The 56085-nt window shown below is 70.4% G+C and carries 54 protein-coding genes (1 of these 54 only partly in view); 36 read left to right on the forward strand and 18 right to left on the reverse strand.

All coding sequences use genetic code 11. The features are described 5' to 3' along the window. Nucleotides 1–242 precede the first annotated feature (242 nt). Nucleotides 243–911 carry a GTP pyrophosphokinase gene (locus ACWIDW_RS13395; RefSeq protein ID WP_454125818.1) on the forward strand — a complete coding sequence of 223 codons (669 nt, stop codon included), beginning with the start codon at nt 243–245 and terminating at the stop codon, nt 909–911. Between the two features lie 31 nt (nt 912–942). Here the strand turns inward: ACWIDW_RS13395 and ACWIDW_RS13400 are convergent, their stop codons facing one another. After that, nucleotides 943–2175 (reverse strand): amidohydrolase, encoded by a 1233-nt coding sequence (locus ACWIDW_RS13400; RefSeq protein ID WP_454125819.1) that lies wholly within the window; start codon nt 2173–2175, stop codon nt 943–945. Nucleotides 2176–2467: 292 nt separating this feature from the next. Between ACWIDW_RS13400 and ACWIDW_RS13405 the strand changes: the two genes are divergently transcribed. After that, entirely contained in the window at nt 2468–2671 is a 204-nt protein-coding gene (locus ACWIDW_RS13405; RefSeq protein ID WP_454125820.1) for a cold-shock protein, read from the forward strand. A gap of 67 nt (nt 2672–2738) precedes the next feature. Here ACWIDW_RS13405 and nhaA read toward each other — a convergent pair whose 3' ends face one another. Together nhaA and ACWIDW_RS13415 are read right to left on the reverse strand one after the other, a co-directional pair. Further along, nucleotides 2739–4016 carry a Na+/H+ antiporter NhaA gene (gene nhaA / locus ACWIDW_RS13410; protein ID WP_454125821.1) on the reverse strand — a complete coding sequence of 426 codons (1278 nt, stop codon included), beginning with the start codon at nt 4014–4016 and terminating at the stop codon, nt 2739–2741. 133 nt (nt 4017–4149) lie between these two features. Beyond that, nucleotides 4150–5610, reverse strand: coding sequence for an alanine/glycine:cation symporter family protein (locus tag ACWIDW_RS13415; RefSeq protein ID WP_454125822.1), 1461 nt, complete (start codon nt 5608–5610; stop codon nt 4150–4152). An 83-nt stretch (nt 5611–5693) separates the two neighbouring features. On the opposite strand from ACWIDW_RS13415, the gene ACWIDW_RS13420 reads away from it, so the two are divergent. After that, nucleotides 5694–6893 carry an MFS transporter gene (locus ACWIDW_RS13420; RefSeq protein ID WP_454125823.1) on the forward strand — a complete coding sequence of 400 codons (1200 nt, stop codon included), beginning with the start codon at nt 5694–5696 and terminating at the stop codon, nt 6891–6893. A 57-nt stretch (nt 6894–6950) separates the two neighbouring features. On the opposite strand, the gene ACWIDW_RS13425 is transcribed toward ACWIDW_RS13420, so the two are convergent. The 3 genes from ACWIDW_RS13425 to ACWIDW_RS13435 all read right to left on the reverse strand — a co-directional run bounded on the left by ACWIDW_RS13425 (nt 6951) and on the right by ACWIDW_RS13435 (nt 10729). After that, complete coding sequence (locus ACWIDW_RS13425; protein WP_454125824.1) at nt 6951–7961, reverse strand: LacI family DNA-binding transcriptional regulator; 1011 nt, start codon at nt 7959–7961, stop codon at nt 6951–6953. A gap of 111 nt (nt 7962–8072) precedes the next feature. Beyond that, nucleotides 8073–9746: a glycoside hydrolase family 13 protein gene (locus ACWIDW_RS13430; RefSeq protein ID WP_454125825.1), complete on the reverse strand. Its 1674-nt coding sequence runs from the start codon at nt 9744–9746 to the stop codon at nt 8073–8075. A 47-nt stretch (nt 9747–9793) separates the two neighbouring features. Beyond that, on the reverse strand, nt 9794–10729 hold the full coding sequence (locus tag ACWIDW_RS13435) for a 2-hydroxyacid dehydrogenase (RefSeq protein ID WP_454125826.1): 936 nt from the start codon (nt 10727–10729) through the stop codon (nt 9794–9796). A 147-nt stretch (nt 10730–10876) separates the two neighbouring features. Between ACWIDW_RS13435 and ACWIDW_RS13440 the strand changes: the two genes are divergently transcribed. From ACWIDW_RS13440 to ACWIDW_RS13470, 7 genes are all read left to right on the forward strand, one after another. Continuing rightward, nucleotides 10877–12190: an ABC transporter substrate-binding protein gene (locus ACWIDW_RS13440; protein ID WP_454125827.1), complete on the forward strand. Its 1314-nt coding sequence runs from the start codon at nt 10877–10879 to the stop codon at nt 12188–12190. Between the two features lie 2 nt (nt 12191–12192). Beyond that, nucleotides 12193–13155, forward strand: a complete 963-nt coding sequence (locus ACWIDW_RS13445; RefSeq protein ID WP_454125828.1) for a carbohydrate ABC transporter permease — start codon at nt 12193–12195, stop codon at nt 13153–13155. Then, nucleotides 13152–14093 carry a carbohydrate ABC transporter permease gene (locus tag ACWIDW_RS13450; RefSeq protein ID WP_454125829.1) on the forward strand — a complete coding sequence of 314 codons (942 nt, stop codon included), beginning with the start codon at nt 13152–13154 and terminating at the stop codon, nt 14091–14093. The genes ACWIDW_RS13445 and ACWIDW_RS13450 overlap by 4 nt, the downstream gene beginning before the upstream one ends. Beyond that, nucleotides 14093–15865 (forward strand): amylo-alpha-1,6-glucosidase, encoded by a 1773-nt coding sequence (locus ACWIDW_RS13455; protein ID WP_454125830.1) that lies wholly within the window; start codon nt 14093–14095, stop codon nt 15863–15865. Before ACWIDW_RS13450 ends, ACWIDW_RS13455 begins: the two co-directional genes overlap by 1 nt. 87 nt (nt 15866–15952) lie before the next feature. Then, nucleotides 15953–17266 carry an ABC transporter substrate-binding protein gene (locus ACWIDW_RS13460; protein WP_454125831.1) on the forward strand — a complete coding sequence of 438 codons (1314 nt, stop codon included), beginning with the start codon at nt 15953–15955 and terminating at the stop codon, nt 17264–17266. Then, nucleotides 17266–18207: a carbohydrate ABC transporter permease gene (locus tag ACWIDW_RS13465; protein ID WP_454125832.1), complete on the forward strand. Its 942-nt coding sequence runs from the start codon at nt 17266–17268 to the stop codon at nt 18205–18207. Before ACWIDW_RS13460 ends, ACWIDW_RS13465 begins: the two co-directional genes overlap by 1 nt. Then, nucleotides 18204–19097, forward strand: a complete 894-nt coding sequence (locus ACWIDW_RS13470) for a carbohydrate ABC transporter permease (RefSeq protein WP_454125833.1) — start codon at nt 18204–18206, stop codon at nt 19095–19097. The genes ACWIDW_RS13465 and ACWIDW_RS13470 overlap by 4 nt, the downstream gene beginning before the upstream one ends. Before the next feature lie 25 nt (nt 19098–19122). On the opposite strand, the gene ACWIDW_RS13475 is transcribed toward ACWIDW_RS13470, so the two are convergent. Further along, nucleotides 19123–19779, reverse strand: a complete 657-nt coding sequence (locus ACWIDW_RS13475) for a GntR family transcriptional regulator (protein ID WP_454125834.1) — start codon at nt 19777–19779, stop codon at nt 19123–19125. A 117-nt stretch (nt 19780–19896) separates the two neighbouring features. Between ACWIDW_RS13475 and ACWIDW_RS13480 the strand changes: the two genes are divergently transcribed. The 11 genes from ACWIDW_RS13480 to ACWIDW_RS13530 all read left to right on the forward strand — a co-directional run bounded on the left by ACWIDW_RS13480 (nt 19897) and on the right by ACWIDW_RS13530 (nt 32733). Next, nucleotides 19897–21984, forward strand: coding sequence for a beta-galactosidase (locus tag ACWIDW_RS13480; protein WP_454125835.1), 2088 nt, complete (start codon nt 19897–19899; stop codon nt 21982–21984). Beyond that, entirely contained in the window at nt 21981–23360 is a 1380-nt protein-coding gene (gene gcvPA / locus ACWIDW_RS13485; RefSeq protein WP_454125836.1) for an aminomethyl-transferring glycine dehydrogenase subunit GcvPA, read from the forward strand. The genes ACWIDW_RS13480 and gcvPA overlap by 4 nt, the downstream gene beginning before the upstream one ends. Next, complete coding sequence (gene gcvPB, locus ACWIDW_RS13490) at nt 23357–24958, forward strand: aminomethyl-transferring glycine dehydrogenase subunit GcvPB (RefSeq protein WP_454125837.1); 1602 nt, start codon at nt 23357–23359, stop codon at nt 24956–24958. Before gcvPA ends, gcvPB begins: the two co-directional genes overlap by 4 nt. 4 nt (nt 24959–24962) lie before the next feature. After that, a complete protein-coding gene (locus ACWIDW_RS13495) occupies nt 24963–26363 on the forward strand; it encodes an ATP-NAD kinase family protein (protein ID WP_454125838.1) in 1401 nt (466 codons plus the stop codon). A gap of 43 nt (nt 26364–26406) precedes the next feature. Then, entirely contained in the window at nt 26407–27165 is a 759-nt protein-coding gene (locus ACWIDW_RS13500; RefSeq protein ID WP_454125839.1) for an SDR family NAD(P)-dependent oxidoreductase, read from the forward strand. 120 nt (nt 27166–27285) lie between these two features. Continuing rightward, the gene (locus tag ACWIDW_RS13505) at nt 27286–28317 is read left to right on the forward strand and encodes an iron-siderophore ABC transporter substrate-binding protein (protein WP_454125840.1); all 1032 of its coding nucleotides are present in this window, start codon (nt 27286–27288) and stop codon (nt 28315–28317) included. A 27-nt stretch (nt 28318–28344) separates the two neighbouring features. Further along, a complete protein-coding gene (locus tag ACWIDW_RS13510; RefSeq protein ID WP_454125841.1) occupies nt 28345–29388 on the forward strand; it encodes a FecCD family ABC transporter permease in 1044 nt (347 codons plus the stop codon). A 47-nt stretch (nt 29389–29435) separates the two neighbouring features. Next, nucleotides 29436–30506, forward strand: coding sequence for a FecCD family ABC transporter permease (locus tag ACWIDW_RS13515; RefSeq protein ID WP_454125891.1), 1071 nt, complete (start codon nt 29436–29438; stop codon nt 30504–30506). Then, nucleotides 30503–31303 carry an ABC transporter ATP-binding protein gene (locus ACWIDW_RS13520; protein ID WP_454125842.1) on the forward strand — a complete coding sequence of 267 codons (801 nt, stop codon included), beginning with the start codon at nt 30503–30505 and terminating at the stop codon, nt 31301–31303. Before ACWIDW_RS13515 ends, ACWIDW_RS13520 begins: the two co-directional genes overlap by 4 nt. After that, nucleotides 31293–32240 (forward strand): siderophore-interacting protein, encoded by a 948-nt coding sequence (locus ACWIDW_RS13525; RefSeq protein ID WP_454125843.1) that lies wholly within the window; start codon nt 31293–31295, stop codon nt 32238–32240. Before ACWIDW_RS13520 ends, ACWIDW_RS13525 begins: the two co-directional genes overlap by 11 nt. A gap of 61 nt (nt 32241–32301) precedes the next feature. Then, on the forward strand, nt 32302–32733 hold the full coding sequence (locus ACWIDW_RS13530; protein ID WP_454125844.1) for a DUF1761 domain-containing protein: 432 nt from the start codon (nt 32302–32304) through the stop codon (nt 32731–32733). Nucleotides 32734–32759: 26 nt separating this feature from the next. Here the strand turns inward: ACWIDW_RS13530 and purQ are convergent, their stop codons facing one another. Continuing rightward, complete coding sequence (purQ, locus tag ACWIDW_RS13535; protein ID WP_454125845.1) at nt 32760–33467, reverse strand: phosphoribosylformylglycinamidine synthase subunit PurQ; 708 nt, start codon at nt 33465–33467, stop codon at nt 32760–32762. Then, nucleotides 33464–33712, reverse strand: coding sequence for a phosphoribosylformylglycinamidine synthase subunit PurS (purS, locus tag ACWIDW_RS13540; RefSeq protein ID WP_337333104.1), 249 nt, complete (start codon nt 33710–33712; stop codon nt 33464–33466). Before purS ends, purQ begins: the two co-directional genes overlap by 4 nt. A 140-nt stretch (nt 33713–33852) precedes the next feature. Here purS and ACWIDW_RS13545 point away from each other — a divergent pair, with 140 nt between their 5' ends. Next, entirely contained in the window at nt 33853–34329 is a 477-nt protein-coding gene (locus tag ACWIDW_RS13545; protein ID WP_454125846.1) for a transporter substrate-binding domain-containing protein, read from the forward strand. Continuing rightward, nucleotides 34326–35321: a cation diffusion facilitator family transporter gene (locus ACWIDW_RS13550; RefSeq protein ID WP_454125847.1), complete on the forward strand. Its 996-nt coding sequence runs from the start codon at nt 34326–34328 to the stop codon at nt 35319–35321. Before ACWIDW_RS13545 ends, ACWIDW_RS13550 begins: the two co-directional genes overlap by 4 nt. A 51-nt stretch (nt 35322–35372) precedes the next feature. Here ACWIDW_RS13550 and ACWIDW_RS13555 read toward each other — a convergent pair whose 3' ends face one another. After that, the gene (locus tag ACWIDW_RS13555) at nt 35373–35891 is read right to left on the reverse strand and encodes an adenine phosphoribosyltransferase (protein WP_454125848.1); all 519 of its coding nucleotides are present in this window, start codon (nt 35889–35891) and stop codon (nt 35373–35375) included. A 75-nt stretch (nt 35892–35966) separates the two neighbouring features. On the opposite strand from ACWIDW_RS13555, the gene ACWIDW_RS13560 reads away from it, so the two are divergent. The 4 genes from ACWIDW_RS13560 to ACWIDW_RS13575 all read left to right on the forward strand — a co-directional run bounded on the left by ACWIDW_RS13560 (nt 35967) and on the right by ACWIDW_RS13575 (nt 40963). Continuing rightward, nucleotides 35967–37385, forward strand: coding sequence for a GH1 family beta-glucosidase (locus ACWIDW_RS13560; protein WP_454125849.1), 1419 nt, complete (start codon nt 35967–35969; stop codon nt 37383–37385). A gap of 39 nt (nt 37386–37424) precedes the next feature. Further along, complete coding sequence (locus ACWIDW_RS13565) at nt 37425–38423, forward strand: LacI family DNA-binding transcriptional regulator (protein WP_454125850.1); 999 nt, start codon at nt 37425–37427, stop codon at nt 38421–38423. A gap of 164 nt (nt 38424–38587) precedes the next feature. Beyond that, nucleotides 38588–39352 carry a LamB/YcsF family protein gene (locus ACWIDW_RS13570; RefSeq protein WP_454125851.1) on the forward strand — a complete coding sequence of 255 codons (765 nt, stop codon included), beginning with the start codon at nt 38588–38590 and terminating at the stop codon, nt 39350–39352. Between the two features lie 12 nt (nt 39353–39364). Next, nucleotides 39365–40963 carry a 5-oxoprolinase subunit B/C family protein gene (locus ACWIDW_RS13575; RefSeq protein ID WP_454125852.1) on the forward strand — a complete coding sequence of 533 codons (1599 nt, stop codon included), beginning with the start codon at nt 39365–39367 and terminating at the stop codon, nt 40961–40963. Between the two features lie 67 nt (nt 40964–41030). Here the strand turns inward: ACWIDW_RS13575 and ACWIDW_RS13580 are convergent, their stop codons facing one another. The 3 genes from ACWIDW_RS13580 to ACWIDW_RS13590 form a co-directional block, all read right to left on the reverse strand. Further along, entirely contained in the window at nt 41031–41507 is a 477-nt protein-coding gene (locus ACWIDW_RS13580) for a CinA family protein (protein ID WP_454125853.1), read from the reverse strand. A 244-nt stretch (nt 41508–41751) separates the two neighbouring features. Then, nucleotides 41752–43080: a uracil-xanthine permease family protein gene (locus ACWIDW_RS13585; protein WP_454125854.1), complete on the reverse strand. Its 1329-nt coding sequence runs from the start codon at nt 43078–43080 to the stop codon at nt 41752–41754. Nucleotides 43081–43249: 169 nt separating this feature from the next. After that, nucleotides 43250–44113, reverse strand: a complete 864-nt coding sequence (locus ACWIDW_RS13590) for a phosphoribosylaminoimidazolesuccinocarboxamide synthase (RefSeq protein ID WP_454125855.1) — start codon at nt 44111–44113, stop codon at nt 43250–43252. A 137-nt stretch (nt 44114–44250) separates the two neighbouring features. On the opposite strand from ACWIDW_RS13590, the gene ACWIDW_RS13595 reads away from it, so the two are divergent. Further along, nucleotides 44251–45666, forward strand: coding sequence for a DHA2 family efflux MFS transporter permease subunit (locus ACWIDW_RS13595; RefSeq protein ID WP_454125892.1), 1416 nt, complete (start codon nt 44251–44253; stop codon nt 45664–45666). 33 nt (nt 45667–45699) lie between these two features. Here ACWIDW_RS13595 and ACWIDW_RS13600 read toward each other — a convergent pair whose 3' ends face one another. Next, nucleotides 45700–46185 carry a hypothetical protein gene (locus ACWIDW_RS13600; protein WP_454125856.1) on the reverse strand — a complete coding sequence of 162 codons (486 nt, stop codon included), beginning with the start codon at nt 46183–46185 and terminating at the stop codon, nt 45700–45702. Nucleotides 46186–46294: 109 nt separating this feature from the next. Here ACWIDW_RS13600 and ACWIDW_RS13605 point away from each other — a divergent pair, with 109 nt between their 5' ends. Genes ACWIDW_RS13605 through ACWIDW_RS13620 form a run of 4 tightly spaced genes read left to right on the forward strand, consistent with a single transcriptional unit; the run spans nt 46295 to nt 49353 of the window. Further along, entirely contained in the window at nt 46295–46489 is a 195-nt protein-coding gene (locus ACWIDW_RS13605; protein ID WP_271638758.1) for a helix-turn-helix transcriptional regulator, read from the forward strand. Then, nucleotides 46476–46910 carry a hypothetical protein gene (locus tag ACWIDW_RS13610; RefSeq protein WP_454125857.1) on the forward strand — a complete coding sequence of 145 codons (435 nt, stop codon included), beginning with the start codon at nt 46476–46478 and terminating at the stop codon, nt 46908–46910. Before ACWIDW_RS13605 ends, ACWIDW_RS13610 begins: the two co-directional genes overlap by 14 nt. A gap of 37 nt (nt 46911–46947) precedes the next feature. After that, nucleotides 46948–47478 (forward strand): GNAT family N-acetyltransferase, encoded by a 531-nt coding sequence (locus ACWIDW_RS13615; protein WP_454125858.1) that lies wholly within the window; start codon nt 46948–46950, stop codon nt 47476–47478. Nucleotides 47479–47514: 36 nt separating this feature from the next. Continuing rightward, nucleotides 47515–49353 carry a heavy metal translocating P-type ATPase gene (locus tag ACWIDW_RS13620; protein ID WP_454125859.1) on the forward strand — a complete coding sequence of 613 codons (1839 nt, stop codon included), beginning with the start codon at nt 47515–47517 and terminating at the stop codon, nt 49351–49353. Nucleotides 49354–49476: 123 nt separating this feature from the next. Here ACWIDW_RS13620 and purD read toward each other — a convergent pair whose 3' ends face one another. Together purD and ACWIDW_RS13630 are read right to left on the reverse strand one after the other, a co-directional pair. Then, a complete protein-coding gene (purD, locus tag ACWIDW_RS13625; RefSeq protein ID WP_454125860.1) occupies nt 49477–50754 on the reverse strand; it encodes a phosphoribosylamine--glycine ligase in 1278 nt (425 codons plus the stop codon). 66 nt (nt 50755–50820) lie between these two features. Beyond that, nucleotides 50821–51501: an NUDIX hydrolase gene (locus ACWIDW_RS13630; protein WP_454125861.1), complete on the reverse strand. Its 681-nt coding sequence runs from the start codon at nt 51499–51501 to the stop codon at nt 50821–50823. 38 nt (nt 51502–51539) lie between these two features. Here ACWIDW_RS13630 and ACWIDW_RS13635 point away from each other — a divergent pair, with 38 nt between their 5' ends. Then, nucleotides 51540–51896 (forward strand): sterol carrier family protein, encoded by a 357-nt coding sequence (locus ACWIDW_RS13635; protein WP_454125862.1) that lies wholly within the window; start codon nt 51540–51542, stop codon nt 51894–51896. A gap of 51 nt (nt 51897–51947) precedes the next feature. Continuing rightward, the gene (locus ACWIDW_RS13640; RefSeq protein ID WP_454125863.1) at nt 51948–52271 is read left to right on the forward strand and encodes a potassium transporter Trk; all 324 of its coding nucleotides are present in this window, start codon (nt 51948–51950) and stop codon (nt 52269–52271) included. Here ACWIDW_RS13640 and ACWIDW_RS13645 read toward each other — a convergent pair. Both ACWIDW_RS13645 and ACWIDW_RS13650 read right to left on the reverse strand, forming a co-directional pair. Then, complete coding sequence (locus tag ACWIDW_RS13645) at nt 52268–52867, reverse strand: zinc-binding alcohol dehydrogenase (protein WP_454125864.1); 600 nt, start codon at nt 52865–52867, stop codon at nt 52268–52270. The genes ACWIDW_RS13640 and ACWIDW_RS13645 overlap by 4 nt on opposite strands. Nucleotides 52868–52987: 120 nt before the next feature. Then, nucleotides 52988–53293, reverse strand: a complete 306-nt coding sequence (locus ACWIDW_RS13650; RefSeq protein WP_454125865.1) for a hypothetical protein — start codon at nt 53291–53293, stop codon at nt 52988–52990. A gap of 232 nt (nt 53294–53525) precedes the next feature. Here ACWIDW_RS13650 and purM point away from each other — a divergent pair, with 232 nt between their 5' ends. Beyond that, nucleotides 53526–54656 (forward strand): phosphoribosylformylglycinamidine cyclo-ligase, encoded by a 1131-nt coding sequence (gene purM / locus ACWIDW_RS13655; protein ID WP_454125866.1) that lies wholly within the window; start codon nt 53526–53528, stop codon nt 54654–54656. Between the two features lie 5 nt (nt 54657–54661). Continuing rightward, nucleotides 54662–56085: the 5' portion of an amidophosphoribosyltransferase gene (gene purF, locus ACWIDW_RS13660; RefSeq protein WP_454125867.1), read on the forward strand. The gene runs 91 nt beyond the window's last position; the window shows 1424 of its 1515 coding nt (coding positions 1–1424); its start codon is at nt 54662–54664; its stop codon lies beyond the right edge, outside the window.

Genomic DNA, 56085 nt, shown 5'->3' on the forward strand with positions numbered 1-56085 from the left:
CGCCGTGGCCAGCAACGCGGCGCCCCCCCACCCCTCTTTGCGCCGCACCCAGGCAACCCGGTCCGACATCTGGAGTGTCGGCCCCCGATTCGTCACGCCCGCGGACCCGCCGGAGCGTGCTGCAGCTGGCGACGATGACCGGGTCGGTCGAGAGCGGTTACACGGCCGTGCTGTCGATCGCGGTGTGAGATGCGGTGGTCGTGCCCAGCCGATTCCGAACGCACCGGCGTAACGTCGAGCGCATGACCATTCTCCCGATCGACGACGCCGCGATCGCGGAGGCGAAGCAGCTGCGCGATGCGTTCCAGCGCTTCCTGCGGGAGTACGAGTTCGGGATGCGCGAGGTCGAGACGAAGATCTCGATCCTCCGCGACGAGTTCACGCACATGCACGCCTACAACCCGATCGAGCACGTCAAGAGTCGCGTGAAGACGCCCGACAGCATCGTCGAGAAGGTCGCCCGCAAGGGCATCGAGGCGGACTTCGACGTGATCCGTCGCGAGATCACCGACATCGCCGGGGTGCGCGTCACCTGCAGCTTCGTCAGCGACGTGTACCGGCTGTTCGATCTGCTCACCCAGCAGGATGACGTGACGGTGCGCACGGTCAAGGACTACATCGCCGAGCCCAAGCCCAACGGCTACCGCAGCCTGCATGCGATCGTCGAGGTGCCCGTGTTCCTCTCCACCGGGCCGGTGGCGATCCCCGTCGAAGTGCAGTTCCGCACCATCGCGATGGACTTTTGGGCCAGCCTCGAGCACAAGATCCACTACAAGTTCGCAGGGAGAGTGCCCGCGCACCTCGTGCAGAGCCTCACCGACGCGGCCGAGGCGGCCGGCGAGCTCGATGTGCGCATGGAGCGCCTGCACCGCGAGGCCCACGAGAGCAATCAGCGCGTCATCGAGGCATGACGGCTTCAGGCGACGGCTTCGGGCGCCGGCGTCAGCCGAGGAACGCCCGGGCGGCCGTGGCCATCGCGGTGACGCCGACCTCGATCGTGGGGTGGATCACCGGGGCGTAGAACGGCGAATGATTGGTCGGGATGTCCTTGTCGACCGTGCCGGCCGCCACGGCATCCGCGTACACCGTCGGGTCGACGCCGCCCCAGAACCAGAACACGAGGGGCACGCCCGCGTCGCGGGCGAACCACGACACGTCCTCGCTGCCGGTGAACAGTCCGGGGTCGACCACGGACTGCTCGCCGAAGACGCCTCGGAAGGCCGAGACGACCCGCTCGGTGGCATCCGCGTCGTTGATCGTGGCGGGAAGCCGGTGCAGCGTCGAGATCTCGGGCTCGCGCTCGGCGCCGGATGCCGTGGCCTCGGCGCGGATGACGCGCTCGACCCTCTCGAGCACCTTCTCGCGCAGGTTCTCGTCGGGGTAGCGCAGGCTGAGCTGCAGCGTGGCATCGGCCGGGATGATGTTGTTCTTGGTGCCCGCGTGGATCGCGCCGACCGTCACGACGGCGAGCTCGCGCGGGTCGACCTCGCGTGACACGACGGTCTGCAGTCGCATGATCGTCGCGGCGGCCATGACGATCGGGTCGATCGTCGAGTGCGGGCGCGATCCGTGTCCGCCGCGGCCGTGCAGCACCACCTGGATGCCGTCGGATGCCGACATCTGCGGCCCCGGTCGCACACCGATCGTGCCGGCGGGCAGGGGAGTGACGTGCTGACCGAGCACCACGTCGGGGCGCGGGAAGCGGTCGAGCGCCCCGTCGTCGAGAATCGCGCGGGCTCCGGCGCCGTACTCCTCGGCGGGCTGGATCACCACGACGACCGTCCCGCTCCACTGGTCGCGCTCGGCGACCAGCCGCTCGACGGCGCCGATCATAGCGGTCACGTGCATGTCGTGACCGCACGCGTGCATCACCCCGACGGTGTTGCCGTCGGGGTCGACGCCGGTCGCGGTCGATGCGTACGCGAGCCCGGTCTCCTCGACGACGGGCAGCGCGTCCATGTCGGCACGCAGCCACACCACGGGTCCGGCCTGCTCTGAGCTCGTCGACGGGTTGGCCAGCACGCCCACCACACCGGTGATGCCGACGCCCTCGGTCACCTCGAGCCCGAGCTCGCGCAGGTGAGCGGCGGCGATGCCGGCGGTGCGCGTCTCCTGGAACGACAGCTCGGGATGCCGGTGCAGATCGATGTAGAGTGCCTCGAGGTCGACGGTCATGCGTTGAGCCTAGCCCCGGGGCATCCGCTGGCCGGGGCCGCTGTCGGCGGCAGCATGATACGGTTCTCATGTCCCTCCGCCGGAGGCTTCACTCCCAACAGCTGCACGGATCCCGTTGCAGCCATCACCCCGATCCCGACCCGCGTGTGAGTGCCGCGGATCCGGATCACCCGATCCCGTCGAGTCATGCGCCCCGCGCCGCTCGGTCGGCATCGCCATATCGTGCACGCCGGACAGTTCAGCGTGGCATCCCGGTCGCATCAGCGATCAGAACAACAGAAAGCAGAAGCACATGGCCACTGGCACTGTGAAATGGTTCAACTCCGAGAAGGGCTTCGGCTTCATCGCTCCCGATGACGGCTCCGACGACCTGTTCGCGCACTTCTCGGCCATCGAGGGCTCCGGCTACAAGGAGCTCACCGAGAACCAGAAGGTGGAGTTCGAGCCCGAGCGCGGCCCCAAGGGCATGCAGGCGGCGAAGATCCGCCCGCTCTGATCCGAGCATCTAGAGAACCGGCCGGTACCCGTATGGGTGCCGGCCGGTTTTTCGTCCGGTCGCGCCGTCAGACGGTCTGCTGCTTCCGGTAGCGGCGGTTGCGCGCGCCCAGCAGAGCGGATGCCAGCAGCGCGGCGCCGACCGAAGCGGTGAGGATCGCGACCTTCGCCTGATCGTGGTGCGGGTCTGCGACGTCGAAGCTCAGCTCGGCGACGAGAAGCGAGACCGTGAAGCCGATGCCGGCGAGCAATCCCACGCCGATGATGTCGATCCACCGCAGCGACGGATCGAGGTCGATCCGTCGCACACGGGTGATCGCCCACGTGGCCAGGGCGATGCCGATCGGCTTGCCCGCGATCAGGCCGAGCATGATGCCCAGCACCACCGGGTCGGCGAGCGCTGCGATCCAGCCCTCAGCGCCGCCGATGGCCACCCCGGCCGAGAAGAACGCGAACACGGGCACGGCGAAACCGCTGGAGAGCGGACGGAACCGATGCTCGAAGACCTCCGCGAGCCCGGGCCCGGTCTCCTCGTCGTGGGCGGCTCTGCGGTGCAGCACGGGCACGGTGAAGCCCAGCAGCACTCCCGCGATCGTCGCGTGGATGCCCGAGGCGTGCACGAGCGCCCACGCGGCGAAGCCGATGGGCAGCAGGATGAGCCATGCCGCCGACGGCCGCAGGTCGAAGAACTGCCGGTACCGCTGCGCGATCACGCCGTACGCGGCGATCACGACCACCGCCGCAAGCAGCGGCACGATCTCGATGGTGTCGGTGTAGAAGATCGCGATGATCGCGATCGCGACGAGGTCGTCGACCACGGCGAGGGTCAGCAGGAAGATGCGCAGCGCGCTGGGCAGGTTCGAGCCGATGATGGCCAGCACCGCGACGGCGAACGCGATGTCGGTGGCGGTGGGGATCGCCCATCCGCTCGCCGCGCCCGGTGCGCCGCTCGTGACCGCGACGTAGACGAGGGCCGGCACCACCACGCCGCCGAGGGCCGCCACGACCGGGACGATCGCCGTGCTGAACCGCCGCAGATCCCCGGCGACGAACTCGCGCTTGAGCTCGAGGCCCACCAGGAAGAAGAAGACCGCCAGCAGGCCGTCGGCCGCCCACTGCCCGAGCGTGAGATCGAGGTGCCACGGCTCGTAGCCGACCTTCAGGTCGCGCAGGGCGAAGTAGCCGTCGGCCCACGGCGAGTTCGCCCACAGCAGCGCGATGGCGGCCGCGGCGACGAGCAGCACACCACCGGTCGTCTCGGCGCGGAGGATCTCGCCGATGCGTCGGGACTCGGCGCGGGACGAGGTCGGGAACAGCGGGCGGAGGGGGGAGGAGGAGCGCACCATGCGGGCCTTCCGGGTCGACGGACGATGACGTCGACCAGGCTTCCCGACACTCCTCCTCCAGTTTATCGGCGCGTGCCGGCCGAACCAGGGTGCCGCCTGAGCGCCGCCGCGCTCAGCGCCGGCTGCTGGTGGCTCAGCGCCTGCTGCCGGCGACCGGGATCGGCCCGGTGACGCTCAGCTCGTCCTCCCAGCACTGGATGCCCGTCACCTCGGGCATCCGCTCCCGGGTGAAGACCGGATCGAGTCCCGCCCGGCGCTGGTCGAGGTAGTCGCGCAGCAGTTTGAACGCGACGCCCGAGAGCAGCGCGATGGCGACGAGGTTCACGATCGCCATGATCCCCATGATGCTGTCGGCGGTGTTCCAGATGAGGTCCGCCGAGGCGATCGAGCCGAGGAACACGACGAGCACGACCAGGGCGCGATAGCCCTGCAGCACGCCGCGGTGGGCGCGGATGAACTCGATGTTCGACTCGCCGTAGTAGTAGTTGCCGAGGATCGAGCTGAACGCCAGCAGGAAGATGATCACGCTCAGCACGATGTTCGACCACGAGCCCAGCGAGCTGACCAGCGCGTTCTGGGTGAGCACGATGCCCTGCTCGGCGTTCGACAGGTCGGGTGTCGCGACGAGCACGATGAACGCCGTGATCGAGCACACCAGGAACGTGTCGAAGTACACGCCGAGGGTCTGCACGAGGCCCTGCTTGACCGGGTGGGTGACGGCGGCGGTCGCGCCGGCGTTCGGGGCAGAGCCCAGGCCCGCCTCGTTCGAGAACATGCCGCGCTTCGCGCCGATCATGATGATTGTGCCGAGTGCGCCTCCGGCGACCTCCTGCGTGCCCCACGCCTGCGTGTAGATCGAGGCGAACACCTCGGGCAGCCGCTCGATGTGGATCCCGACGATCACCAGTCCCAGCAGCAGGTACACCAGGGCCATCAGCGGCACGACGGCCGACGACACCGTCGCGATGCGGCGGACTCCGCCGAAGATGACCAGCGCGGTGAGTGTCGCGAGCACCGCGCCGACCACCCACGGGATCCACGCGACCTCGCCGCCGAAGCTGCCCGACACGGTGGCGCTGATCGTGTTGGCCTGCAGCGAGTTGAACGAGAACGGGAAGCACAGGATGAGGATGACGGCGAAGACGATGCCCATCCAGCGGGCCTTCAGTCCGTGCTGCATGTAGTACGCGGGTCCCCCGCGGAAGCCGTCCTTGTCGCGCACCTTGAACGTCTGACCCAGCGTCGACTCGACGAAGCTCGAGGCGCCGCCGATGAACGCCATCGTCCACATCCAGAACACCGCGCCGGGGCCGCCGATGGCGATCGCGGTGCCGACGCCGGCGATGTTGCCCACCCCGACCCGGGACGCCGCCGAGATGGTGAAGGCCTGGAACGCCGACACCGACTGCGGCCTGCCGTCGGCGTCCGTCGGGGTGCGGTTGGTGAGGGTGCGGAACATCTCGGGGATGAGCCGGAACTGCACGACGCCCGAGCGGAACGAGAAGTAGAGGCCGAGCACCAGCAGGATGGGCAGCACCGCCCAGGTCCAGAGCTTGTCGCCGAAGAAGAGCACGAAGTCGTTGAGGGCGTCCATCCGACCAGTATTCAGGGGCGAGACCGAGGGGGACGACAGCGCCGGGCGGAATCGGGCATACCGGATTCTGCTTGGATGTGTTTGTGAAGACGACTGACGAAAACCGTCGCGCCGGGGTCGGCGCCCTGCTGTGGCTGGCGCTGGCGACCTTCTCGATGGGGATCGACGGGTACGTGCTCGCCGGCCTGCTGCCGCAGATCCAGAACGACCTCGACATCTCGAAGGCCGCGGCCGGGCAGCTCGTCGCGGTATTCGCCCTCACCGCGGCCGTCGCGGGGCCGATCCTGTCGTCGGTCACCGGCCGCTGGGAGCGCAAGCTCGTCATCTCGCTCTCGCTGGGCGTGTTCGTGGTCGGAAACCTCATGATCGCGGTGTCGACGAGCTACGCGATGGCGATGGCGGGGCGCGTGGTCTCGGCCGTCGGCGGCGCGCTGCTCAGTGCCGTCGTCAGCGCTTACGTGGTCGCGGCGTCGCCGCCCGAGCGCCGCGGCCGAGCCCTGGCATTCGTGCTCGGCGGGTTCCTCACCGCGACGGCGCTCGGTGTTCCGGTCGGTCTCGTGATCGGGCAGGACGACTGGCGGATGCCGCTGTTCCTCGTCTCCGCCGTGGGCGCGATCGCGCTGATCGGCATCCTCGTCAACGTGCCCCGGCTTCACCTGCCGGCGCTCACCCTGCGTCAGACGCTCAGCCCGCTGGCGCGACCGGCCGTGATCGGGGCCGTCCTCGTCGCGACCGGCATCATGTGCGCGAGCTACCTCTGCTTCACCTACGCGGCGTACATCTTCGAGCCGCGAGTCGGCGAGGGCGGACCGATCATCGCGGCGATGTTCGGGTACGGCATGGTCAGCCTCGGCGGCAACATCCTGTCCGGTCGTGTCACCGACCGGGTGGGGCCGACGCGGGTGATCGGGCTGATCATCGGCATCCTCATCGCGGTGGCGCTGCTCGGCGCCGTGGGCCTGCTGCTGCCCGGCGTCGCCGGCGCGGTGGCGGCCTTCGCCTGGTTCTTCGGATGCGCGTTCTTCAACGGCGGCTCGGGTGTGGCGCTGCAGTCGCGCCTCGGCGACATCGCCCCCGAGTCGATGTCGCTCGTGCTCGCGCTGAACGGCAGCGGCATGCAGCTCGGATCCGCGCTCGGCGGCATGCTGGGCGGGCTGCTGCTGGCATCCGGAGTCGCGCCCGACGGACTGCTGCCCGCCTCGGCCGTCGTGCTCGCGGTGACGATGGGGCTGCACCTGCTCGTCTCGCGCGCCACGCCGCGGGTTCTCGTTCCCGCCGCCTGATCGCGGGCACGCACGTCTCGGCGGGATGCGGGGTGCCGGATGCGGGATGCCGGATGCCTACCGGCGCGGCGGCGCGGTCGTGCTGCGCACGATGAGCTCGTACGGCAGGTCGGCGACGGCCGCGGCATCCGGAGCGCCTTCGAGCTGCGCGAGGATCGCCGCAGCCGCTCGCTCGCCCTGCCCGAGCGGGAACTGGTCGACGGTGGTGAGCTCGAAGAACTCCCCGAGCTCGTACCCGTCGATGCCGACGATCGAGAGCTCGTCGGGCACGCGGATGCCGAGGTCGCGCGCGGCCAGCAGCGCGCCGATGGCCATCTCGTCGGAGGCGGCGAAGATCGCCGTCGGTCGCGGCGCGGAGCCGCCGAGCAGCCGCGTCGCGGCGCGGTACCCGCCGTCGACGGTGAAGTCGGCCGGCTCGAGACGCGCCGCGTCGGGTTCCAGGCCCGCGGCGGCCAGCGCCTGCTCGAAGCCGAGGCGCCGACGTGACGGCACGCGGAAGTCGGCCTCGAACTCGGGCGCCGCGCCTATGTGCGCGATGTCGCGGTGCCCGAGCGCGATGAGGTGCTCGGTGGCCAGCCGCGCGACGGCGGTGTCGTCGAACGTCAGGGTGGCAAGCTGCGGGTTCGGACCGCCGACGCCGATCACCGGCAGACCGAGATCGAGCAGCCGGGCGGTCTCGTCGGCGTCGAGCTCGATGGCGACCGCGATCACGGCATCCACCCGCTGTCGGCGCAGGAACGTCGAGAACACCTGACGGCGCACCTCGACGTCGGCGGTGATGTTGTACAGCGTGACGTCGTAGCCCGCCCGCATCAGGGTGCTGGTGACGCCCGACAGCACGGCCCCGAAGAACCAGCGGTCGAGGAACGGCACGATCACGCCGACGTTGCGGGTGCGCCCGGATGCCAGGCTCGACGCACGCGACGACACGACGTAGCCGAGCGAGTCCGCCGCCTGGCGCACGCGCTCGCGCGCGCCGTCCGACACGTGCCCGCGCCCGCTGAGCGCCCGCGACACGGTCGCGGTGGACACCCCCGCGAGCCGGGCGACCTCGTCGATGCTCACCACGACGTCACCCCTGCTCTCGTCCGACCGCGAGACTTGCCTTCGGACACGAGACAGTGCTCCGGATGTCCCGTCTCATGCTGCAAGGCTAGTCTCGCGTTCCGGGGAGCGCGCTCAAGCGCGTGTGAACCAGGCCGCCGTGTCCGGGGGCAGGGCGGTGCCGGCGAACGGCTCGCTCTGCACGACGAAGGTCACGTCGTCGCCGAGCTCGATCGGGGTGTCGCCGAGGTTCGCGACCACGTGCAGCTCGCCGCGGTGGAAGGCGACCGCCGAGTCGGCCACGTCGTCCCAGACCAGCGACCCGCTGCCCAGGGCCCGTGCGGCGCGCTCGCTGAGCAGCTGCTTGTACAGGTTCAGCGTCGAGCCGGGATCGCCCTCCTCCACGTCGCGAGCGAAGTCCGCCCACTCCGCCGGCTGCGGCAGCCACGAGGCGTCGGTGTCGTTGAACCCGAACGCGGGACCCTCGGCCGTCCACGGCAGCGGCACACGGCAGCCGTCACGGCCGTAGCGCTCGCCGTTCGTGCGGAACCAGGTCGGATCCTGACGGAACTCGTCGGGGATCTCCATCGCCTCCGGAAGGCCCAGCTCCTCGCCCTGGTAGACGTACGCCGAACCGGGCAGCGCGAGCATGAGCGTGCTCGCCGCGCGTCCGCGGGAGAGACCGATCACCGGGTCGGGCTTGCCCTCGGATTTTGGCCCGATGCCGTCGCCCTGCGGGCTGTCGACGGTCAGCGCGAGGCGCGAGGCGTGCCGGATCACGTCGTGGTTCGAGAGCACCCAGGTGCTCGGGGCGCCGACATTGCCGAACTCCTCGAGGGATTCGCGGATGACGAGGCGCAGCTCCTGGGCATCCCACGGCGTCATCAGGTAGGGGAAGTTGAAGGTCTGGTGCATCTCGTCGGGGCGCACCCAGAGCGCGGTCTTCTTCAGTGTCGGCAGCCACGCCTCGCCGCACAGGGCGCGGTCGCCGTCGTACTCGGCGAGCACCTTGTTCCAGTCGCGGTAGATGTCGTGCACTTCGTCCTGCCCCCAGTACGGCACGTTCTCCTCGCCGCCGCCCATCGAGTCGGCGTCGGCGACGGGGGCGTAGTCGGGCAGCCCCGCTTCCTTCATCATCCCGTGCGCCACGTCGACGCGGAATCCGTCGACTCCGCGGTCGAGCCAGAAGCGCAGGATGCTGCGGAACTCCTCACGCACCTCTTCGTTGGTCCAGTCGAAGTCCGGCTGCGATGCGTCGAAGATGTGCAGGTACCACTGCCCGGGCGAGCCGTCCGCCTCGACCACGCGCTGCCACATGCCGCCGCCGAACACGCTCTCCCAGTTGTTCGGGGGCAGCTCGCCGTTCTCGCCGCGGCCGTCGCGGAAGACGTAGCGGGCACGCTCGGGGCTGCCGGGGGCCGCCTTCAGCGCCTCCTGGAACCAGACGTGCTGGTCGGAGGAGTGGTTGGGCACGAGATCGACGATCACCCGGATGCCGCGGGCGTGCGCCTCGTTCAGCATCACGTCGAAATCGTCGAGCGTGCCGAACAGCGGGTCGACGTCGCGGTAGTCGGCGACGTCGTAACCGGCGTCCTTCTGCGGGCTGGTCATGAACGGGCTCAGCCAGATGGCGTCGATGCCCAGGCTCTTCAGGTCGTCGAGCCGGCTGGTGACGCCGGGCAGGTCGCCGATGCCGTCGCCGGACGCGTCCGCGAACGAGCGGGGGTAGATCTGGTAGATGACGGCGGTGCGCCACCATTCCGAACCGGGGGCCGCCATCTGCTCACGCTGCTGTTCACGCTGTGCCATGAGATCAGGCTACTGCAAGCGCTTACATCGCGTTCTCGGCCGTGTGTTCAGGATGCCGGGATGACGACGTTCAGCGGCGGCTCGCCGGCCAGCATCCGGTCGATCTGGCGCCGGAGCAGCCGCGCCATCCGTGGGTTCATCGCCGTCGACGCACCCCCGGCATGCGGGGTGATGAGCAGATTCGGGGCACTCCAGAGCGGATGCCCGGCGGGCAGCGGCTCCTCTTCGAAGACGTCGGATGCGGCGCGGATCGCGCCGGCGTTCAGCGCGTCGACCAGGGCGCCGGAGTCGATGAGGGACCCGCGGCCGACGTTCACCAGCAGGGCGCCCTCCGCCATGCGCGCGATGCGCTCGCGGTCGAACAGATGGTGCGTGGAGTCGCTCGCCGGCAGGCTCAGCACCACGATCTCGGTGTCAGGCAGCAGCGCGTCGAGCTCGTCCATGCCGTGCACGGTGATCTCGCCGACACCCTCGACGTGCTCGGTGCGCGCGGTGCGCGCCACGGCCGTCAGCTCGACCTCGAACGGGGCGAGACGCCGGGCGATCGCCGTGCCGACGCCGCCGTATCCGACCAGCAGCACGCGCCGGTCGGCGAGACTCTCTGCGAACACCGGCGCCCACTCGCCGCGCTCCTGTGCCCGCACGAAGCGCGGCAGCTGCCGCTGCGCGGCGATGATCATGCCCACCGCGAGTTCGGCGGTCGATGCCTCGTGCACGCTCGCGGCGTTGGCGAACCGGATGCCCGACGGCAACGCCTCGGCGACGCCGTCGTAGCCGATCGACTGGCCCTGTACCAGTCCCACCTCGAGCCCGTCCAGCGCCGCGAGCACGCGGTCGCCGGCCATATACGGCGGCACGACGATGTCGATCCGCTCAGCCGGAGCGGGGGAGCGCAGATCCCAGATGCGCAGCTCGACCCCGTCGGGCAGGGCGCCGAGGTTCTCGGCCAGGCGGTCGGTGGGCACGGTGACGAGAAGGCTCACGCGTCGACCTTAGCCGGGTGATCCGGTCCGGGCGCGGTATCGGAATGGTCACGGAGCATTGACAGGCGTGTGTTCTGTATACAGAATACTAGAGATTGACTCTCCTGCCGGTGTACCGGCTCTTCCAATGATGAAAGAGGTGGCGGCATGTCCCGCTCCAAGTACCGGAAGCTTCTCGCCGGCATCGCCGTCGGCGCACTCACCATGGGCCTCGCCGCCTGCAGCGGCGGCGGCGGTCGCGGCGGCGGCGTGGACGCTGACGGCAACGCGACCGTCATCTGGTCGACCTGGGGTACGGCCGACGAGCTGACCCGCTTCGAGGAGTTCAACAAGGACTTCATGAAGCGTCACCCCGACATCAAGGTCAAGCTGCAGCCCGTGGCCGCCTACGGGGACTACCACTCGAAGCTGCTCGCGCAACTGACCAGCAACACCGCTCCCGACGTGTTCTACGTCGGTGACGACATGATCGGGCAGTTCGTCGACTCCGGCCGTCTGATGCCGCTCAAAGATCTGATGGACTCGAAGGACAGCAAGACCAAGCACGACGACTTCTTCCCCGGCCTGTTCGGCGCGGCCGAGAAGGACGACGAGGTGTTCGCGGCCCCGAACGACTCGAACCCCGACGTGCTCTGGTACGACAAGGAGGCGCTGAAGGCCGCCGGCGTCACCGAGGACCCGGCCACGCTCGCCGAGAACGGGCAGTGGACGACCGAGAAGTACCTCGAGATGAACGCCAAGCTGCACGACGCGAAGCTGACCGGCTCGATGTTCTGGAACTACTGGGCGACCCACTGGAGCTGGCTGTCGTCGCAGGGCATCGACGCGCCGTACGACGACAGCGGCGCCTTCGTGGCGAACAAGGACGCCGACACGGTCGCGGCGATGCAGCAGCTCGGCGATCTGTTCCAGGACGGCACCTTCGTCGTCGCCGACACCCTGCCCGACGGCGCGGGCGCCGACAGCGTCTTCGTCACTCACAAGGCGGGCTTCTTCGTGCAGGGCCGCTACACCATCGGCACCCTCACGTCGGCCGGCGTGCAGGACTCGTACGACATCGTGCGCTGGCCCACCCCCGACGGCGAGCCCGCTCCCACCGGCGTCGCCGCCTCATACCTCGCCATCAACGGCAAGACCAAGGTGAAGGATGCGGCGTTCACCTTCTGGACCGAGTTCCTCAGCGCGGAGGGGCAGGTCTTCCGCCTGAAGGGCGGCGGCAACGCCGTGCCGTCGATCAAGGGCGCCGACGAGGTCGTGCTCGAAGACGGCTACCCCGCTCACGCCCAGACCTTCCTCGACATGCGCGACGTCGGCTTCGAGGACTACGCCGCCGAGGCGCGCGTCCCCGGCCTGCCCGTCGCCATCAGCGAGGAGTTCCAGAAGCTCTACGAGGGCAAGACCGACGCTCAGCAGAGCCTCGACACCGTCGCGAAGCTCGTCAAGGAACGGTCGAAGAAGTAGTCATGGCTCAGCTCACCGAGGCCGGACGGATGCCGCAGGTCACCCCTGCGGCATCCGCCCAGCCGCCACGCAGAGAGGCGGCGTGGCGCCGCCGCGACCGACTCTGGGGCTACGTGTTCGTCGGCCCGCAGCTGATCGGCATGGGCCTGTTCGTCGTCCTGCCGTTCGCGGCGAGCCTCGTGCTCGCGTTCGCGGACTGGGACGGCCTCGGTGAGCTGACCTGGGTCGGCGTCGACAACTTCGTCGACCAGCTGCAGGATCCGCTGCTGGGACGCTCGATCCTGAACACCCTGCTCATCGCGATCGTCACCGTGCCGATCGGCCTGGGGCTCGCGGTGATCGTCGCCGTCGCGCTGGAGCGACTGAAGACGCGCGCCCTCTACCTCGTGCTCTTCTTCTCGCCCGTGGTCACCGCCACCGTCGCGATCGCCATGATCTGGCAGCAGATGTTCCGCGTCGACGGTGTGCTCTCGACGACCATCGCGACGGTGTTCGGCGTCGACCCGCCGAACTGGCTGCAGGATCCGCGCCTCGCCTTGCTGGCCGTGTGCATCGTGACCATCTGGTCGTCGCTCGGCCTGAACGTCGTGATCTTCCTCGCCGGGCTGCAGAACATCTCGCCCTCGGTCATCGAGGCCGCCCGCATCGACGGCGCCGGAGCCGTGCGGCTGCTGCTCAGCATCCGCCTGCCGCTGCTCTCGCCGATCGTCTTCTTCTCGTCGGTGATCGCCTTCATCTCGTCGCTGCAGACGTTCGACATCGTCTATGTGCTCGTCTCGGGCGGCGGACCCGACAACGCGACCAGGACGATCGTCTACCACATCTACGATCTCGGCTTCGGCCGGTTCGAGTTCGGCCCGTCGAGCGCGGCGAGCATCATCCTGCTCGTGCTCACCCTGGTCATCACCGCGATCCAGTTCGGCGCCCAGAAGAAGTTCGTGCACTACGAGGACGATCCGGAATGAGCGGCACCATGACACCTCCGCTGACCGAGGGCCGCCAGGGCCCGGCCACCGACTCGACGGTCGCGATCGTCGCGCCCGGCACGAGACGCCGCAGACCCGGCGGTGCGGTGAGCCGCCGAACCGGCCCGGTGCTGCTGCACGTCGTGCTGATCATCGCCGGCATCTCGATGGTCTTCCCGTTCATCTGGATGCTGCTGACCTCGCTGAAGACGCTGCCGCAGCTTCTGCAGAACCCGCTCGAATTCCTTCCCAACCCCTGGACGGTCGACAACTACAGCGAGGCGTGGAACGCGGTCCCCTTCGGCCAGGCGTACCTGAACAGCCTCTACATCACCGTGCTCGTCGTCGCCGGCACGCTGGTCACCGCCTCGATGGCCGGCTATGCGTTCGCGCGGATCCGGTTCAGGGGCAGCAAGGTGCTGTTCATCGTGTTCCTCGCGACGCAGATGATCCCCGCGCAGGTGACGCTGATCCCCTTCTACCTGCTCATGTCGAACCTCGGCTGGGTCGACTCGCACCTCGCGCTGACCGTGCCGGGCATGATCGCCAACCCGTTCGCGGTGTTCCTCATGCGGCAGTTCGTGCTCTCGCTGCCGAAGGAGCTCGAGGAGGCGGCGCTGGTCGACGGTGCAGGCCGGCTGCGCACGTTCTTCAGCATCGTGCTGCCCAACCTGCGGCCCGGTCTCGCTGCGCTCGCGATCATCACCGCACTCGGCGTGTGGAACGCGTTCCTGTTCCCCCTCGTGCTGCTGAACTCGCCCGACCTGTTCACCGTGCCGCTGCTGCTCGCCTCGTTCCAGGGCCAGCACGGATCGGTCAACTACGGCCTCGTGATGGCCGCCTCGGCGATCGCCACCGTCCCCATGCTGATCGTCTTCGTGATCGGGCAGCGCAAGATCCTCAACAGCATGGCCGCGTCGGGTCTGGGAGGGCGATGATGACGGATGCCGTGGCGGCCGACGCCGCCGCGCTGTCGGCCCTCGCCGGGCAGCACCTCGACCTCGTCACCGCGCCGTTCACCCTGCCGCGCTCGCGTCTGCTGGTGTTCCGCACCGACGACGGCGAGGGGGTACGGGTGCACACCTCCGAGTACGAGAAGCGGCTGAGCGAATGCCGCGTGCTGGATGCCGTGCGGGTGACGGATGCCGAGGGCCGGATGCTTCCCGTCTCGGGCGTGCAGCCGCACCGTATCGCGTTCGGCGGCGCCTCGGCACTCGAGCCGCGCGCCGAGGTAGGCGAACGCGCCGAGGTAGGACAACGAGGCGCAGACGATCCTGCTTCCGATGAATCTCCTACCTCCGTGCAGGCGTCTCGTGCCGAGGCGACGCTCACCTTCGACGGGCCGGGCGCGCTCAGCATCGCGGGCGGCGACGGAACCCGGGTGACGCTGGTGCATCCCGACGGTCACGAGGAACAGCACGCGCTCTCGGCCACCGGCATCCGGATCCGTGTCGCTGCCGACCGCACGATCGCCGTCGAACCCGGCGACCACGCCGGCGCGCTCGCCGGGTGCGAGCGGCAGTGGCTCGACTGGTTCGCGAGATGTCCGCGGGTGCGCGATGACCTGCAGCCGATGACCGCGTTCTGCTGGTGGGTGCTCGGCGCGAACATCGTCGAGCTGCCCGCGCTCGGCGATGCGCGCGCGGTGGTGCCGTCGAAGATCGGCTACGTCGGCCTGTGGCAGTGGGACGCGTACTTCATCGCCGTCGGCCTGCGCCACGGCGACCCCGAGCTCGCCCGCGAGCAGCTCGACATCGCCTTCCGGTTCGCGGGCGACGACGGCCAGCTGCCCGATGTCGTGCACGAGCAGGGCATCCTCGCCAGCAGCGACGACCTGCCCGAGAGCGACCGCGCGACCCTGCGCCGGGCAGGTTCGCAGATCGCCGACCCGTCGAAGCCGGTGCCGCTGACCAAGCCGCCGCTGGCGGCCTGGGCGCTGCGCAAGGTGCTCGAGGCGGAGGACGCCCCCGACTGGGCGCGCGTGCAACTCGACCGGGTGATCCGGTCGCAGGACTGGTGGTTCGCCTCGTCCGACCTCGACGGCGACGGGATGCCCGAGTACGGGCACCCGTACTCGTCGGGCCTCGACGACAGTCCGATCTTCGACGGTCCGATCCCCACCGCGGCGCCGGACCTCGGCACCTATCTGGTCTGCCAGGACCGCGAGATCGCCGATCTGCTCGGCCGGTACGTGCCGGATGCCCCGATTGACCGGTTCGTCGCGCGTGCCGAGCGCACACAGGTGCTGCTCGAGGCGATGTGGGATGCCGGGGCCGGACGCTTCCTCGCGCGCGGCGCGGGGGAGGACATCTGCTCCGACACCGTCGTCGGCCTGATGCCGCTGCGCACGGGCACGCTGCCGGAGGGCATCCGCGCCGCCCTGTGCGCCGCGATCGACGACCCCGCCCGCTACGCGCTCGAATGGGGACTGCCGACCGTGTCCGCCTCCGACCCCGACTTCTCGGCCGAGCGCATGTGGCGCGGCCCGGTCTGGATCAACACCAGCGCGCTCGTCGCCGAGGGCCTGGAGGCGTCGGGATGCCCCGAGCGGGCGCGCGAGCTGCGCGAGCAGACCGTGCGGCTCGTGGTACACGGCGGCGGTCCGCACGAGTACTACAACCCGCGCACCGGGCTGAAGGCGCAGACCGCGACGACGGCCTTCGGCTGGTCGGCGGCGCTGTTCATCGATCTCGCCGTCTCTCTCAGCTGAGACGCGATCGGTCGCGGATGCCATGGCACCGCCCTGCGCACCCGTGTACTGTATTCAATATTTAGTAGACGTGACAAGGAGGTCATGATGAAGCGACGCGTGATGCTGGCGGCCGCACTCACCGCCACGGCGGTCACCCTGACGGGATGCGCATTCGGAGGCGGAGCCCCGGCATCCGACGGCGCCGATCTGAAGAAGGACGCCGCGGCGTCGGGGAAGATCACCATCTGGTCGTGGGATGTCGCCGCGACCGCCCTCGAGCGCCTCGGCGCCGAGTACGAGAAGAAGCACGACGGCGTGACGATCGATGTCGTCGACATCGGCTACGACAACGCCTACGACAAGATCTCGGTCGGCCTGCAGGCCGGCACGGGTCTGCCCGACATGATCACCCTCGAGACCGACCGCAACCAGAGCTACCTGAGCCAGTTCCCGCAGGGGTTCACCGACCTCAGTCCGGTGCTCGGTGACGCGAAGGACGACTTCGACCCGTTCAAGTGGGACACCGGAACCGACGCCGACGGCAAGCTGCGCATGGCGCCGTGGGACTCCGGCACGGTCGGCCTGTTCTACCGCACCGACTACTTCGACGCGGCCGGGATCGACCCGGCATCCATCGTCACGTGGGACGACATGGTGACGGCGGGCGAGACGATCAAGGCCAAGACCGGCAAGACGCTGCTCACCGCCGACCTGTCGGACGGCGGCCCGTTCTTCATGCTGCTGCAGCAACAGGGACAGGGGCTCTTCGACGAGAACGGCGACATCACGGTGAACACCCCCGAGGCCGTGCAGACGCTCACCCTGCTGCAGAGCATGCAGCAGAAGGGACTGATCAAGAACGCCAAGGGCTGGGACGCCAGCGTCACCAGCGCGAAGGACGGCGACTCCGCCGTCACCCCCGAGGCGGTCTGGTGGATCGGCACGCTCGAGGGCGAGGCGCCCGAGCTCTCGGGCACGTACGGCGTGCGCGATCTTCCCGTCTTCGAGAAGGGAGGCGCGGCGACGTCGAACAACGGCGGGTCCGGGCTCGCGATCCCCACCCAGGCGAAGAACCCGCAGCTGGCCGCCGACTTCATGGAGTTCGTGCTCGCCGACGCCGACAACCAGGCGAGCATGATGCAGCAGGAGGGCCTGTTCCCGTCGTACCTGCCGGCGCTGGAATCCGACTACTTCCAGCAGCCCAGCGAGTACTTCGGCGGCGAGAAGGTCTTCCAGATCTTCGCCGAGCTGACCACGCAGATCCCCTCGATCACCTTCACCTCCGATCAGTCGGTGGCGACCGACGCCGTCTCGAACGCGGTGGCGGCAGCGGTGCTCAACGGCGAGGACCCCAAGAAGGTGCTCGACGACGCCGCGGCGCAGATCGCCAACTCGACAGGCCGGAAGATCGCGGACTGATGTCCGTCACCAGTCCCACCCGGGGTGTCGCCACGCGGCGCACCCCGGGGGATGCCGGGGCTCCGGCATCCGCGCGCCGCCTGGGCGCGCGCATGCAGCGCCCCGGGCTGTGGTTCGCGCTGCCCGCCGCCGCGCTGCTGCTCATCTTCTTCGCCTATCCGCTGGCGGTGTCGCTGCTGCAGAGCCTGTTCCGCACCGAGGGCGGCGTCTCGACCTTCGTCGGGATCGACCAGTACACCCGGATGCTGCGCGACCCGCTGATCGCGAAGAGCCTCGGCAACGCGCTGCTGATCCTCATCGTGCAGGTGCCGCTCATGATCGCCCTCGCGGTCGGCCTGGCCTACCTGCTCAACCAGTCGTGGCTGCGCTTCCGCTCGGGCTTCCGGCTGATCACGTTCCTGCCCGCGATCACCACCCTCGTCGCCTACTCGGTGGTGTTCCGGGTGATCATGACGACCGACGGCGGACTGCTCAACCAGGCGCTGGGGCTGGTCGGGGTGGCGCCGATCGATTGGCTGAACAACGAGTTCTGGGCTCGCGTCGCGCTGATCGCGTCGATCACCTGGCGCTGGACCGGCTACAACATGGTGATCATCCTCGCCGGGCTCCAGGCGATCCCGCCCGAGCTGTACGAGGCGGCGCGCATCGACGGCGCCGGCCGCTGGCAGACCTTCTGGCACGTGGTCGTGCCCCAGTTGCGCCCGGTGCTGATCTTCACCAGCGTGACCTCGACGATCGGGGCGCTGCAGCTGTTCGACGAGAACTTCATCCTCACCGGCGGCGGACCCAACAACGCCACACTCACGCCGGTGCTCTACCTGTACAAGATCGGCTTCCAGCAGTTCGACTTCGGCTATGCCAGCGCGATCGCCTGGATGCTCGTCGTGCTCACCGCGATCATCGCGATCGCGCAGTTCCGCATCATGAGGGAGAAGCCGTGACCACTCAGCTGATCACGACCGGCAGGGCCCGGCGCACGGGCATCCCGGAACGCCGCGGGGAGCCCCTTGCGCGCAGAGTGGTGCTGCGCGCGCCCGTCTACGCGCTGCTGGTCGGCGCCGGCATCCTGGCGCTGGTGCCTTTCCTGTGGATGGTCATCGCCTCGACGCACCGCACGTCGGACCTGTTCGTCACCCCGCTGCCGCTGCTGCCCGGCGGGGAGTTCTGGCAGAACCTGGGCCGGCTGCAGGAGAGCATCGGTTTCGGTCAGGTGATGCTGAACAGCGTGCTCGTCGCCGTGATCTACACGGCGTTCAGCGTGGTCGTCAGCGTGATGTGCGGCTACGGGCTCGCCACGTACCGGTTCCGCGGTCGCGGCGTGCTGCTGGGCGCCATCCTCGTGACGATGATGATCCCGATGCAGGTGCTGCTCGTGCCCCTGTTCCAGATGATGGCGAGCCTAGGCTGGATCGACAGCTACCAGGCGCTGATCGTACCGTTCCTGGCCAACGCATTCGGCATCTTCCTCATGCGTCAGGGGTTCCTCGACTTCCCGACCACGCTCATCGAGGCGGCGCGGATCGACGGGGCATCCGAGCTGCGCACGTTCTACCGGATCGTGCTCCCGGTGGCCAGGCCGCAGATCGCGGCGCTGATCATCTACACGTTCATCAGCCAGTGGAACTCGTTCATCTGGCCGCTGCTCATGCTCAACACCGAGGACAAGTACACGATCCCGGTGGCGCTGAACACCATGATCGGGCTCAGCCGGGTCGATTACTCGGGGCTCATGCTCGGCTCGCTGCTGGCGACGCTGCCGTTGTTCATCCTGTTCCTGGTGTTCCAGAAGCAATTCGTGGCCGGATTGCTCGGTGGTGCGGTCAAAGGGTGACCGCCCGCACCGCCCCCGCGACGGCTCAGGCGGTGAAGTAGGCGCTCGAGGCGTTGTCGAGGATGCGGCGCATGCCGTGCATCCAGTTGATCTTCAGCGCCTCGACGGCTGCCGGCACGTCGCCCGCGGCCAGGGCGCGAGCGATGGCCGCGTGCTCCGCGGCGACGCGCTCGACCTTGACGTCCTCGCCCACGAGCAGCGACTCGTACCGGTGGAAGGATCCGCGCACGCTCTCGATCACGTCGAGCAGCCGCTTGTTCGGGCACACCGACAGCATGACCCCGTGCCATTCGTCGTCGCGGCTGATCACGAGCCGGTGCTCGACGAGCTCCTCGCGGAACGCATCGGCCAGCTCGACCAGGCGCGCGCCCACCACCTTCAGCTCGTCGACGGGGCTCAGCTCGAGAGCGAGGCTCTCGAGCGCCGCCATGACGGGGGCGAGATCCTCGAACTCGCCCGCGCTGAGGGGCACGAAGCGGAACCCCTTGCCGTTCTCGCTGGTGATCTGGCCTTCGGACTCGAGGGCGATCAGCGCTTCGCGAAGGGGCGTCCGGCTCACGCCGAGCTCGGCGGCGAGCTGCACCTCGTTGATGCTCTCCCCCGGCTTCGCCAGCCCGGTGCGCATGCGCTCGAGCAGTTCGCCGCGCACCTGCGAGCGGAGGTTCGTTCGTTCGATCGCCATGTGGTTGCCTCCCGAGCGCCAGCCTAGGGCTTGACCGGTTTCTCGATCCGCCTTAGTGTGTTGTATACAGAATACATTGAACAATGTACGGCGTCCACCACTCAGTGAGGAGTTCTCGTGACCGAGCACCGCGACGATGAGCGCATCCGGGAGGTCCGGATCGACGCCCTCGCCTACGGCGGCGACTACAACCCCGACCAGTGGTCGGAGCAGACGTGGCACGAGGACATCCGTCTCATGAAAGAGGCCGGCGTCACGATGGTGAGCCTGCCGATCTTCAGCTGGCCGCAGCTCGAACCCGAGCCCGGCGTGTACGACTGGGGCTGGCTCGACCGCATCCTCGACCTGCTGCACGAGGCCGGCATCCGCATCGATCTCGCGACCGCGACCGCCACGCCGCCCTCCTGGCTGCTGCGCGCACACCCCGAGATGGGCCCGTCGGACTCGGAGGGCCACCGGCTCGAGTTCGGCTCCCGCCAGACGTACTGCCCCTCGTCGCCGATCTGGCGCGAGAACGTCGCACGCATGGTCCGCGCGATGGCCGAGCGCTACGGCGAGCATCCGGGGCTGGCGATGTGGCACATCTCGAACGAGTACGGCGACCACGTCTCGCGGTGCTGGTGTCCCGAATCGGCGCGGCACTTCCGCCGCTGGCTGCAGAACCGCTACGGCGACCTCGACGGCCTCAACGAGGCGTGGGGCGTGAACGTGTGGGGCCAGCGCTACACGTCGTGGGATCACGTCGAGACCCCGAGGAAGGCGCCCGGCCCGATCAACCCCACCCAGCTGCTCGACTTCGAGCGGTTCTCGTCGGATGCCATGCTCGAGCTCTTCCAGATCGAGATCGACGCACTGCGCGAGGTGACGCCCGACATCGCCGTGACCACGAACTTCATGAGCATGTTCCGCGACCTCGACTACTGGGACTTCGCGGCCGTCGAGGACATCGTCACCGATGACGCTTATCCCGAGCCCGCCGATCCGACCTCGCACGTGGGCGCCGCGCTGAACTACGGCCTGATGCGCTCGCTCAAGGGCGGCCGCCCGTGGCTGCTGCTCGAGTCGTCGGCCAGCGCCACCAGCTGGCGCGACATCAATGTGCCGAAGGCGCCGGGCAAGATCCGCGTGGAGAGTCTGCAGGCCGTCGCGCACGGATCCGACGCGGTCATGTTCTTCCAGTGGCGCCAGGCCAAGTACGGCCAGGAGAAGTTCCACTCGTCGATGCTCGGCCACCGCGGCGAGAAGTCGCGCAGCTACCAGGAGACGAAGGCGCTCGGTCTGGAGCTGAAGAAGCTCGAGCCGGTGCGCGGCACTCGCGTGCGTTCCCGGGTGGCCCTGGTCGTCGACTGGGACTCGTGGTGGGGTTCCAGCGCCGTCGAGTCGCTGCCGTCGCAGCGTCTGCAGTGGGCGCAGCAGGCCCGCGCCTGGCATCGCGCGCTGCACACGCTCGGCCACCCGGTCGACACCGTGCGCGCCACGGGCCCGTTCGACAAGTACGACGTGGTCGTCGTGCCCAACCTGTACATCGCCGAGCAGCCGCAGGCCGACGCCCTGCGGGCCTTCGTCGACGGCGGCGGACACCTGATCGTCGGGCCGTTCTCGGGCGTCGTCGACAGCACCGAGAAGGTGCACGACGGCGGTGCGCCCGGACCGCTGCGCGACCTGCTCGGCGTCGAGGTCGACGAGCAGTGGCCGATCGCCGACGGACTCGTCGAGCACATCGCGTACGGCGACAGCACGATCGACGTACCCGGCTGGGCGGAGTGGATAGAGGCGGATGCCGATGTCGAGGTCCGCGGTCGCTACGCGTCGGGCGCGCTCGACGGTCTGCCCGCGGTCACCCGGCGCGCCCGCGGCGCCGGCTCGGCGGCGTACGTGAGCGCCATGCTCACCCCCGACGGCTCGCTCACCGTGTTCGGCGACCTGCTCCGCGCGGCGGGCCTCCCGGTGCGCGAGCACGTCGACGTGAACGCCGAGGCCGTCACCCGCGCCGACGACGACACCGACTACACGTTCCTGCTCAACCACGGCACCGAGCCCGTGACGTTCCGGGTGCCGGCATCCGGAGTCGACCTGCTCACCGGAGCCGACGTCGCCGACGCGATCGAGCTCGCCGGCTACGGCGTCGCGGTCGTCGCCGCTCCCCGGGCGGCCGGGATCCCGTTCATCACACTGACCACATCCACTGCGAAGGAGCAGGCATGACGCATCCGTTCGTGCATCCGTACATTCCCAACACCGCGCCGGAGACGCGTGCGGCGATGCTCTCCGCCGTCGGCGCGGGATCGGTCGACGAGTTCTACGCCGACGTTCCGGAGTCGCTGCGCCTGGGTCGCCCGCTCGACCTCCCGGCGCCGTTCGTCGCCGAGCAGGATCTCGCCCGCCACGTGCGCGGCCTGCTCTCGAAGAACCGCTCGACGCAGGAGCGCCTCAGCTTCCTCGGCGCGGGCACCTACAACCACTACGTGCCGGCCGTCGTCGACGAGGTCATCCACCGCAGCGAGTTCCTCACCGCCTACGCCGGCGAGCCGTACGAGGACCACGGGCGGTTCCAGGCGCTGTTCCAGTACCAGTCACTGATGGCCGAGCTGCTCGAGATGGACGTCGTGAACGTGCCGACCTACGACGGCTACCAGGCCGCCGCCACCGGACTCGCCATGTCGGGCCGCATCACCGGGCGATCCCGCGTGCTCGTCGTCAGCGACGTGCTGCCCGCCAAGCTGGCGAAGGTGGCCGACTTCGTGCGGGCGCACCTCACCCTCGAGCACGTCGCCACCGTGAACGGCACAGCCGATGTCGCGGCCGTCACGGCAGCCCTGGGCGACGACGTCGCCGCGGTGTGGGTCGAGACGCCGAGCGCGACGGGAGCCGTCGAGGCGGCCCTGCAGCGGATCGCCGACGCCGCGCACGAGGCCGGTGCCGTGCTCGTGGTCGGCACCGACCCGATCGGCTACGGCGTTCTCACCCCGCCCGCGCTGCACGGCGCCGACATCGTCACCGGAGACATCCAGTCGCTCGGCCTGCACCAGTGGTTCGGCGGCGCTCACGGTGGGTTCATCGCCGTGCACGACGACACGCGCTTCGTCATGGAGATGCCCTCGCGGCTGTTCGGCCTCGAATCCACCGACGTGCCCGGCGAGTACGGCTTCGGCGACGTCGCCTACGACCGCACCTCCTTCGCGCACCGCGAAGAGGGCAAGGAATGGGTGGGCACGGCCGCCGCCCTGTGGGGCATCGCCGCGGGCGTGTACCTCGCGCTGATGGGACCCGAGGGCATGGCCGAGCTCGGCGAGACGCTGCTCGCCCGCACCCGTTATGCGCAGCACGCGCTCGCCGCCATCGACGGCGTGACGCTCGACGACGACGCGGTGCACCTGCGCGAGTTCACCGTGACGCTGCCTGTTCCGGCATCCGACGTCGTCACCGCGCTAAGGCGGAAGGGCATCGAGCCCGGCGTCGTGGTGGGCGAGCACCGCCTGCTCGTGTGCGTCACCGAGATGACCACGCAGTCCGACATCGACACCCTCGCCGCGGCGCTCGCCGCGGTCACCGCACCCGCTCTCGCAGAGGAGACGAAGTGACCCTCCCCGTCGCACCCAAGCCCGCCCTGCGCCGCTTCCAGCAGGCGCGCTGGGACGAGCCGATCATCTTCGAGCTGTCCACCCCCGGTGAGCGCGGCGTGCTCGTCTCGCAGGTCGAGCCCGGCATCCGCGAGGCCGTCGGCGACGTCGTCGCCGCGCTGCCCGAGTCGCTGCGCCGCCCGTCGAAGGCGAAGCTGCCCGAGATGGGGCAGATGCGCGTGCTCAAGCACTACCTGCGCCTGTCGCAGGAGAACCTCGGCGCCGACTTCAACGTCGACATCGGCCAGGGCACCTGCACCATGAAGTACGCGCCCAAGATCAACGATCAGCTGGCCGCATCCCCGCAGATCACCGCCATGCATCCGCACCAGGACCCCGCTGACGCGCAGGGCGTGCTCGAGATCCTGTGGCGGCTCGAGCGGATGCTCGCCGAGATCTCGGGCATGGACGAGGTCTCGCTGCACACGCAGGGGGGCTCTGCCGCGATCTGGTCGAACATCGCCATGATCCGCGCCTACCACGAGGCGAACGGCGAGGGCGAGCAGCGGCGCGAGGTGATCACGACCATCTTCAGCCACCCGTCGAACGCCGCAGCCGCCAAGGCCGCCGGCTACGAGGTCATCACGGTGTACCCCGACGCCGACGGCTACCCGTCGCTGGAGGCACTGAAGGCGGCGCTCTCGCCCCGCACGGCCGCGATCATGGTCACCAATCCCGAGGACACCGGCATCTACAACCCGGCGATCAGGGAGTGGGTCGACGCCGCGCACGCCGTCGGAGCCCTCGCCTCGTACGATCAGGCCAACGCGAACGGCATCCTCGGCATCACCCGTGCCCGCGACGCGGGCTTCGACGTGTGCCACTTCAATCTGCACAAGACGTTCGGCACCCCGCACGGCTGCGGCGGCCCCGGCGCGGGGGCCAACGCGGTGAGCGCCGCGCTCGCTCCGTTCCTTCCCGGACCGCGCGTCGTGCGTCAGGACGACGGCACCTTCGCCGTCGCCGAGGCTGCGCGGCAGTCGATCGGCGCGGTCGGCCCGTTCTTCGGCGTCATCCCCGCGCTGGTGAAGGCATACGCGTGGATCATGGCGCTCGGCGCCGAAGGGCTGCTGGCCGCCGCCGAGACCGCGGTGCTGAACAACAACTACCTGATGGCCAAGGTGCTGGCGATCCCGGGCGCCTCAGCACCATACGCGACCGGCCGGCGCCGGATCGAGCAGGTGCGCTACTCGTGGGAGCAGCTGCACCAGGAGACCGGCATCTCGTCGGAGGAGATCGGCATCCGGATGTCGGACTTCGGCATGCACTACTGGACGAGCCACCACCCGTACGTCGTGCCGCAGCCGTTCACCCTCGAGCCGACCGAGTCGTACTCGATGGCCGAGCTCGACGAGTACGTCGCCGCGCTGGCCGAGGTGGCGCGCGAGGCGCGCGAGACCCCGGAGGTGGTGCGCACCGCCCCGCACAACCAGACCGTGCACCACACGCACCACGACTCGCTCGACGATCCCGAGCGCTGGGCGGTCACGTGGCGGGCGTACGAGCGCAAGTACCCGATGACCGAGTCTGGGCGCCGCTTCGCCGCAGCCCGAGCCTGATCCCGTGATCGGACTGGTCGTCAACCCTGTCGCCGGAGTCGGCGGGCCTGCGGGTCTCGCCGGCTCCGACGGCGCGGAGGTGCAGCGCCTCGCGATCGCGCGCGGCGGGCACTCGCGTGCACAGGAGAGGGCGACCATGGCGCTGCGGGTGGTCGCCGCCCGGCATCCGGCCCTCGTCATCGCCACCGCGGCCGGTGCGATGGGAGCGGACGCTGTGCGCGCCGCCGGGCTCGTTCCCTGGGTCGTGCACGAGCCGGGCCCCGCTGCGGAGTCACCGAGCGCAGGAGAATCCGCGATCGCAGGAGCATCGGCCGCGGATCGTCCTGTGCCGGCGAGTTCTCCTGTGCTCGTGCGGTCCACGACCACGGCATCCGACACCTCCGCGGCCGTCGCGGCGCTCGCCGCTGCGGGCGCGACGTTGATCCTCGTCGCCGGAGGCGACGGCACCCTGCGCGATGCGGCCGCTGGGCTCGCCGAGCCGCGCGAGGCCGGCGCCTGCGCCTGCGCCGCCGCCGACGTAGGAGAACACGCGAGAGCAGGAGGATCTCCCGCGGATTCTCCTGCCTCGGCGGGTTCTCCTACCTCCGGACGGGCGGATGCCGGACGGGCGGCCTCCGTACGGGCGGATGCCGGGTGCCGGGATGCCGGATGCCGGGATGCCGAGCCGCCGGCCGTGCTGGGCATCCCGTCGGGCGTGAAGATGTACTCCCCGGTGTTCGCGGTCAGCCCGCGCGCGGCCGGCGCCATCGCGGCCGACTGGGCCGACGCCGTGCTGCCCACCGCCGAGCGCGAGGTGCTCGACGTCGATGAGGCCGCGATGCGCCGCGCCCGCGTCGAGCCGCAGCTGTTCGGAATGCTCCGGGTGCCGTTCCGCGTGGGGCGCACGCAGGCGCGCAAGGCCGCGACACCGGCATCCGAAGCCGCCGCCGTCGCGGCCGCCGCACGTGGCGCGGTCGCGCGGATGCGGCCGGGCGTGCGCTATCTGCTCGGCCCGGGCGGCACCACCGCCGAGATCGCCCGCCAGCTCGGCATCGAGAAGTCGCCGCTCGGCGTCGACGTGATCCTCGACGGCCGACGGCTGCTGTCGGCCGCGAGCGAGGCGCAGCTGCTCGACGAGATCTCCCGAGGCCCCGCGCAGGCCGTCGTCACCGTGATCGGCGGCCAGGGCTTTCTGCTCGGCCGCGGCAACCAGCAGCTCTCGGCCGCGGTGATCAGCGCGCTCGGCGACGACCCGCTCATGGTGGTCGCCCCCGAGCAGAAGCTCATCGACCTGCATGGCCGTGCGCTCATCGTCGAGACCGGCGAACCCGTCGTCGACGAGCGGCTGTCCGGCCACATCCGCATCATCACGGGCGCCGCCACGACCAGCCTGTACGCCGTCGCCGCCCCCGACCTCGTCCCCTGAACCGGCCCACCCGAAACGACCACTCAACACAGTAAGGAACCTCATGCGTCTCGAGAACAAGAAGGCCATCGTCACCGGCGGCGCCGGCGGCATCGGCCGTGCCACCTCGCTCGCCTTCGCCGCCGAGGGCGCCGCGGTCGCCGTCGTCGACCTGAACGCCGACGCAGCCGAGGCGGTGGCCGAGGAGATCCGCGCCGCCGGCGGAACCGCCGTCGCGATCGCGGCTGACGTCTCGAGCGAAGACGACATCATCCGCGTCGTGGAGACGGCGAACGAGTCGCTCGGCGGCATCGACGTCGTGTTCAACAACGCCGGCATCATCCGCCGCACCACCGCCGTCGAGACCACTGTCGAGGAGTGGGACCGCGTGTTCGGCGTGAACGTGCGCGCCATCTTCCTGATGTGCAAGCACGTCGTGCCGATCATGAAGGCGAACGGCGGCGGTTCGATCGTCAACACCGGCTCGGGTTGGGGGCTCAAGGGCGGCGGTCGGGCGATCTCGTACTGCGCGTCGAAGGGCGCCGTGGTGAACATGACTCGCGCGCTGGCCATCGATCACGGACCCGACGGCATCCGGGTCAACTCGGTCAACCCGGGGGACGTCGACACCGGGATGCTGCGCGACGAGGCCCGTCAGCTGGGACAGGACCAGGCCGGATTCCTGGCCGAGGCGGCCGAGCGTCCGCTGAACCGGATGGGGCAGCCGAGCGAGATCGCGGCGGCAGTGGTGTGGCTCGCCAGCGACGACTCGTCGTACGTCACCGGATCGGCGCTCGTCGTCGACGGCGGCGGCATCGCGTGACCTGCTGACCACGCCCGAGCGACTCCTTGGTTGGTAAGGCTTACCTAACCCGTGTTACGTTAGGTGAGCCTTGCCGAACCCGGCGCGATCCGCGCCGCGACCGAATCCGAAGGAATCGCTGTGCGCACTCCCCGCCTCCTCGCCCTCGCTGCCGCCGCATCCCTCGCCGTCGGCCTCGCCGGCTGCGCCTCCGCAGCCGATGACAGCCCCGGCGACTCGACCGCCGGCAGGGCCGGATCCTCGGGCGGGGCGTTCCCCGTCACCATCGAGCACGCTTACGGCGAGACCGTGATCGACGCCGAGCCCGAGCGGGTCGCGACTGTCGCGTGGGCGAACCACGAGGTGCCCCTCGCGCTGGGCATCGTCCCGGTCGGCATGAGCAAGGCCACCTGGGGAGGCGACGACGGCGACGGCATCCTGCCCTGGGTCGAGCAGAAGCTCGACGAGCTCGGCGGCGAGACCCCCGTGCTGTTCGACGAGACCGACGGCATCGACTACGAAGCCGTCGCCGACACCGCCCCCGATGTGATCCTCGCCGCGTACTCCGGACTCACGCAGGAGGAGTACGACACCCTGTCGAAGATCGCTCCCGTCGTCGCCTACCCCGACGTCGCATGGGGCACCTCGGTCGAGGACATGATCGAGATGAACGCCGCCGCGCTCGGACTCGAGAAGCAGGGCGAGGCCCTCGCCGAGCAGCTCGACACCGACGCAGAGGCGGCGCTCGCGCAGCATCCGGCTCTGAAGGATGCGAAGGTGCTGTTCGGCTACTTCGACATGAGCGACCTGTCGAAGATCGGTTACTACACCGCCGCCGACACCCGCCCCGGCTATCTGCACGAGCTCGGCCTGCCGCTGCCGAAGATCGTCGAGGACAGCGCCGACAGCGACCAGTTCTACCTCGAGGTGTCCGCCGAGGAGGCGCAGAGGTTCGACGACGTCGATCTGTTCGTCACCTACGGAGACGATTCCACCGTGGCGACCCTGCAGGCCGACCCGCTGCTGTCGAAGATCCCCGCGATCGCCGAGGGCCGCATCGCGATCCTGCCCGACGCGACGCCGATCGCGGCATCGGCCAACCCGTCGCCGCTGTCGATCCCGTGGGGCCTGGGCGACTACTTCGACATCCTCGCCGCACCGCTGGCCCGATAAGACCCGCGCATCCGGAGACTCCCGCTCGTGACCTCCACCGCCGCATCCGCCCCGGCTGTCGCGCATCCGCGCCGGCCGGCGCCGGCGCGCACCTCGTGGCTGATGGCGGGTGCCGCGGCGCTGGTCGTGCTCAGCATCCTGTCGATCTCGTTCGGGGTGCGCACGGTGACGATCGACGACGTGCTGGCCGCGCTGTCGGGGCATAACGACACGATCGAGCAGGCGGCGATCATCAAGCGGATGCCGCGCACGGCGCTGGCCCTGCTCGTCGGTGCGGCGCTCGCCATGGCGGGAGCGGCCATGCAGGCCGTCACCCGCAACCCGATCGCAGAACCCGGCATCCTCGGCGTCTCCAACGGCGCCTCGCTGGCCGTGGTCATCGGCATCGCCTCGTTCGGGCTGAGCGACCCGTTCGGGCAGATGGCCTTCGCGATCTCGGGTGCCGCGGTGGCGGCGGTCTTCGTCTACGCGGTCGGCTCCCTCGGCCGCGGCGGTGCCACTCCGCTCAAGCTCGCACTCGCGGGTGCGGCGACCTCGGCCGCCTTCGCCTCGCTGATCAGCGCGATCATGCTGCCGCGCGTCGACCTGCTGCAGAGCTTCCAGTCGTGGCAGGTGGGCGGCGTCGGCGGTGCGGAATGGTCGCGCATCGCGGTCACCGCGCCGGTGCTCGCGCTCGGCGCCCTCATCTGCCTGCTGTCCGCCAGGGGGATGAACTCCCTCGCGCTCGGCGACGACATGGCCAGAGGGCTGGGCGAGAACGTCGCCCGCACCCGCATGCTCGCAGCTCTCGGCGCCGTGATCCTCGCCGGCGCCGCCACCGCGATCGCCGGCCCGATCGGCTTCGTCGGGCTGGTCGCGCCGCACGTGTGCCGGATGATGATCGGCACCGATCATCGGTGGCTGCTGCCGTTCTCGGCGATGGTCGGCGCGGTGCTGCTGACGGCGAGCGACATCGTCGGCCGGGTGATCGCCCCGTCGGGCCAGGAGATCCAGGTCGGCATCATCACGGCGATCATCGGGGCGCCCTTCTTCATCTGGATCGTGCGCCGGCAGAAGGTGCGTGAGCTGTGAGCACGCGCGAGCGCACCGCAGGCGCACATGCCCCGGCGAAGATCCGCATCCCGACCGGGCACACGCTCGAGCAGCCGACCGACACCGGCGCGCAGCGCGTCGCCGGCATCATCGCCGGCCGCCGCGCCCGCCGCCGCCGCCACGCAGCCGCCACGATCACGCTCGCTGCGCTGGTGTTCCTGCTCTTCGCCGTCGCGCTCATGGTCGGCGACCGGTTCTACAGTCTCGAGCAGATCGTGCGGGTCGTGCTGGGCGAGACGGTGCCCGGAGCCTCGTTCACCGTGGGCGAGCTGCGCCTGCCGCGGGCCGTGCTGGCGGTGCTCACCGGTCTCGGCTTCGGGATGGCCGGCGTGACGTTCCAGACCCTGCTGCGCAACCCGCTCGCCTCGCCCGACATCATCGGCATCTCGCACGGCGCCGGTGCTGCGGCGGTGGTCGGCATCCTCGTGCTCTCGCTCGACGGGCCCGCAGTGTCGCTGCTCGCACTCGGCGGCGCGATCGCCACGGCCGCACTGATCTACGCCCTCTCGATCCGGGGCGGCTTCGCCGGCACCCGGCTGATCCTCATCGGCATCGGGGTCGCGGCGATGCTCCAGAGCGTGACCTCGTACCTGCTCTCGCGGGCGGCGAGCTGGGACATCCAGGCCGCGATGCAGTGGCTCAGCGGCAGCCTCAACAACGCCTCGTGGGAGCGCGTGCTGCCGATGGCCGTCGCCGCGGCGGTGGTGATGCCGCTCATGCTGTCGCAGGGGCGCTCGCTCGGTGCGATGCAGCTTGGCGACGACTCCGCCGCCGGCCTCGGGGTGCGGGTGAACGCGACGCGCATGCTGTTCATCCTCGGGGCGGTCGCTCTGCTCGCCTTCGCCACGGCCGCCGCCGGCCCCATCGCCTTCGTGGCGTTCATGGCCGGGCCCATCGCCGCGCGCATCACCGGTCCCGGAGCGAACCTGCTGCTGCCCAGCGCGCTCGTCGGCGCGGCACTCGTGCTCGGCAGCGACCTGCTCGCCCAGTTCGCCCTCGGCGCGCGCTATCCGGTCGGGGTCGTGACCGGCGTGCTCGGCGCCCCCTTCCTGATCCACCTGCTCATCCGCACCAACCGCTCGGGAGGCTCCCTGTGACCGCGGCGCACACTCTCGCGGCCGAATCCGTCACGCTCGCGTACGGCGATCGCACGGTGATCGAGGGGCTCGATCTGTCGATCGCGCCCGGCCGGATCACTTCGATCGTCGGGGCGAACGGATGCGGCAAATCCACGCTGCTTCGTGCACTGGCGCGCCTGCTCACCCCGGCTGAGGGCCGGATCGTGCTCGACGGCGCCTCGGTGCACGCTCGCCCGTCGAAAGAGGTCGCGCGCGTTCTCGGGCTGCTGCCGCAGTCGCCCGTCGCACCCGAGGGGATCGCGGTCGCCGATCTCGTGGGCCGGGGGCGGCACCCGCATCAGCGGATGCTCGCGCGCTGGAGCGCCCAGGACTACGCGGTCGTCGCCGATGCTCTCGACGCGACCGGCATCAGCGATCTCGCCGATCGCAGCGTGGACGAGCTGTCGGGCGGTCAGCGCCAGCGGGTGTGGATCGCGATGGCGCTCGCGCAGCAGACCGACATCCTGCTGCTCGACGAGCCGACCACGTTCCTCGACGTCGCCCACCAGGTCGAGGTGCTCGATCTGCTCACCGACCTCAGCGTCTCACGCGGCACCACCATCGTGATGGTGCTGCACGACCTCAACCTCGCCGCCCGGTACAGCGACGAGCTGGTCGCCATGAAGGACGGCCGGGTGCACGCGGTCGGGGCGCCGGGTGAGATCCTCACCACCGAGCTCGTTCACGAGGTCTTCGGCCTCGCCAATCAGATCACCGTCGACCCCGTCTCGGGCAAGCCGATGGTCACCCCCATCGGGAGGCATCATGTCCACTGACACCAAGACCCGGCCCAGCTACCTGCTGGCGCTCGCCGAGGTGCGCGCGGTCGAGCGGGTCTCGCCGAATTTCGTGCGGATCACGTTCGGCGGCGACGAGCTCGACGAGCTCGGCACCCCCGGCGACACGTTCGACTCGCGCATCAAGATGATCTTCCCGCCCCGACCGGATGCCGTGCCGCCGATCGACCGGGACGGCGACGACTGGTGGGGATCGTACCTCGCCGTTCCCGAGCACGAGCGCGGCGCGATGCGCACCTACTCGGTGCGCGAGCTGACGGTGACCGATGCGGGCACCGAGATCGTCGTCGACTTCGTGCTGCACCTGCGACCGGGCCTCACGGGCCCTGCCTCCCGGTGGGCTGCAGGAGCACGGGTGGGGCAGCCGATGTTCATCGTCGGCCCGCGCCGCGGGGTGACTGCTCGTGAGCACGGCGGCGCGGAGTTCGCGCCCGGCGAAGCGCGCTCGGTGCTGCTCGCCGGTGACGAGACGGCGGCACCGGCGATCGCCCGCATCCTCGAAGACGCCCCGCGCGACCTGCGGGGCACCGCGTTCATCGAGGTGCCCGAGCCGGCCGACGTGCTCGAGATCGCAGCACCCGCGGGCGTGGAGATCACCTGGCTGCCGCGCGGCGACGGCGACGCGCACGGGGCGTCGCTCATCCCGGCGGTGCTCAGCCATCTCGGCGACGCGCACACGCACGTCGACGTGCACGATGTCGAGACCGAGGAGCTGCTCTGGGAGACCCCGGTGCACTCCAACCTGGGCGAGCGGATCGCCGCGGCGCACGCCCCCGCCGACCGGTACTTCTGGATCGCCGGCGAGAGCGGCGTGGTGACGACCCTGCGCCGTCACCTGGTCAAAGACCTCGGCGTCGACCGTGCGCAGGTGGCGTTCATGGGGTACTGGCGCCGCGGCGTCGCCATGCGCGGCTGAACGCTCGTGGCCGACGCGACACCCGGGAGTAGTCTGAGCGCATCCGATGAAGGAGGGCGTCATGACGGTTCCCGAGATCAACTACTGGGCGGTGCTGGTCGCGACGGCGTCGAGCATGGTCGTCGGAGCGGTCTGGTACGCGAGGGGCGTGATGGGCGAACGCTGGGCGCGGCTCGCGGGCGTCGACCTCGAGCATCCCTCCCGCGGGCCGCTGTGGCCGCTGGTCACGACCGTGCTGGTCAGCTTCGTGACCGCCTGGGTGCTCGCGGGAGCCGCGACGATCGCCTGGCACTTCTACGGCGGCTCGTACCTGTGGGCATCCGTGGTCACGTCGGTGACGCTGTGGGCGGGCTTCACCGCCGCCCGCTTCATCACGCATGACGCGTTCGAGGGCCGCTCGACACGGCTCACGACCCTCAACATCGGGCACGAGCTGCTGACGGTGCTCGTGATGGCGCTGATCGTCGGCGTCTGGCCGCCCGCCGGACTCTGAGCCGGTCGCGTCGGGCGGGGCGGATGCTACGCCGCGACGCGCGCGACGGCCGCGATGGCGCTCTCGAAGAAGCCGAGCCCGTCGACGCCCGAGCGCATCGCGGCGCGGGTGTCGGGACCGAAGCCCGCCTCGGTGGCGTGCTCGGGGTGCGGCATGAGGCCGACCACGTTGCCGCGCTCGTTCGTGATCCCGGCGATGTCGCGCAGCGACCCGTTCGGGTTGATCCCGGCGTAGCGGAAGGCGACGAGGCCCTCGCCCTCGAGACGGTCGAGGGTGTCGTCGGCGGCGATGTAGCCGCCCTCGCCGTTCTTGAGCGGGATGACGATCTCCTGACCCTTCGCGAACGTGTTCGTCCAGGCGGTGTCGTTGTTCTCCACCGTCAGGCGCTGGTCGCGGCGCACGAAGTGCTGGTGGTCGTTGCGGATGAGTCCGCCGGGCAGCAGGTGCGCCTCGACGAGCATCTGGAAGCCGTTGCAGATGCCGAGGATCGGCATCCCGTTCGCGGCCGCGTCCTTGACCTCGGCCATGATCGGCGACAGGGCCGCGATCGCCCCCGAGCGCAGGTAGTCGCCGTAGCTGAATCCGCCGGGCAGCACCAGCGCGTCGACGCCCTCGAGGTCGTGCGAGCCGTGCCACAGGGCGACGGGCTCGGCACCGGCGATGCGCACCGCGCGCTGCGCGTCGCGGTCGTCGAGCGAGCCGGGGAAGGTGATGACGCCGATCCGCACGCTCACGGCGCGACCTCGACTCCCACGACATCCTCGATGACGGAGTTCGACAGCACGTCCTCGGCGAGGCGCCTGGCCTCGGCCAGCACCTCGTCGGTGACCTCGCCGTCGACGGTGAGCTCGAAGCGCTTCCCGATGCGGACCTGGCTGAAGCTCTCGACACCCAGGCGGGCGAAGGCGCCGGAGACGGCCTTCCCCTGCGGGTCGAGCAGTTCGGCCTTGGGCATGACGTCGACGACGATGGTGGGCATACCTGCGATTCTAGGCGATCCGGATGACCCCACCGCTCGCGCGTCGAGGCGCCGGTGCGCTTCACGGAGCGCTCGTGCGGCCCGTGTCAAGGGCTCGACCGAGGGTGGCCTCACCCCGGCCTCCTCGCTAGTGTCGCGACATGAGACGTCGACGCATGGCGGGCGCAGGAGCCCTGGCGGTGGTTCTCGCGCTGACCGGCTGCGGTGTGCGCATTCCCGCCGATCCGCACGGCAGTCTCGAGCGGATCGAGGGAGGCACTCTGCGCGCCGGCGCGACCGAGCAGCCACCGTGGGTCGAGGTGCACGATTCGGCGGAGCCGAGCGGCACTGAGCCGGAGCTCGTGCAGCAGTTCGCCGAGCAGCTGGACGCCCGGGTCGAGTGGACCACCGGCAGCGAAGCCGACCTGCTCACGGCGCTCGAGCGCGGCGAGCTCGACCTGGTCGTCGGCGGGTTCCTCGACGACACACCGTGGACCGATCGCGGCGCGGTGACGCGACCGTACACCGAACGCAGCACGAAGCAGGGGCCGCAGAAGCACGTGATGATCGTGCGAATGGGAGAGAACGCCCTGCTCACCGAGCTCGAGATCTTCCTGCACGAGGAGGCCGGATCATGACGACCCGGTTCGGCCGCGCCGAGCTTCCGCCGCGGCAGGAGAACGCACTGCGCAAGGCGATCCGCTTCGAGTGGTACACCCTCGTCTTCCTGGCCGTGGCCATCACGATGGTCTACCTCGTGATGGGCAGCTCCCAGGCGATGAAAGCCGCCTGGATCGAGGACCTGCTCTCGCTCGCCCCGCCGATCGCCTTCCTCGTCGCCGTGCGCATCGTCAACCGGCCGCCCAGCGGTCGCTACCCGTACGGCTATCACCGGTCGGTCGGGGTGGCGCACCTCGTGGCGGCTGTGGCGCTGATGGCGATGGGCGCGTTCCTCATCATCGATTCGGTCACCGGACTGATCGGCGGCGAGCATCCGCCCATCGGCACCGTGGTGCTGTTCGGACAGCCGATCTGGCTGGGCTGGCTGATGGTCATCGTGATGGCGCTCACCATCCCGCTTCCGATCTGGTTCGGGCGGGTGAAGATGCGCCTCGCGAAAGAACTGCACGACAAGGTGCTGTACGCCGACGCCGACATGAACAAGGCCGACTGGCAGACGGCCGTCGGCTCGATCGTCGGAGTGCTGGGCATCGGCATCGGCTGGTGGTGGACGGACGCCGTCGCCGCGCTGCTCATCGCCGGCAGCATTCTGTGGGACGGCATCCGCAATATGCGGGCGGCGATCACCGACCTGATGGACTCCGCCGCCACGACGTTCGACGACGGGAAGGTGCACCCGCTGACGGGGAAGATCGACGAGCTGCTGCGTGCGCTGCCGTGGACGGACGAGGTCGGATCGCGCGTGCGCGACCAGGGGCACGTGCTGCACGTCGAGTCGTTCGTCGTGCCGCGCCGGGGGCGCACGCCCAAGCTCGCCGACCTGATCGCCGCCCGTGATGCGTGCATCGACCTGGACTGGAAGGTGCAGGACATCGTGATCGTGCCGATCGATCAGCTGCCCGAGGAGGTCGGCGGGCGCCGCGAGCACCAGTCCGAGCGCAACGAGTAAGGGGCGCGTCGGAGAAGCGCCCGGGCGCCGTACCTGTGAGGGGCGTGCCGCTCAGGCCGAGCGGAAGACCGTGTGCAGGTCACCGATGACGTCGCGTCCGCCGAGACCGTCGATCTCGAACAGCACGCTGATGCCGGCGACGGTGTAGCCGAGGCTCTTCACGATCTCGCGCCCGGCGGCGAGGGTGCCGCCGGTGGCGAGCACGTCGTCGATGAGCAGGATGCGCGTGCCGGCCGGCAGGTCGTCGTGCATCTCGACCGTGGCGGTGCCGTACTCGAGGGCGTAGTCGACGGCGGCCGCGGGGCGGGGCAGCTTGCCCGCCTTGCGGATCGGGGCGAACCCGACCCCGGCGGCGATCGCAGCCGCCCCGGCGAGGATGAAGCCGCGCGCCTCGATGCCCGCGACGATGTCGAACGAGCCGGCGAACGGCTCGATCAGGGCCTCGGTCGTGGCGCGCAGCGCCCGGGCATCCGCCAGCAGAGGCATGATGTCGCGGAACAGGATGCCCCGCTGCGGGTAGTCGGGGATCGAGGCGATCAGGGACTCGGCGCGTGCCAGTTCGGGACTCACCTGCCAAGGGTACCCAACGGGCTCGGCGGCGACCTCGTGGGAGCGCTCCCAGCTTGTCGTGGCATCATGAGTGCCATGACGCGATCCTTTCCCGACGGCTTCCTCTTCGGCGCGGCCACCGCGGCCTATCAGATCGAAGGGGCGGCCTTCGAAGACGGCCGCACGGCATCGATCTGGGATGCTTTCGCGCGCGTGCCCGGCGCCGTCGTCGGCGCGGAGAACGGCGACGTCGCCTGCGATCACTATCACCGCTACGCCGACGACGTCGCGCTGATGAAGCGCCTGGGACTGCAGACCTACCGGTTCTCGACCTCGTGGTCGCGCGTGCGGCCCGACGGCGGCCCGGTCAACGGGAAGGGCCTGGACTTCTACAGCCGCCTGGTCGACCAGCTGCTGGCCGCCGATATCGTGCCGTGGCTCACCCTGCATCACTGGGACATGCCTCAGGCGCTCGAAGACCAGGGCGGCTGGACCAGCCGCGACATCGTCGAGCGGTTCACCGACTACGCCCTCAGCGTGCACGACGTGCTGGGCGACCGCGTGCAGCACTGGACCACGATGAACGAGCCGTGGTGCTCGTCGTTCCTGTCGTACACCGCAGGCGTGCACGCCCCGGGCCGCACGAGCATCCGCGACGGGCTCCTCGCCGCGCACCACCTGCTGCTCTCGCACGGCAACGCCGTGCGGGCGCTGCGCGAGCGCGACGCCTCACTCGATCTCGGCATCACCCTCAACCTCACCGTCGCCGACCCCGCCGACCCGCACGACCCGGTCGACGTCGACGCCGCGCGCCGCATCGACGGGCAGTTCAACGGCTGGTTCCTCGGCCCGATCTTCCACGGCGAGTACCCGGCCGACATCGTCCGCGACATCCGCGAGGTCGACCCGGCCGCGGTCGCGCGGTGGCAGGCCGCCGTGCAGCCGGGCGACCTCGAGATCATCTCGACCCCGCTCGATGCGCTCGGGGTGAACTACTACCACGGCGAGCTGCTGTCGGGGCATCCGCAGCCCGGCGGTGGCGATCCGCACCAGACCGAGGGTCAGCAGCGTGAGACCCGCTCGCCGTTCCCCTCCAAAGAGGGCATCTACTGGGTCGAGCGCGGGCTGCCGCGCACCGGGATGGGCTGGGAGGTGCAGCCCGCGGGCCTCACCCGCCTGCTCGAGCACGTCGCGCGCGACTACGCCGGCGGTGTGCCGCTGTACGTGACCGAGAACGGCGCAGCCTACGACGACGTGGTCGGTGCCGACGGCGAGGTGGATGACGTCGAGCGCACCGAGTTCCTGCGCGCTCACGTCGCGGCCACGCTCGACGCCGTCGAGCAGGGCGTCGACGTGCGCGGGTACTTCTACTGGTCGCTGATGGACAACTACGAGTGGGCCTGGGGGTACGCCAAGCGCTTCGGGATCGTGCGCGTCGACTACGAGACGCAGCAGCGCACGATCAAGCAGAGCGGCGCGGAGTACGCTCGGATCATCGCCGCCCGGGCCGTCTGATTGCGGGCGGGTTCGCACACCGCCCGAGGGAGGACGGCCATGCCCCGAGCCACGATCGAAGAGGTCGCCGCACTCGCCGGTGTATCCCGCTCGACGGTGTCGCGCGTGGTCAACGGCTCGACCTCGGTCAGCGCCGAGGCGCTCGCCGCCGTGCAGCACGCCATCGCCCAGCTCGGCTACGCCCCGAACCGCGCCGCGCGCTCGCTCGCGAGCCGGCAGACGCACGCCATCGGGCTCGTCGTGCCCGAGGACACCACCCGGTTCTTCGGCGACCCGTTCCTGGCATCCGTCGTCGCGGGGATCAGCTCGCGCCTGTCGGAGTCGGAGTACATCCTCAACCTGCTCATCGCGAGCGACGACCCCGACGGCAAGATGACGCGATTCGTGCGCAACGGCGGGGTGGATGCCGCGATCATCGTGTCGCACCACACCAGCGACTCCTTCGTCGAGCGCATCGCCGAAGCCGTGCCGGTCGTCTTCGGCGGCCGACCGGCCGCGGTGCGTGACAGCGATGTCATCGTCGACGTCGACAACGTGGCAGCGGCCCGCGCCGCGACCGAGCACCTCATCGCGCTCGGACGCCGGCGGATCGCGACCATCACGGGCACGATGACGATGGCGGCGAGCGTCGACCGCCGTGACGGCTTCCTCGCGGCACTGGCGGATGCCGGACTGCCGTCCGCCGGCGAGGTCGACGGCGACTTCAGCGAGCACGGCGGCGCCGAGGCGGCACGTCTGCTGCTGCAGCGCGACGAGCGCCCGGATGCCGTCTTCGTGGCGAGCGACCTGATGGCCCGCGGCGCGATCGGCGTGCTGCGCTCCGCCGGTCTGGACGTGCCCGACGACGTCGCGATCATCGGCTTCGACGACTCGCGCGTCGCCGAGTCGTCGGATCTCACCAGCGTGCGCCAGCCGATGTTCGCGCAGGGGGAGATGCTCGCCGGCATGGTGATCGACCTGCTCGCGGGCAGGCGACCCGAACCGCTGACCCTCTTGCCGACCGAGCTGGTCGTGCGCGGGTCCGCGCCGGCCGTCTGACACGGGTGGTCTGACACGGGCGACCCGTGTCGGAGATCTCAGACCATTCGGCCCGCACGCGGCGTGGCGCCCCACGCCACGCCGCCCCGCCCACGTCCGGTCTGTGGTCTCCGACGGCGCACGCCCGGATGGACAGCCGCCGATGTGTTGGGTAGACAGGCGTCATGGCATCCATCGACCTCAACTCCGACCTCGGCGAGAACTCCGCCGAGCGCACGCTGAGCGACGACGCGGCGATGCTCGAGATCGTGACCAGCGCGAACGTGTCGTGCGGCTTCCACGCGGGCAGCGCCGAGGGCATCCGCGACACTCTCGCCGCGGCCGTCGCGAACGGAGTCGTGGTCGGCGCGCACCCGTCGTACCGCGACCGCGAGAACTTCGGTCGCACCCCGCTCGAGCCGGAATCGCGCACCCTGCAGGCCGAGGTCGAGTACCAGCTGGGCGCGCTCATGGCTCTCGCCGGGGCCGTCGGCGGGCGGGTCGCCTACGTCAAGCCGCACGGCGCGCTGTACAACACGATCGCGCGCGACGAACGCCAGGCGCGGGCGGTGGTCGCCGGGGTCCGGTCGGTCGACCCGGCCCTGGTGATGCTCGGGCTCGCAGGCGGGGCGGTGCTCGACATCGCCGCGCGTGCAGGGCTGGCGGTGGCGGCGGAGGCGTTCGCCGATCGCGGCTACCTGCCCGACGGCACCCTCGTTCCGCGCACGCAGCCGGGAGCCGTGCTGCGCGACGCCCCGACCGTCGCGCGGAGGATGGTGCGCCTCGTCGAGTCGGGCGTGGTGCGGGCCGTCGACGGCACCGACGTACGCATCGACGCGCGGTCGATCTGCGTGCACGGAGACAGCCCCGGAGCGGTGACGATGGCCGCGGAGACGGGGCGGATGCTGCGTGATGCCGGTATCGGGATCGCCCCGTTCGTCGCGGGCTGAACGGGTGAGCGGATGCGTGTGCTGAGGGCGTCGGATCGAGCCGTGCTCGTCGAGTGCGACGACCTCGACGAGGCGATGCGCATGCACCGCGCCTGGGCCGGGATGCCCGGGGTGATCGAGCGCGTGCCCGGGGCCCGTACGGTGCTCGTGCGCTTCGATCCGCTGGTGACGTCTGCGGCAGAGCTGGCCGAGGCGCTCGTGGCGACGCCCGCGGATGGCTCTCTGTCAGAAGCCCGGCCCGAGGTGATCGTGCCCGTGCAGTATGACGGCGAGGATCTCGCCGAGACGGCGAGCCTGCTCGGTGTCCCGGTCGACGAGCTGGTGCGTCGGCACGGCGCGGCACGCTGGACGGTCGCGTTCTCGGGCTTCGCCCCGGGATTCGGGTACCTGGTCGGCGACGATCCGGTGTTCGACGTGCCGCGGCGCGCGTCGCCGCGCATCCGGGTGCCCGCCGGGTCGGTCGCCCTCGCCGGTCGCTTCACAGGGGTGTATCCGCGCGAGAGTCCGGGAGGCTGGCAGCTGATCGGCACGACGGATGCCGTGATGTGGGACGTGCACCGCGACCCGCCGGCCATGCTGATGCCGGGCACGCGGGTGCGTTTCGTCGCCGTCGGGCCGGGCGAGGCGTCGGGACCCGCGGCCGGAACCGTGTCGGAAATGTCGGATGCCTCGGCCGCGAAGCGGCGTGTCGGGCTGCGCCACGCGGATGCCGGGCCGGACGACCCGAGGGTTCCGACATCCGCGCTCGAGGTCGTGAACCCGGGCCTGCAGCTGCTCGTGCAGGATCGCGGCCGCCCCGGCCGTGCCGCGCTCGGTGTGCCGGCATCCGGAGCAGCGGACCGCATCGCCCTGCGCGACGCGAATCGCGCCGTCGGCAACGCCGCCGGCGCAGCGGCTCTCGAAGGAGTCGGCCCCGCCGTCGTGCGCTTCCACGGTGCCGCGGTCGCCGTGGTCACCGGGGCGGAGGGCGAGCTCGCGGTGATCGGCCCGGACGATCGGGTGCGCGGCGTCCGGCACGGCGCGCCCTTCGCCGTCGCCGACGGCGACGAACTGCAGGTCGGCGCTCCGACGCGCGGGCTGCGGTTCGCGATCGGGGTGCGCGGCGGCATCCGGATGCCGGCAGAGCTCGGCAGTCGATCGACCGACACCCTCTCGGGCATCGGCCCCGCGGCGCTGCGCGCCGGCGACGTGCTGCCCGTCGGGACGCGCGCGCCGCGCGCGGTCGAACCCGACCCGCTGCCACGCGAGCTTCCCGAAGACATCGTCGACCTCGACATCACGCTCGGGCCCCGCGACGACTGGTTCACGCCCGCGGCGGTGCGGCTGCTCGGCGAGCAGGAGTGGGTGGTCACGCCCCGATCCGACAGGATCGGCATCCGGCTGCACGGCGAGCGACCGCTCGAGCGCGCGATCCACGACGAGCTGCCCAGCGAGGGCGCGGTCGACGGCGCGATCCAGGTTCCGGCCGACGGCCAGCCCGTGGTGTTCGGGCCCGATCATCCGACCACCGGCGGCTACCCGATCATCGGTGCGCTCACCGACGCCGCCCGGGACGCGGCCGGCCAGCTGCCGCCCGGTGTGCGGGTGCGGTTCCGCGTGGTGGATCGCTGACGATTCATGACGCCTTCGGCATGGCGGGCGCTGTGGCGGACCGCGACCCGTCGTGGGCGCGATCTCGTCAGCGGCCTCCGGTGCTCTCCATCCGACCGGCGCGCGAGATCAGCAGCTCGACGGCGGCCTCGACGGTCGAGGCGAGCACGTCGTCGGGTTCGCCCTCCAGATCGAGCCTGCGGTGCCCGGCCTCGTCACGCGTCGCCCATCCGAGGAACACGGTTCCCGCGGGGTGCCCGTCTTCGGCATCCGGGCCACCCACTCCGGTCGTCGAGACGCACAGGTCGGCGTCGAAGAGCTCGCGGGCGCCGCGGGCGAGCTGCTCCGCGCAGTCGGCCGAGGTCGGGTCCCCGTCGGCGGGGAACCCGAGCACCCGCTCCTTCACCTCCGGAAGGTAGGCGACGATGCCGCCGCCGAACCAGGTACTCGCCTGCGGGCCGGCGCCGATGGCGCTGGCGAGAGCCCCCGAGGTCAGTGATTCGGCGACCGCGACGCGCAGCTCGCGGTGTCGGGCGAGGTCAGCGAGAGGTGTGACGTCGAGCATGCGCCGACGCTACCGCCAGACCGGATGCCGCGGCGGGGCCTTGACAGACCCGGGTGGCGGAGCGATCAGCCGCCGCGACGGATGCCCGAGCGGGTACCGGAAGCCCCAGCCGGATGCCCCAGAGCGTGCCGGAAGCCCGTGCCGGATTCCCGAGAACAGGAGAACACGCGGGAACAGGACGGATCGCGGGAAATCCACCTGCGCTCGCGTGTTCTCCTGCGCTGGATGAGGACGGCTGTCCGAATCAGGCCGGGTCGCCTCCGGGCGCACCGACGCCGGCGAGCGGCTTCGGGTCGTCGGCGCCCGAGCCGCGCAGCCGCGCGATGAGGTTGCCGAGGTGGTAGATGAGGATCGCGCCGACGGTGGCGAGCACGATGCCGCCCAGCTCGAAGCCCGACTCCGGATCCTTGATCATGAACCCGCCGACGGCGACGATCAGGCCGACTGCGGCGGTGTACTGGTTGACCGGGCGCGAGAAGTCGACGCGGTTGTCGACCCAGATCTTGATGCCGATGACGCCGATCAGGCCGTACAGCGCCGTGGTGATGCCGCCGAGCACGCCCGCAGGCACCGAGTTGATGACCGCGCCGAACTTGGGCGACATGCTGAGCAGGATGGCGGTGATGCCGGCCACCCAGTACGCGGCGGTCGAGTAGACGCGGGTGGATGCCATGACGCCGATGTTCTCGCCGTAGGTCGTGGTTCCCGAGCCGCCGAAGAAGCCGGCGAGCGAGGTCGAGATGCCGTCGGCGATGAGCGCCTTGCCGGTCTGCTTGTTGATCGTCGGATCCTCGACCATGGTGGCGACTCCGCGCACGTGCCCCACGTTCTCGGCGATCAGCACGAGCACGACGGGAAGGAACATCGCCATCGCCGACCAGGTGCCCGGGGTCGCGAAGTCGGGCAGGTGGAAGGTGGGGAAACCGATCCAGTCGGCGGCCTCGACCTTGTCGAATTTCAGCTCGCCCCGGATGCCCGCGAAGACGTACCCGGCGATCACGCCGAGGAAGATCGAGATGCGGCCGAGGAAGCCGCGGAACACCACGGCGAACAGGATGGTGATCGCGAGGGTGAAGGTCGCCGTGATCGGCGCCTGCTCGTAGTTGCCGCGCGCAGCGCCGGCGAGGTTGAACCCGATCAGCGCCACGATCGTGCCGGCGAGCACCGGCGGCAGGAAGCGGTCGACCCAGTGCACGCCCACCGTGTGCACCACGACGCCGATGAGGGCCAGCAGCACGCCGACCGCGACGATGCCGGCCAGCGCCGAGCCCATGCCCGCCGATGCGGTCGCCGCGGTGACGGGCGCGATGAACGCGAACGACGAGCCGAGGTAGCTGGGCAGCTTGTTGCGCGTGACCAGCAGGAACAGGATCGTGCCGATGCCGCTGAACAGCAGCGTGGTCGGCACGGGGAAGCCGGTGATGATCGGGACGAGGAACGTCGCACCGAACATCGCGACGACGTGCTGCACGCCGATCGCGATCGTCGCCGGCCAGTTCAGGCGCTCTTCGGGGCGAACGACGGCGCCGGGCGCGACAGTGCGACCGTTGCCGTGGATGGTCCACAGCGGCATGGGGGCTCCTCGGGAGTCGGGATCAGGGCCGAGGAAACACTACCGCCCCGGATGCCCGGCATCCGGCGTGCAACGCGTGCGACGAACCGGGGGCCGACACTCCAGATGTCGGACGGTTTCCGCGAATCGGGCCGACATCTGGAGTGTCGGCCCCCGAAGTGGTGGCGGGTCAGGCCGTCAGGCGGCCGATGAGCGCGCGGTACCGGTCGGCGGTCTGCTCGACGATGTCGGCGGGCAGCGCCGGCGGCTCGCCCTGCCTGTCCCAGTTGGTCGCCAGCCAGTCGCGCACGATCTGCTTGTCGAAGCTCGCCATGCGCTCCTCGGGCGTCGTACCGGATGCCCACGCGGCGGCGTCCCAGTACCGCGACGAGTCGCTGGTGAGCACCTCGTCGGCCAGGCGCAGGACGCCGTCGGCATCCACCCCGAACTCGAACTTCGTGTCGGCGAGAATCAGACCCTTCTGCTCTGCGATCTCGGCAGCGCGGCGGTACAGCGACAGCGAGGCGTCGCGCAGCTGCGCGGCGCGCTCGGCGCCGACCAGCTCGACCACGCGATCGAAGGTGATGTTCTCGTCGTGCTCGCCGAGCGGCGCCTTATAGGCGGGGGTGAACAGCGGCTCGGGAAGCCGGTCGCCGTTCTGCAGCCCGGCCGGCAGCGGGATGCCGCACACTGTCCCGTGCGCGGAGTACTCCGCCCAGCCGGTGCCGGTGATGTACCCGCGCACGACGCACTCGATCGGCAGGATCTCCAGCGCCATCGCGAGCATGGCGCGCCCGGCCACGGCATCCGGGATCTCACCCTCGGCGAGATGATTCGGCACGTCGGAGAGCTGGTCGAACCACCAGTCGCTCAGCTGCGTGAGCAGCTCGCCCTTCTGCGGGATGCCGGGGGAGAGCACGAAGTCGAAGGCGCTCACCCTGTCGCTGGCCACGACGAGGATGCGGGTGTCGGCCGGGTCTTCCGAGGCGTACAGGTCGCGGACCTTGCCTGAGTAGAGGTGACGCCAGCCGGGGATGCTCTGTGGTTCGCTCACGCACCCATCATCCCACCCGGGGAAGACCTGATGTCGGCGGGGAGGAGTAGCGTTGCCGGGTGACTTCGACTGAGACGCCCCGCACCGAGACCCGCAGCCCGTGGCCCGCGCTGTGGGCGCTGGTCATCGGCTTCTTCATGCTGCTCGTCGACACGACCATCGTCTCGGTCGCGAACCCCGCCATCAAGGCGGCGCTCGACCCCGACACGAACAACCTCGACAACGTCGTGTGGGTGACGAGCGCGTACCTGCTCGCCTACGCTGTTCCGCTGCTGATCACGGGGCGCCTCGGCGACCGGTTCGGGCCGAAGAACATCTACCTGATCGGTCTCGCCATCTTCACCCTGGCGTCGCTGTGGTGCGGGCTGTCGACCAGCCTCGACGGACTCATCGCCGCGCGAGCAGCGCAGGGCCTGGGCGCCGCGTTCATGACGCCGCAGACGATGGCCGTCATCACCCGCACCTTCCCCCCGCAGCGACGGGGCGCGGCGATGGGACTGTGGGGTGCGACCGCGGGCGTGGCGACGCTGGTGGGTCCGCTGCTGGGCGGCGTGCTGGTCGACGCGTTCGGGTGGGAGGCGATCTTCTTCGTCAACATCCCGGTCGGGATCGTCGGATTCGTGCTGGCCTGGAGGCTCGTGCCGAAGCTCGAGACGCATCCGCACCGCTTCGATCTCGTCGGCGTCGTGCTCAGCGCGCTCGCCCTGTTCCTCATCGTGTTCGGACTGCAGGAGGGCGAGGCCTACGACTGGGGCACGATCGTCGGTCCCATCTCGGTGTGGGGTCTGATCATCGCGGGCGTGATCGTGCTGGCGCTGTTCATCGTGCAGCAGGCGGTGACCAAGACCGAGCCGCTGGTGCCGCTGGAGCTGTTCCGCGATCGCAACTTCTCGGGGTCGAACGCGGCGATCGCTGTCGTCGGGTTCGCGGTGACCGGCATGTCGCTGCCGTTCATGTTCTTCCTGCAGCTCGCCCGGGGCCTGTCGCCGACCGAGGCGGCGCTGCTGATGATCCCGATGGCGGTGCTCTCGGGCGTGCTCGCGCCGGCCGCGGGCAGGCTGCTCGACCGGGTCGACCCGCGGTGGATCCTCATCCCCGGGCTGCTCTGCGTCGCGGGCGGACAGCTGTGGAACGCGTCGTTGATGAACGTGGACACCCCCACCTGGATGTTCCTGCTGCCGTCGGCCGTGCTCGGCATCGGCAACGCGGGCATGTGGGGGCCGCTGGCCACCACGGCGACCCGCAACCTGCCACCCCGCCAGGCCGGTGCGGGCGCGGGCATCTACAACACCACGCGCACGATCGGCTCGGTGGTCGGCTCGGCCGCCATCGCCGCCTTCATGCAGTCGCGGCTCGAAGCGAACCTGCCGGGTCTGTCCGAGGCTCCTGCGGGCCTCGCCGGTGACGGCGAGATGCCCCTGCAGATCGCGGAGGGCTTCTCGGCAGGCATGGCGCAGGCGATGCTGCTGCCGGCCTGCGTGCTGGGCATCGCACTCGTCGCCGCACTCTTCCTCCGGCGCCACCGGGTGGATGAGGCGCAGCCCGAGCACTGACGTGGCGGCGCCGGGGCGCGCCGTGCATCCGACTCAGCGGAAGAGGGCGATGCCCGCCTGGCCGATGAGTGCGAAGATGATCGCCCAGATGACGATCGAGATGATCTGCCAGACGATCACCGCGTTGCGGCTCGCGCCGAACGACACCATCATCCCCGAGGTGATCTGGCTGGGCAGCACGGTCTGACCGAGCAGACTGACCCCGGGAACACCGAACCGGTCGAACATGCGCTTCACCTTCTCGCGTCGCGGCGAGGGGGCATCCGTCGCGGCATCCGCACCTCGTCGGGCGAGCACCTTCTGCCGGGCGGCGGCGGCGATGAAGACGAAGACCAGCATGGAGATCACGTTGCCGACGACGGCGGCGAGCACGGCGATCGGGAGCGGCACCCCCGCGATCGCACCGATGAGCGTGCCGAAGTAGGACTCGATGAACGGGATCGCCGCGGCGAGCATCACCCCGGCCCACTGCAGCCACAGGGGAAGGGACTGGGTGAAGTCGACGAGTGCGTCCTGCATGATTGCCTCCGGATATGTAAAGCGTGTTTGACATGACAAGCATGCTTGACATCGATCCGCGCTGTCAAGTTGGCTTTACATTGCGATGTCGGCGGCCTACCTTTGAAGCGTGCAGAGCAGGGTCAAAGAGCTGAGAACCGCGCGTGGTCTCTCGCAGCAGGCGCTCGCGACCGCGGTCGGGGTCTCCCGCCAGACCATCAATGCGATCGAGACCGGCCGATACGACCCCTCGCTGATACTCGCCGTGCACCTGGCTCGGCATTTCGGTTCGACCGTTGAGGAGGTCTTCGATGTCGACTCGTGACGACGCCGCCGTCGAGCGTGTGCCCCGCCGCTGGCCGATGTCGCGCACCAACACCGTGCTCGTGGCGGTGCTGACGGCGGGTGCGCTGGTCTGCTTCGTGCTCGGTCAGATGATCGCTGCCGTGACGCTGCTGATGGGCGCGATCGGCGGTGCGCTCGGGGCGATCTTCGCCCGGCGCGGCACGTCGGGCGACCTCGAGCGCGTGAACGCGCTGGAGTACGCCGACGAGCGCGACCGCACGGCGGCTACGAAGGGGCTCGCCGCAGTCGGCGTCGTCGCGCTCGTGCTGTGCACGGTGCAGCTGGTCGTGCACGCGGTCGTCGACACCGACCCGGTCTCGCGGTGGACGGCCATCGCGCTCTACTTCGCGCTGGTGATCAGCTGGTTCGCGGCGAACTGGTACTTCGTCCGCCGGGGCTGATTCGGGATGCCCGATGCCGGCGTGATCTGATGAGGGGATGACCATCGCTCTGGCCCGCCCCTCTCTCACTCACTTCGACTCCTGGGCCGACACCGTCACCGAGTTCGGTGACGTGCACATCGACGGGGCGGGTCTCGACCGCGGCCAGCCAGCCGATCGGGCCGCGTGCGAGTCGCTCATCGAGAAGGCCGAGCTGTACGCAGACCCGCAGGCCACGCTGCCCGAGGGGCACGTCGCCTGCGACTACTTCTGGATCACCGACGCCGGCGAGGTGGCCGGCTTCATCGCGTTCCGCCGCGAGCTCAACGACTGGCTGCGCAGCTACGGCGGGCACATCGGCTACTCGGTGCGCCCGTCGCGCCGCCGGCAGGGCATCGCCCGCTCGGCGCTCACCCTGGTGCTCGACCGTGCCCGCGCGCAGGGGTACGACCGCGTCATGCTCACCTGCGACGACACGAACGTCGGCTCGTACCGCACCATCGAGGGCGCCGGCGGCGAGCTCGACGACGTCATCGACGGATCCGAGGCCGGCATCCCCCGCCTGCGCCGGTACTGGATCGCGCTCTGAGTCACTGCCGGCACGGATGTCGGGCAGAGTGAGTTCATGAGACTTCTGCGACTGGCACGGCGCTACCCCGTGCTCACCGGAGGCCTGCTCGCCACCGTCGCCGTGGCGCTGCTTTCGATCGCCGGCCTGCACGATGCCGCCCGCGGGATCGCGATCCTCACCGTCGGCGTGGTGATCGCGCTCACGGCGTGGGACATGGTGCGCGACATCCTGCGTGCCCACTTCGGGCTCGACATCCTCGCCCTGGTGGCGATGGTCGCGACGCTGCTGGTGGGCGAGTACATCGCGTCACTGGTGATCGTGCTGATGCTGACCGGGGGAGAGGCCCTCGAAGACTACGCATCGCGCCGCGCGGCCCGCGACCTGACCGCGCTGCTCGACCGCTCTCCCCAGACCGCGCACGTGCTCGAGCAGGGGGCCGACGAGTCGACCCGCGACGTGCCGGTCGACGAGGTCATCCCCGGCATGGAGCTGCTGGTGCGTCCGTCTGAGATCGTCCCGGTCGACGCCGTGCTGCTCAGCGACCGGGCGAGCTTCGACGAGTCCTCGCTGACCGGCGAGAGCCTGCCCGTCACGCGCGAGGCCGGCGACGAGGTGCTCTCGGGGGTGGTGAACGGGTCGAACGCGGTGCACATCCGCGCGCTGCGCGGCAGCGCCGACAGTCAGTACCAGCAGATCGTGTCGCTGGTGCACGAGGCACAGCAGAGCAAGGCGCCGACGGTGCGCCTCGCCGACCGCTTCGCGGTGCCGTTCACGCTGGTCTCGCTGCTGATCGCCGGCATCGCCTGGTGGATCGCCGGCGATCCACTGCGCTTCGCGCAGGTGCTCGTGCTGGCGACGCCGTGCCCGCTGCTCATCGCCGCGCCGGTCGCGTTCCTCGGCGGCCTGTCGCGCACGGCGAAGGAGGGGGTGATCGTCAAGGGCGGTGGCGTGATCGAGCAGCTCGCGCGGGTGCGCTCGGCGGCCTTCGACAAGACCGGCACCCTCACCCAGGGTCGGCCCGAACTCGTCGAGGTGCGCGTGGCGGAGGGGATGGATGCCGATGAGCTGCTGCGTCTGTCGGCATCCGCCGAGCAGTACTCGAGCCACGTCCTCGCCGAGGGCGTGCGTCGGGCGGCGATCGAGCGCGGACTGCGCCTCGCGCCGGCCTCGCACGCCGAGGAGGTCGCGACGAACGGCGTTACGGCCACGATCGACGGACGGGTCGTCGTGGTCGGCAAGCCCGCTTACATCGCCTCGCTCGCGCCGGACACCCGGCGCACCGATCTCGCGTCGGGACAGCTGGCGGCGTACGTCGCGGTCGACGGACGATTCGCGGGTGCGCTGGTGCTGGCGGATGCCGTGCGCCCGGAGGCCGCCGCGGTCGTCGCCGGCCTGCGCGCGCGAGGCGTCGAGCGGATCGTCATGCTCACCGGCGACGCCGAGGCGACGGCGGAGGCGATCGCGTCGCCGCTCGGCGTGACCGAGGTGCATGCCGAGCTGCTGCCGGGGCAGAAGGTGTCGCTCGCCGCCGAGATGGCGCCGCGCCCGCTGCTGATGGTGGGCGACGGCGTGAACGACGCCCCCGTGCTGGCCGCGGCCGACGTCGGTGTCGCGATGGGGGCCCGGGGATCGACGGCCGCGGGCGAGGCGGCGGATGCCGTGGTGCTGAAGGATTCGCTGCTGCCGGTGCTGCGTGCCACCGAGATCGGCCGGCACACCCTGCAGGTCGCCTACACGGCGATCTGGATCGGCATCGTGCTCAGCGTCGGCCTCATGCTCATCGCCACGACCGGGGTGATCCCGGCCGTGGCGGGCGCCTTCATCCAGGAGTTCGTCGACCTCGCCACGATCCTGTACGCGCTGCGCGCGCTCACCGGGCCGAAGCCGCGCTGAGACTACTCCGCGACGCGCGCGGTTCGCACGGATGTCGGCGAGAACCACGGATGTCGGCAGGAATCAGCTGATTCCGCCGACATCCGTTCATGTCGCCGACAGGTGTGCGACGGGGGGAGTCTGCTACTCCGCGACGCGCGCCGCGATGTCGTGGCGGTAGTGCGCGCCGTCGAGCGAGATGCGGCCGATCGCCTCGTACGCGCGGGCGCGGGCATCCGCGAAATCCGACCCGGTCGCCACCACGTTCAGCACCCGACCGCCGGTCGCGACCAGCGATCCGCCGGGGGCGTCGGGCGCGCCGGTCGCGGCGTGCACGATCGAGACGCCGTCGACGGATGCCGCATCCGCCAGCCCCTCGATCATGCGGCCGGTCTGCGGCGCCTCGGGGTACCCCTCGCTCGCGAGCACGACGGTGATCGCGACGTCGGACGAGAACTCCGGCTGCGGCTCGTCTTCGAGGTGACCGGATGCCGCCGACAGCAGCAGCCGCGACAGCGGCGTGCGCAGCCGCGGCAGCACGACCTGCGTCTCGGGGTCGCCGAAGCGCGCGTTGAACTCGATCACGCGGATGCCTTCGGGAGTGAGGATCAGGCCGGCGTAGAGCAGCCCGATGAACGGGGTGCCCTCGGCGTCGAGCTGGTGCACCACGGGCAGGGCGACCGTCTCGGTCACCTCGGCGACGAACGCGTCGACGCTGCCGAACTCGTCGGCCAGCCAGGGCAGCGGCGAGTACGCGCCCATGCCGCCCGTGTTGGGGCCGCCGTCTCCGTCGAGCGCGCGCTTGAAGTCCTGCGCGGGGCTCAGCGCGCGCACGGTGTCGCCGTCGCTGAGGAAGAACAGCGACACCTCGGGGCCGGTGAGGAACTCCTCGACCAGCACGGGGCCGGCGGGCAGGTAGTGCTCGGCGTGGGCCAGGGCCTCGGCGCGGTCGGCGGTGACGATGACGCCCTTGCCGGCAGCCAGGCCATCGGCCTTCACGACGTGCGGGGCGCCCAGCTCGTCGAACGCCGCCTCGACCTCGACGGTCGTCGACGCGCGCACCGCGCGCCCGGTGGGCACGCCCGCGGCATCCATGATCCGCTTCGCGAACGCCTTCGATCCCTCGAGCTGGGCGGCGGCGCGACCGGGGCCGAACACCGGGATGCCGCGCTCGCGCAGCACGTCGGCGACCCCGGCGACCAGGGGTGCCTCGGGGCCGATTACGACCAGATCGATGCCCCGCTCGTTCGCGAAGGCGGCGACCGCGGCGCCGTCGAGCTGGTCGAGGTCGACGAGCGTGGCGTCTTGGGCGATTCCGGCGTTGCCGGGGGCGGCGAAGATCTCGTGACCGGCCTGTTCAGACCGCAGGGAGAGGATGATCGCGTGCTCGCGCGCGCCCGAGCCGAGGACGAGGATCTTCATGCGGCCAGCCTACCGGCGCGGCATCGCCTCACTCAGACGATGACGCGGCTCAGAGGGTGACGCCGCTCACACCGTGACCGGACGCTCGTCCCCGCGGTCCCACGACTGCGCCCAGCCGGTCGCGTCGAACAGTGCGTCGAGGATGCCGGCCGTGAAGCCCCACACGATCGTGCCGTCGACGTCGAACGCCGGCCCCCGGTAGGTGAAGCCGTCACGGTGCAGCACCGCGGTGAACCGGTTGGCCGGATCGACGAGCTGCGCCACCGGCACGCGGAAGACCTCGACCGTCTCGGCGTGGTCGACGGCGGCGACGCGCGACGGCTCGCGCCACCAGCCGAGCACCGGCGTCACCAGAAAGCTGCTCACCGCGAGCGGGATCTCGGGCAGCGCCGCGAGCACCTCCACGCCCTGCGGGTCGAGCCCGGTCTCCTCCTGCGCTTCGCGCAGCGCGGTGGCGACGGCGTCGGCATCCTGCTCCTCGTATCCGCCGCCCGGGAACGACACCTGCCCCGGGTGCGACGACAGCGTCGCCGCGCGACGCTGCAGCAGCACGTCGAGATCGGCCGAGACCGTCTCGTCGTCAGCCCGAGCCGGGATGCTGTCGAGCCGGCCGAACAGGATCAGCACGGATGCCGGCCACGCATCGTCGACCGACAGCGGGAACCGAGGTGTCCATTCGCCGGCGCGCGCGGCTGCGGCGAGCAGCTCGGCGCGCGCGCCGCGCATCTCTTCAGCAGAACCGGTCATCGCTCTCGAGCCTACGCGCGGCGGCGTAGCCTGGGGGAATGCCCGCCCGCAGGATCGACATCGAGGCCGGCCGCGACGCGCTCGCCGCCGTCGCCGCTGGAGGTGCCGCGCGTCCCGTCACGGCGACGGCCGTGCGCTATCTGCTGCAGCTGCTCGACGAGAAGGCGCCGGGCAACAGCGTCGAGGTGCGCGTGCCGCCGTTCGGCGCCGTGCAGGTGGTGCAGGGGCCCCGGCACACCCGCGGCACCCCGCCGAACGTGGTCGAGATGGACGCGAGCACGTGGATCGGCCTCGCGACCGGCACGGAGCACTGGACGGATGCCGTGGCCGCCGGCCGCGTGACGGCATCCGGAACCCGCGCGGACCTCAGCGACCTGCTGCCGCTGCGCCCCTGAACCGAGCCTGATTCCGGTCCGCGCACAGCCTCCGCGTGGGAGAATGGAGCCATGTCCCGGACTCAGAGCCACTCGACCGTCGAAGCGACGATCCGCCCCGTGCCGCGCTACGGCGTCTTCATGGTGACGGGCGCCGTCGTGGGGATCATCGTCGCGGGCATCCTGACTCTGCTCGGCTCGTACGAGCCGTCGGACGTGCTGAGCGTGGTCTACCCGCCCGGACAGGTGTTCGGGTTCGCCCTGCTGTGGACCGTGCCGATCGGCGTCGGGCTCGGGGGCATCATCGCCGTCGGTCTCGACCGCGCCGCCCGCAAGCACGCGCGTGTCGTCACGGTCGAGCACGAGCGGGTCGTCGCAGACGACGAGCAGCCCTAGGCCAGTTCGGCGATCACCGGGCGCATCGCCGCATCGAACGCCACGACGTCGCGGCGCAGTCCGTCGGTGACGGCGACGCTCAACGAGCCGATCCACCAGATGCCGCGCTGCGTGAACGGCAGCACCTGCACGTTCAGCTCGAACGAGTGCGCGCGACGGCCGATCTCGCGCTCGAACTCGGCGATCGCGCTGGCGTAGGCGCGGTACGAGCCGCCCGACGAGCTGACCGACTCGACATACCTGTTGTGTGCGCGCTGCGCGTAATGCAGCACGGTCTGCGCGTGGGGAACGATCGCGTCGCGCAGCTCCTCTGCGCCGGTGGTGGGCAGGGCGACGAGCGTGTCGAAGCCGTCGACCAGGTCGAGCGGCACCTCCGAGCGGTGGGCGCGCGGTTCGACGGTCATGTCCCAGTACTCGCGCCACTGCTTCTCGAGAGCATCGTCGACCTCGGTCGCGTCGGGGCGACGCACCTCGAGCCCGCGCAGTGCGGGGAGATCCTCGGGGGCCCGGATGCCGAGCAGCTGCCGCAGCGCGAGAGCGACCAGCACCGATGTGCCGGCGTCTTCGCGGATCAGCCACTGCGGCTTGTCGACCATGGCCCCATCGTAGGGTTCTCAGCGGTCGTGCGCGCGGTCCGAAGGGCCTGCGGGTGCGTCCGCCGCGCGGGATGCCGCGTATCGGGTCGCCCGCGCAGTCGCACACGCACGCGTCGAGCGTCAGCGGCGACGTGACAGGATGCGGCGGCGCAGACGCTCGCGGCCGCGTGAGGGCGGACGGGTGGCATCCACCAGCGCCTGCCGGGCCGCCGCGAGGTTCGGGTAGCTGCCGATGCGGCGGCTGTGGCGGTCGTGCACGACATGTGCGGCGTCGTCGACGGTCACGAAGCCGGCGAATTCGCCGCGGCTCGTCGCGACGTAGACGTCGTGGTCGGCCTGGCTCCAGGCGAGTTCGGCGGGTGCGGTGATGGTGTTCTGGTCGTGGGCGGGCGCGCCGGAGCGCGCGGAATCAGCGGTACTGCTCATGATCTCTGGTCTGTCTGCAGGCAGCATGCTGCCTGCTGTGGTTCGGTCGGGGCGCCGGGATCCGCATCGGTGCGGATCGGCCACTCATGCCCGGCCTGGATGTGTGCGCTGCGCCGGTGAGATACGGCGGAACTTCGCGCAACCATTCATAGTAGCAGACGGGGATGCCGGATGCCCTGACCGCCCCGTCGCGAGGGGACGGGCGCTGTCGCGGGCCGGGTACGCTGTAGAGGTGGCAGACTCTCCCACCAATCCCTATGCTCAGGCCGGTGTCGACACCGCCGCCGGTGATCTCGCCGTCGAACTCATGAAGGCCTCTGTGCGCGCGACGCACGGGCCCGAGGTGCTCGGGGGTGTCGGCGGCTTCGCGGGCATGTTCGACGCCAGCGCGCTGCTCGGCTACCGGCGCCCGCTGCTGGCCAGCAGCACCGACGGCGTCGGCACCAAGGTCGCCATCGCGCAGGCGATCGACAAGCACGACACGATCGGGCAGGATCTCGTCGGCATGGTCGTCGACGACATCGTGGTGGTCGGCGCCAAGCCGCTGTTCATGACCGACTACATCGCCTGCGGCAAGGTGGTGCCCGAGCGCATCGCCGACATCGTGCGCGGCATCGCCGAGGCGTGCTCAGCGACCGGCACCGCCCTCGTCGGCGGCGAGACCGCCGAGCACCCCGGGCTCCTCGGTCCGCGCGACTACGACGTCGCGGGAGCGGCGACCGGAGTCGTCGAGGCGGATGCCCTGCTCGGGGCTCACCTGGTGCAGGACGGCGATGCCGTGATCGCACTCGGTTCGAGCGGTCTGCACTCGAACGGCTACTCGCTCGTGCGCCACATCGTCGCGAATGCGGGCATCGGCTACGGCGACAACTCCGCCGACCTCGGCGGCACCTGGGGTGAGGCTCTGCTCGAGCCGACCCGTCTGTACACCGCCCCGCTGCTGAAGCTCATCGAGACCCTTCGACAGCCTCAGGGAGCCAACCCGGTGCACGCGCTGAGTCACGTGACCGGCGGCGGCATCGCCGCCAACCTCGCCCGGGTTCTGCCGCAGGGCAGCTGGGCCGAGGTCGACCGTTCGACGTGGGCGCCGAGCCCGGTGTTCCAGGTGCTGGCCGACATCGCCGGCACCCCGATCGTCGACACCGAAGGCACCTGGAACCTCGGCATCGGATTCCTCGCGGTCGTCGCGGCGGAGCAGAAGGATGCCGCGATCGCCGCCATCGGCGCGCAGGGCATCGCCGCCTGGCAGGTCGCGACCGTGCACACCGGTGCGCGCCCCGAGGGCGATTTCGAGCAGGGCGCCAAGGGCGTCGACGGTGGAGCGGTGCGCCTGGTCGGCGCATACGCGGACGGAGCGAAGTAACACCCATGTGCGGCATCGTCGGAATGGTCGGCAGCGGACCGGTCAACCAGGACATCTACGACGCGCTGCTTCTGCTGCAGCATCGCGGGCAGGATGCCACCGGCATCGCGACCGCAGAGCCGAACGGCGTCATGCACATGGCGAAGGCCGAGGGCATGGTGCGCGAGGCGTTCCGCACCCGCGACATGCGATCGCTGCTGGGCAGCATCGGCCTGGGGCACGTGCGCTACGCGACCAAGGGCACCGCCTCGAGTGAAGAGGAGATGCAGCCGTTCTACGTGAACGCGCCCTACGGGATCGTACTCATCCACAACGGCAACCTCACCAACACCCGCGAGCTCACGGCCGAGATGGCCGATCGGTACCGCCGCCACCTGAACTCGTCCAGCGACACGGAGCTGCTGCTGAACGTGCTCGCGGGCGAGCTGCAGACCACGACATCGTCGGTCGACCTCGACGCCGATCGCATCTTCGACGCCGTCGAGCGCACCCACGCGCGGATCGAGGGCGCCTACGCCGTCATCGCGATCATCGCCGGCTACGGTCTGCTCGCGTTCCGCGACCCGTTCGGCATCCGTCCCCTCATCCTCGGCCGCCGTGCTTCGACCGGCTCAGCCACCCAGGAGGGGGCAGGCTCAGCCGATGGGCCCCTGAGCCCGTCGAAGGGCCGAGACGAGTGGGTCGTGACCAGCGAGTCGCTCGTGCTCGAGAACGCCGACTACGAGATCGTGCGCGAGGTCGCGCCCGGTGAGGCCGTCTTCATCTCCAACGACGGCGAGCTGTTCACCCGCCAGTGCGCCGAGAACTCGCAGCTCGTGCCGTGCGCGTTCGAGTACGTCTACCTCGCCCGCCCCGACTCGGTGATGAACGGCGTCTCGGTGTACGAGTCGCGCCTGCGCATGGGCGACCGGCTCGCCGACACCATCGCCAAGCACGTGCCGCTCGACGAGATCGACGTGGTCATGCCGATCCCCGACTCGTCGCGCCCGTCGGCGATGGAGGTCGCGCGCAAGCTCGGCAAGGAGTACCGCGAGGGCTTCTACAAGAACCGGTACGTCGGACGCACGTTCATCATGCCCGGGCAGGCGGTGCGCAAGAAGAGCGTGCGGCAGAAGCTGAACGCGATGTCGACCGAGTTCCGCGGCAAGAACGTGCTGCTCATCGACGACTCGATCGTGCGGGGCACCACCAGCAAGCAGATCATCCAGATGGCCAGGGATGCCGGTGCGAAGTCGGTCATCTTCGCCTCGGCGGCACCGCCGGTCCGCTACCCGCACGTGTACGGCATCAACATGCCCTCCAAGCACGAGCTGATCGCCCACGGTCGCACGATTCCCGAGATCGCGGCAGAGCTGGGCTGCGACCGGATCGTCTACCAGGAAGTCGACGACCTCAAGGCGGCGATCATCGAGGGGACCGACCTGACCGA

The organism is Microbacterium sp. NPDC055312 (genome assembly GCF_053645675.1).

Excerpts from the sequence above, each read along its gene's own strand:
- ACWIDW_RS13395 (WP_454125818.1), top strand. The coding sequence starts at position 243 with ATGACCATTCTCCCGATCGACGACGCCGCGATCGCGGAGGCGAAGCAG.
- ACWIDW_RS13400 (WP_454125819.1), bottom strand. The coding sequence starts at position 2,175 with ATGACCGTCGACCTCGAGGCACTCTACATCGATCTGCACCGGCATCCC.
- ACWIDW_RS13405 (WP_454125820.1), top strand. The coding sequence starts at position 2,468 with ATGGCCACTGGCACTGTGAAATGGTTCAACTCCGAGAAGGGCTTCGGC.
- nhaA (WP_454125821.1), bottom strand. The coding sequence starts at position 4,016 with ATGGTGCGCTCCTCCTCCCCCCTCCGCCCGCTGTTCCCGACCTCGTCC.
- ACWIDW_RS13415 (WP_454125822.1), bottom strand. The coding sequence starts at position 5,610 with ATGGACGCCCTCAACGACTTCGTGCTCTTCTTCGGCGACAAGCTCTGG.
- ACWIDW_RS13430 (WP_454125825.1), bottom strand. The coding sequence starts at position 9,746 with ATGGCACAGCGTGAACAGCAGCGTGAGCAGATGGCGGCCCCCGGTTCG.
- ACWIDW_RS13440 (WP_454125827.1), top strand. The coding sequence starts at position 10,877 with ATGTCCCGCTCCAAGTACCGGAAGCTTCTCGCCGGCATCGCCGTCGGC.
- ACWIDW_RS13445 (WP_454125828.1), top strand. The coding sequence starts at position 12,193 with ATGGCTCAGCTCACCGAGGCCGGACGGATGCCGCAGGTCACCCCTGCG.
- ACWIDW_RS13450 (WP_454125829.1), top strand. The coding sequence starts at position 13,152 with ATGAGCGGCACCATGACACCTCCGCTGACCGAGGGCCGCCAGGGCCCG.
- ACWIDW_RS13455 (WP_454125830.1), top strand. The coding sequence starts at position 14,093 with ATGACGGATGCCGTGGCGGCCGACGCCGCCGCGCTGTCGGCCCTCGCC.
- ACWIDW_RS13460 (WP_454125831.1), top strand. The coding sequence starts at position 15,953 with ATGAAGCGACGCGTGATGCTGGCGGCCGCACTCACCGCCACGGCGGTC.
- ACWIDW_RS13465 (WP_454125832.1), top strand. The coding sequence starts at position 17,266 with ATGTCCGTCACCAGTCCCACCCGGGGTGTCGCCACGCGGCGCACCCCG.
- ACWIDW_RS13475 (WP_454125834.1), bottom strand. The coding sequence starts at position 19,779 with ATGGCGATCGAACGAACGAACCTCCGCTCGCAGGTGCGCGGCGAACTG.
- gcvPA (WP_454125836.1), top strand. The coding sequence starts at position 21,981 with ATGACGCATCCGTTCGTGCATCCGTACATTCCCAACACCGCGCCGGAG.
- ACWIDW_RS13500 (WP_454125839.1), top strand. The coding sequence starts at position 26,407 with ATGCGTCTCGAGAACAAGAAGGCCATCGTCACCGGCGGCGCCGGCGGC.
- ACWIDW_RS13525 (WP_454125843.1), top strand. The coding sequence starts at position 31,293 with ATGTCCACTGACACCAAGACCCGGCCCAGCTACCTGCTGGCGCTCGCC.
- ACWIDW_RS13530 (WP_454125844.1), top strand. The coding sequence starts at position 32,302 with ATGACGGTTCCCGAGATCAACTACTGGGCGGTGCTGGTCGCGACGGCG.
- purS (WP_337333104.1), bottom strand. The coding sequence starts at position 33,712 with ATGCCCACCATCGTCGTCGACGTCATGCCCAAGGCCGAACTGCTCGAC.
- ACWIDW_RS13545 (WP_454125846.1), top strand. The coding sequence starts at position 33,853 with ATGAGACGTCGACGCATGGCGGGCGCAGGAGCCCTGGCGGTGGTTCTC.
- ACWIDW_RS13550 (WP_454125847.1), top strand. The coding sequence starts at position 34,326 with ATGACGACCCGGTTCGGCCGCGCCGAGCTTCCGCCGCGGCAGGAGAAC.
- ACWIDW_RS13560 (WP_454125849.1), top strand. The coding sequence starts at position 35,967 with ATGACGCGATCCTTTCCCGACGGCTTCCTCTTCGGCGCGGCCACCGCG.
- ACWIDW_RS13565 (WP_454125850.1), top strand. The coding sequence starts at position 37,425 with ATGCCCCGAGCCACGATCGAAGAGGTCGCCGCACTCGCCGGTGTATCC.
- ACWIDW_RS13570 (WP_454125851.1), top strand. The coding sequence starts at position 38,588 with ATGGCATCCATCGACCTCAACTCCGACCTCGGCGAGAACTCCGCCGAG.
- ACWIDW_RS13575 (WP_454125852.1), top strand. The coding sequence starts at position 39,365 with ATGCGTGTGCTGAGGGCGTCGGATCGAGCCGTGCTCGTCGAGTGCGAC.
- ACWIDW_RS13580 (WP_454125853.1), bottom strand. The coding sequence starts at position 41,507 with ATGCTCGACGTCACACCTCTCGCTGACCTCGCCCGACACCGCGAGCTG.
- ACWIDW_RS13585 (WP_454125854.1), bottom strand. The coding sequence starts at position 43,080 with ATGCCGCTGTGGACCATCCACGGCAACGGTCGCACTGTCGCGCCCGGC.
- ACWIDW_RS13595 (WP_454125892.1), top strand. The coding sequence starts at position 44,251 with ATGCTGCTCGTCGACACGACCATCGTCTCGGTCGCGAACCCCGCCATC.
- ACWIDW_RS13600 (WP_454125856.1), bottom strand. The coding sequence starts at position 46,185 with ATGCAGGACGCACTCGTCGACTTCACCCAGTCCCTTCCCCTGTGGCTG.
- ACWIDW_RS13610 (WP_454125857.1), top strand. The coding sequence starts at position 46,476 with ATGTCGACTCGTGACGACGCCGCCGTCGAGCGTGTGCCCCGCCGCTGG.
- ACWIDW_RS13615 (WP_454125858.1), top strand. The coding sequence starts at position 46,948 with ATGACCATCGCTCTGGCCCGCCCCTCTCTCACTCACTTCGACTCCTGG.
- ACWIDW_RS13620 (WP_454125859.1), top strand. The coding sequence starts at position 47,515 with ATGAGACTTCTGCGACTGGCACGGCGCTACCCCGTGCTCACCGGAGGC.
- purD (WP_454125860.1), bottom strand. The coding sequence starts at position 50,754 with ATGAAGATCCTCGTCCTCGGCTCGGGCGCGCGCGAGCACGCGATCATC.
- ACWIDW_RS13630 (WP_454125861.1), bottom strand. The coding sequence starts at position 51,501 with ATGACCGGTTCTGCTGAAGAGATGCGCGGCGCGCGCGCCGAGCTGCTC.
- ACWIDW_RS13635 (WP_454125862.1), top strand. The coding sequence starts at position 51,540 with ATGCCCGCCCGCAGGATCGACATCGAGGCCGGCCGCGACGCGCTCGCC.
- ACWIDW_RS13640 (WP_454125863.1), top strand. The coding sequence starts at position 51,948 with ATGTCCCGGACTCAGAGCCACTCGACCGTCGAAGCGACGATCCGCCCC.
- ACWIDW_RS13645 (WP_454125864.1), bottom strand. The coding sequence starts at position 52,867 with ATGGTCGACAAGCCGCAGTGGCTGATCCGCGAAGACGCCGGCACATCG.
- ACWIDW_RS13650 (WP_454125865.1), bottom strand. The coding sequence starts at position 53,293 with ATGAGCAGTACCGCTGATTCCGCGCGCTCCGGCGCGCCCGCCCACGAC.